The organism is Nitrospirillum iridis (assembly GCF_014205765.1).
GTDB lineage: Bacteria > Pseudomonadota > Alphaproteobacteria > Azospirillales > Azospirillaceae > Nitrospirillum > Nitrospirillum iridis.
The window spans coordinates 1-56,905 of record NZ_JACIIZ010000010.1 but is presented as its reverse complement, the minus strand read 5'-3'; the positions used below and the strand labels follow the sequence as shown (position 1 = coordinate 56,905).

The 56,905-nt window shown below is 67.2% G+C and carries 50 protein-coding genes (1 of these 50 cut by a window edge); 29 read left to right on the top strand and 21 right to left on the bottom strand.

From position 1 onward, the window contains the following. Together FHS74_RS17585 and mgtA are read right to left on the bottom strand one after the other, a co-directional pair. Window positions 1-736, bottom strand: the 5' portion of a protein-coding gene (locus FHS74_RS17585; RefSeq protein ID WP_184802944.1) for a zinc-dependent alcohol dehydrogenase family protein. The gene continues 302 nt to the left of window position 1, outside the view; the window shows 736 of its 1,038 coding nt (coding positions 1-736); it begins with the start codon at window positions 734-736; its stop codon lies beyond the left edge, outside the window. A 226-nt stretch (window positions 737-962) separates the two neighbouring features. Beyond that, window positions 963-3,599, bottom strand: coding sequence for a magnesium-translocating P-type ATPase (gene mgtA, locus FHS74_RS17580; protein WP_184802942.1), 2,637 nt, complete (start codon window positions 3,597-3,599; stop codon window positions 963-965). Window positions 3,600-3,805: 206 nt separating this feature from the next. On the opposite strand from mgtA, the gene FHS74_RS17575 reads away from it, so the two are divergent. After that, window positions 3,806-4,318 (top strand): Hsp20/alpha crystallin family protein, encoded by a 513-nt coding sequence (locus FHS74_RS17575; protein ID WP_184802940.1) that lies wholly within the window; start codon window positions 3,806-3,808, stop codon window positions 4,316-4,318. Between the two features lie 65 nt (window positions 4,319-4,383). Here FHS74_RS17575 and FHS74_RS17570 read toward each other — a convergent pair whose 3' ends face one another. The 3 genes from FHS74_RS17570 to FHS74_RS17560 form a co-directional block, all read right to left on the bottom strand. Then, window positions 4,384-5,436 carry a polyhydroxyalkanoate depolymerase gene (locus FHS74_RS17570; protein ID WP_184802937.1) on the bottom strand — a complete coding sequence of 351 codons (1,053 nt, stop codon included), beginning with the start codon at window positions 5,434-5,436 and terminating at the stop codon, window positions 4,384-4,386. Between the two features lie 116 nt (window positions 5,437-5,552). Next, window positions 5,553-5,978 carry a DUF3775 domain-containing protein gene (locus FHS74_RS17565; RefSeq protein WP_211106373.1) on the bottom strand — a complete coding sequence of 142 codons (426 nt, stop codon included), beginning with the start codon at window positions 5,976-5,978 and terminating at the stop codon, window positions 5,553-5,555. Between the two features lie 396 nt (window positions 5,979-6,374). Beyond that, on the bottom strand, window positions 6,375-6,962 hold the full coding sequence (locus FHS74_RS17560; RefSeq protein WP_184802935.1) for a TetR/AcrR family transcriptional regulator: 588 nt from the start codon (window positions 6,960-6,962) through the stop codon (window positions 6,375-6,377). A gap of 100 nt (window positions 6,963-7,062) precedes the next feature. On the opposite strand from FHS74_RS17560, the gene FHS74_RS17555 reads away from it, so the two are divergent. The 6 genes from FHS74_RS17555 (at window position 7,063) to FHS74_RS17530 (ending at window position 11,388) form a co-directional block, all read left to right on the top strand. After that, window positions 7,063-7,446, top strand: coding sequence for a DUF4267 domain-containing protein (locus tag FHS74_RS17555; protein WP_184802933.1), 384 nt, complete (start codon window positions 7,063-7,065; stop codon window positions 7,444-7,446). A gap of 39 nt (window positions 7,447-7,485) precedes the next feature. Next, a complete protein-coding gene (locus FHS74_RS17550) occupies window positions 7,486-7,911 on the top strand; it encodes an ester cyclase (RefSeq protein ID WP_184802931.1) in 426 nt (141 codons plus the stop codon). Window positions 7,912-7,999: 88 nt separating this feature from the next. Further along, window positions 8,000-8,323, top strand: coding sequence for an NIPSNAP family protein (locus FHS74_RS17545; RefSeq protein WP_184802929.1), 324 nt, complete (start codon window positions 8,000-8,002; stop codon window positions 8,321-8,323). 169 nt (window positions 8,324-8,492) lie between these two features. After that, window positions 8,493-9,956, top strand: a complete 1,464-nt coding sequence (rfaE1, locus tag FHS74_RS17540) for a D-glycero-beta-D-manno-heptose-7-phosphate kinase (RefSeq protein ID WP_184802927.1) — start codon at window positions 8,493-8,495, stop codon at window positions 9,954-9,956. A 41-nt stretch (window positions 9,957-9,997) separates the two neighbouring features. Further along, window positions 9,998-10,984: an ADP-glyceromanno-heptose 6-epimerase gene (rfaD, locus tag FHS74_RS17535; protein WP_184802925.1), complete on the top strand. Its 987-nt coding sequence runs from the start codon at window positions 9,998-10,000 to the stop codon at window positions 10,982-10,984. A 35-nt stretch (window positions 10,985-11,019) separates the two neighbouring features. Then, window positions 11,020-11,388, top strand: coding sequence for a hypothetical protein (locus FHS74_RS17530; RefSeq protein ID WP_184802923.1), 369 nt, complete (start codon window positions 11,020-11,022; stop codon window positions 11,386-11,388). A 34-nt stretch (window positions 11,389-11,422) separates the two neighbouring features. Here the strand turns inward: FHS74_RS17530 and FHS74_RS17525 are convergent, their stop codons facing one another. The 4 genes from FHS74_RS17525 to FHS74_RS17510 form a co-directional block, all read right to left on the bottom strand. Continuing rightward, complete coding sequence (locus FHS74_RS17525; protein ID WP_184802921.1) at window positions 11,423-13,699, bottom strand: glycoside hydrolase family 3 C-terminal domain-containing protein; 2,277 nt, start codon at window positions 13,697-13,699, stop codon at window positions 11,423-11,425. Window positions 13,700-13,910: 211 nt separating this feature from the next. Next, window positions 13,911-14,429, bottom strand: coding sequence for a nuclear transport factor 2 family protein (locus tag FHS74_RS17520; protein WP_184803310.1), 519 nt, complete (start codon window positions 14,427-14,429; stop codon window positions 13,911-13,913). A 20-nt stretch (window positions 14,430-14,449) separates the two neighbouring features. Then, the gene (gene lra1, locus FHS74_RS17515) at window positions 14,450-15,211 is read right to left on the bottom strand and encodes an L-rhamnose 1-dehydrogenase Lra1 (RefSeq protein WP_184802919.1); all 762 of its coding nucleotides are present in this window, start codon (window positions 15,209-15,211) and stop codon (window positions 14,450-14,452) included. Between the two features lie 59 nt (window positions 15,212-15,270). Further along, window positions 15,271-16,083 (bottom strand): IclR family transcriptional regulator, encoded by an 813-nt coding sequence (locus FHS74_RS17510; protein WP_184802917.1) that lies wholly within the window; start codon window positions 16,081-16,083, stop codon window positions 15,271-15,273. Between the two features lie 583 nt (window positions 16,084-16,666). Between FHS74_RS17510 and FHS74_RS17505 the strand changes: the two genes are divergently transcribed. The 7 genes from FHS74_RS17505 to rhaT all read left to right on the top strand — a co-directional run bounded on the left by FHS74_RS17505 (window position 16,667) and on the right by rhaT (window position 26,292). Further along, window positions 16,667-19,384, top strand: a complete 2,718-nt coding sequence (locus FHS74_RS17505; RefSeq protein ID WP_184802915.1) for a TonB-dependent receptor plug domain-containing protein — start codon at window positions 16,667-16,669, stop codon at window positions 19,382-19,384. A gap of 180 nt (window positions 19,385-19,564) precedes the next feature. Beyond that, window positions 19,565-21,229, top strand: a complete 1,665-nt coding sequence (locus FHS74_RS17500) for an alpha-L-rhamnosidase-related protein (protein ID WP_246463219.1) — start codon at window positions 19,565-19,567, stop codon at window positions 21,227-21,229. Between the two features lie 44 nt (window positions 21,230-21,273). After that, complete coding sequence (rhmD, locus tag FHS74_RS17495; protein ID WP_184802913.1) at window positions 21,274-22,458, top strand: L-rhamnonate dehydratase; 1,185 nt, start codon at window positions 21,274-21,276, stop codon at window positions 22,456-22,458. 22 nt (window positions 22,459-22,480) lie between these two features. Continuing rightward, window positions 22,481-23,347 (top strand): 2,4-didehydro-3-deoxy-L-rhamnonate hydrolase, encoded by an 867-nt coding sequence (locus FHS74_RS17490; RefSeq protein ID WP_184802910.1) that lies wholly within the window; start codon window positions 22,481-22,483, stop codon window positions 23,345-23,347. Continuing rightward, on the top strand, window positions 23,344-24,099 hold the full coding sequence (locus tag FHS74_RS17485; RefSeq protein ID WP_184802908.1) for an SDR family NAD(P)-dependent oxidoreductase: 756 nt from the start codon (window positions 23,344-23,346) through the stop codon (window positions 24,097-24,099). Before FHS74_RS17490 ends, FHS74_RS17485 begins: the two co-directional genes overlap by 4 nt. A gap of 180 nt (window positions 24,100-24,279) precedes the next feature. Further along, window positions 24,280-25,194: an amidohydrolase family protein gene (locus tag FHS74_RS17480; RefSeq protein WP_184802906.1), complete on the top strand. Its 915-nt coding sequence runs from the start codon at window positions 24,280-24,282 to the stop codon at window positions 25,192-25,194. A gap of 30 nt (window positions 25,195-25,224) precedes the next feature. Beyond that, window positions 25,225-26,292 (top strand): L-rhamnose/proton symporter RhaT, encoded by a 1,068-nt coding sequence (gene rhaT / locus FHS74_RS17475; protein WP_184802904.1) that lies wholly within the window; start codon window positions 25,225-25,227, stop codon window positions 26,290-26,292. 13 nt (window positions 26,293-26,305) lie between these two features. Here rhaT and FHS74_RS17470 read toward each other — a convergent pair whose 3' ends face one another. The 3 genes from FHS74_RS17470 to FHS74_RS17460 all read right to left on the bottom strand — a co-directional run bounded on the left by FHS74_RS17470 (window position 26,306) and on the right by FHS74_RS17460 (window position 29,358). After that, on the bottom strand, window positions 26,306-27,298 hold the full coding sequence (locus FHS74_RS17470) for an enolase C-terminal domain-like protein (protein ID WP_184802901.1): 993 nt from the start codon (window positions 27,296-27,298) through the stop codon (window positions 26,306-26,308). Next, entirely contained in the window at window positions 27,295-28,632 is a 1,338-nt protein-coding gene (locus tag FHS74_RS17465; protein WP_184802899.1) for an MFS transporter, read from the bottom strand. The genes FHS74_RS17470 and FHS74_RS17465 overlap by 4 nt, the downstream gene beginning before the upstream one ends. Before the next feature lie 69 nt (window positions 28,633-28,701). Then, window positions 28,702-29,358: a helix-turn-helix domain-containing protein gene (locus FHS74_RS17460; protein ID WP_184802897.1), complete on the bottom strand. Its 657-nt coding sequence runs from the start codon at window positions 29,356-29,358 to the stop codon at window positions 28,702-28,704. 163 nt (window positions 29,359-29,521) lie between these two features. Here FHS74_RS17460 and FHS74_RS17455 point away from each other — a divergent pair, with 163 nt between their 5' ends. Both FHS74_RS17455 and FHS74_RS17450 read left to right on the top strand, forming a co-directional pair. Beyond that, complete coding sequence (locus tag FHS74_RS17455; protein ID WP_184802895.1) at window positions 29,522-31,714, top strand: TonB-dependent receptor; 2,193 nt, start codon at window positions 29,522-29,524, stop codon at window positions 31,712-31,714. A gap of 15 nt (window positions 31,715-31,729) precedes the next feature. Further along, window positions 31,730-33,709, top strand: coding sequence for a serine hydrolase domain-containing protein (locus FHS74_RS17450; protein ID WP_246463218.1), 1,980 nt, complete (start codon window positions 31,730-31,732; stop codon window positions 33,707-33,709). A gap of 71 nt (window positions 33,710-33,780) precedes the next feature. Here the strand turns inward: FHS74_RS17450 and FHS74_RS17445 are convergent, their stop codons facing one another. The 4 genes from FHS74_RS17445 to FHS74_RS17430 all read right to left on the bottom strand — a co-directional run bounded on the left by FHS74_RS17445 (window position 33,781) and on the right by FHS74_RS17430 (window position 38,323). Beyond that, entirely contained in the window at window positions 33,781-34,152 is a 372-nt protein-coding gene (locus FHS74_RS17445) for a hypothetical protein (RefSeq protein WP_184802893.1), read from the bottom strand. Window positions 34,153-34,155: 3 nt separating this feature from the next. Beyond that, window positions 34,156-35,706 carry an NTP transferase domain-containing protein gene (locus FHS74_RS17440; protein WP_184802891.1) on the bottom strand — a complete coding sequence of 517 codons (1,551 nt, stop codon included), beginning with the start codon at window positions 35,704-35,706 and terminating at the stop codon, window positions 34,156-34,158. A 54-nt stretch (window positions 35,707-35,760) separates the two neighbouring features. Beyond that, window positions 35,761-36,927, bottom strand: a complete 1,167-nt coding sequence (locus tag FHS74_RS17435; RefSeq protein WP_184802889.1) for a hypothetical protein — start codon at window positions 36,925-36,927, stop codon at window positions 35,761-35,763. Window positions 36,928-37,342: 415 nt separating this feature from the next. After that, a complete protein-coding gene (locus FHS74_RS17430) occupies window positions 37,343-38,323 on the bottom strand; it encodes an MBL fold metallo-hydrolase (protein WP_184802887.1) in 981 nt (326 codons plus the stop codon). A 173-nt stretch (window positions 38,324-38,496) separates the two neighbouring features. Between FHS74_RS17430 and ubiT the strand changes: the two genes are divergently transcribed. Genes ubiT through ubiV form a run of 3 tightly spaced genes read left to right on the top strand, consistent with a single transcriptional unit; the run spans window position 38,497 to window position 41,080 of the window. Next, a complete protein-coding gene (ubiT, locus tag FHS74_RS17425) occupies window positions 38,497-39,111 on the top strand; it encodes a ubiquinone anaerobic biosynthesis accessory factor UbiT (RefSeq protein ID WP_246463217.1) in 615 nt (204 codons plus the stop codon). Further along, complete coding sequence (gene ubiU, locus FHS74_RS17420) at window positions 39,108-40,124, top strand: ubiquinone anaerobic biosynthesis protein UbiU (protein ID WP_211106371.1); 1,017 nt, start codon at window positions 39,108-39,110, stop codon at window positions 40,122-40,124. Before ubiT ends, ubiU begins: the two co-directional genes overlap by 4 nt. Window positions 40,125-40,156: 32 nt before the next feature. Beyond that, entirely contained in the window at window positions 40,157-41,080 is a 924-nt protein-coding gene (ubiV, locus tag FHS74_RS17415; protein WP_184802883.1) for a ubiquinone anaerobic biosynthesis protein UbiV, read from the top strand. A gap of 98 nt (window positions 41,081-41,178) precedes the next feature. On the opposite strand, the gene FHS74_RS17410 is transcribed toward ubiV, so the two are convergent. After that, window positions 41,179-41,589, bottom strand: coding sequence for a PRC-barrel domain-containing protein (locus FHS74_RS17410; RefSeq protein ID WP_184802882.1), 411 nt, complete (start codon window positions 41,587-41,589; stop codon window positions 41,179-41,181). Between the two features lie 422 nt (window positions 41,590-42,011). On the opposite strand from FHS74_RS17410, the gene FHS74_RS17405 reads away from it, so the two are divergent. Then, window positions 42,012-42,551 (top strand): sigma factor-like helix-turn-helix DNA-binding protein, encoded by a 540-nt coding sequence (locus tag FHS74_RS17405; protein WP_184802880.1) that lies wholly within the window; start codon window positions 42,012-42,014, stop codon window positions 42,549-42,551. Window positions 42,552-42,727: 176 nt separating this feature from the next. Continuing rightward, complete coding sequence (locus FHS74_RS17400) at window positions 42,728-42,931, top strand: NepR family anti-sigma factor (RefSeq protein WP_184802878.1); 204 nt, start codon at window positions 42,728-42,730, stop codon at window positions 42,929-42,931. Window positions 42,932-42,971: 40 nt separating this feature from the next. On the opposite strand, the gene ligD is transcribed toward FHS74_RS17400, so the two are convergent. Then, the gene (gene ligD, locus FHS74_RS17395; RefSeq protein ID WP_184802876.1) at window positions 42,972-44,072 is read right to left on the bottom strand and encodes a non-homologous end-joining DNA ligase; all 1,101 of its coding nucleotides are present in this window, start codon (window positions 44,070-44,072) and stop codon (window positions 42,972-42,974) included. A 54-nt stretch (window positions 44,073-44,126) separates the two neighbouring features. Continuing rightward, window positions 44,127-44,276 (bottom strand): hypothetical protein, encoded by a 150-nt coding sequence (locus FHS74_RS17390; protein WP_184802874.1) that lies wholly within the window; start codon window positions 44,274-44,276, stop codon window positions 44,127-44,129. A gap of 174 nt (window positions 44,277-44,450) precedes the next feature. Here FHS74_RS17390 and FHS74_RS17385 point away from each other — a divergent pair, with 174 nt between their 5' ends. The 6 genes from FHS74_RS17385 (at window position 44,451) to FHS74_RS17360 (ending at window position 52,742) form a co-directional block, all read left to right on the top strand. Continuing rightward, the gene (locus FHS74_RS17385) at window positions 44,451-45,083 is read left to right on the top strand and encodes a biliverdin-producing heme oxygenase (RefSeq protein ID WP_343066945.1); all 633 of its coding nucleotides are present in this window, start codon (window positions 44,451-44,453) and stop codon (window positions 45,081-45,083) included. A 63-nt stretch (window positions 45,084-45,146) separates the two neighbouring features. Beyond that, on the top strand, window positions 45,147-47,453 hold the full coding sequence (locus tag FHS74_RS17380; protein WP_343066936.1) for an ATP-binding protein: 2,307 nt from the start codon (window positions 45,147-45,149) through the stop codon (window positions 47,451-47,453). Beyond that, complete coding sequence (locus FHS74_RS17375) at window positions 47,440-47,883, top strand: response regulator (RefSeq protein ID WP_184802870.1); 444 nt, start codon at window positions 47,440-47,442, stop codon at window positions 47,881-47,883. Before FHS74_RS17380 ends, FHS74_RS17375 begins: the two co-directional genes overlap by 14 nt. Window positions 47,884-47,924: 41 nt before the next feature. Next, the gene (locus tag FHS74_RS17370; protein ID WP_184802868.1) at window positions 47,925-49,892 is read left to right on the top strand and encodes a response regulator; all 1,968 of its coding nucleotides are present in this window, start codon (window positions 47,925-47,927) and stop codon (window positions 49,890-49,892) included. 73 nt (window positions 49,893-49,965) lie between these two features. Further along, on the top strand, window positions 49,966-51,660 hold the full coding sequence (locus FHS74_RS17365; protein ID WP_184802866.1) for a glycosyltransferase family 4 protein: 1,695 nt from the start codon (window positions 49,966-49,968) through the stop codon (window positions 51,658-51,660). Window positions 51,661-51,764: 104 nt separating this feature from the next. Then, a complete protein-coding gene (locus FHS74_RS17360) occupies window positions 51,765-52,742 on the top strand; it encodes a magnesium transporter CorA family protein (protein WP_184802864.1) in 978 nt (325 codons plus the stop codon). A 7-nt stretch (window positions 52,743-52,749) separates the two neighbouring features. On the opposite strand, the gene FHS74_RS17355 is transcribed toward FHS74_RS17360, so the two are convergent. After that, window positions 52,750-53,718 (bottom strand): 2-hydroxyacid dehydrogenase, encoded by a 969-nt coding sequence (locus FHS74_RS17355; RefSeq protein WP_246463216.1) that lies wholly within the window; start codon window positions 53,716-53,718, stop codon window positions 52,750-52,752. A 333-nt stretch (window positions 53,719-54,051) separates the two neighbouring features. On the opposite strand from FHS74_RS17355, the gene FHS74_RS17350 reads away from it, so the two are divergent. Together FHS74_RS17350 and FHS74_RS17345 are read left to right on the top strand one after the other, a co-directional pair. Then, entirely contained in the window at window positions 54,052-54,537 is a 486-nt protein-coding gene (locus FHS74_RS17350) for a hypothetical protein (protein ID WP_184802862.1), read from the top strand. Between the two features lie 141 nt (window positions 54,538-54,678). Then, window positions 54,679-56,004 (top strand): MFS transporter, encoded by a 1,326-nt coding sequence (locus FHS74_RS17345; RefSeq protein ID WP_184802860.1) that lies wholly within the window; start codon window positions 54,679-54,681, stop codon window positions 56,002-56,004. A 118-nt stretch (window positions 56,005-56,122) separates the two neighbouring features. Here FHS74_RS17345 and FHS74_RS17340 read toward each other — a convergent pair. Continuing rightward, on the bottom strand, window positions 56,123-56,905 hold a 783-nt coding region (locus tag FHS74_RS17340), incomplete at its 5' end, for an autotransporter outer membrane beta-barrel domain-containing protein (RefSeq protein ID WP_246463215.1).

Sequence of the window (56,905 nt, the reverse complement as noted above, 5' to 3'; positions counted from 1 at the left end):
GAATGCCGACCGCCTCGATGACGGTGTCGACGCCCAGGCCGCCGGTCCACTTCCTGACCGCGTCGGCCACGTCGGTGCTGGCGCTGTTCAGGGTGCGGGTGGCACCGAAGCGGCGGGCGACCTCCAGGCGGTTGTCGTCCACGTCGATCATGATGACCTCGGCCGGGGAATAGAACTGGGCCGTCAGCAGGGCCGCCAGACCGATGGGGCCGGATCCCACGATGGCGACGGTGGAGCCGGGCGCCACCTTGCCGTTCAGCACCCCGCACTCGAAGCCCGTGGGCAGGATATCGCTCAGCATGGCCAACGCCTCCTCATCCGCGTCCTCGGGGATGGGATACAGGCTGGTGGCGGCGTGGGGGATGCGGACATATTCGGCCTGGGTGCCGTCGATCACGTTGCCCAGGATCCAGCCGCCGGTGCGGCAATGGGAATACATGCCGCGGCGGCAGAAGTCGCACGTGCCGCAGGCGGTGATGCAGGAAATCAGCACGCGGTCGCCCGGCTTGAACACCGTGACGCCCGGTCCCACCGCGTCGATCACGCCGACGCCCTCATGACCCAGGATGCGTCCGGGGGCGCAGGTCGGCACGTCGCCCTTCAGGATGTGCAGGTCGGTGCCGCAAATGGTGGTCTTGGTGATCCGGACGATGGCGTCACCGGGGTCCTTGATCTCAGGTTTCGGGCGCTGTTCCAACGCCTTGCGTCCCGGGCCCTGATAGACAAGCGCTTTCATGATGGTCTTCCCATGTCTGAGGTCGGATGCTGGATCGTGCGCATGCGCGAGGATGGTCCCATGGACCAGGCGGGCCGCGGATGGGCGCGCTCCGTTGGCGGGCGAGGGGGGATCACCGTCCCGTTAAGCCGTGCGCAGTCTGCCGCCATTCCACCGCCGGCACATTGAGGTGGGTCAGTCGCGAACAGTCCCTGAAGGGGCATGCCTTATGGCTCACCCCCAGGGCCTACACGCGCAACAGGGGCTTGAGCGGCCTGCCGCCCGGCAGCAGGCGGCGGAAGAACAACCGCTTCACCGCTTCCACCAAGGCGAGATAGGCCAGGACGGCACCCGTGAGCAGCAAGTAGAAGACAGACGGCGGCGGGACCAGGCCGAACACCCCGCCCAAGGGCGTCAACGGGAGCAGTGCCGCAAGCGCCGCCGTCGCGAAGGCCAATCCGGCCAGCAGGGGGTGGGGCCGGCTGCGCCACGGGGCTCGGCGGGTGCGGATGACGAAGATCACCAGAACCTGGGTCGCCAGGCTTTCGATGAACCAGCCGGTCTGGAACAGGGCCTCACCCGCGTGCAGGACGTGCAGCAGGACATAAAAGGTCAAAAAGTCGAACAGGGAACTGACCGGTCCCAGCACCAGCATGAACCGGAGGATCAGCCGCATGTCCCAATGCACCGGCCGGGCCAACGCCTCCTCCTCGACATGATCGAAGGGGATGCCGGCTTCCGAGGCGTCGTACAGCAGGTTGTTCAGCAACACCTGAACCGGCAGCATGGGCAGGAAGGGCAGGAACAGGGCGGCGCCCGCCATGCTGAACATGTTGCCGAAATTGGAACTGCTGCCCATCAGCACATATTTGGTGACGTTCAGGACGGTCCGCCGCCCCTCCATCACCGCCTCGCGCACCACCGACAAATCCTGGTCCAGCAGGATCATCCCCGCCGCCTCCTTGGCGACGTCCGTGGCGCTGTCAACGGATATGCCCACGTCGGCGGAATGCAGGGCGGAGGCGTCGTTGACCCCGTCGCCCATGAAGCCCACCACATGCCCGGTACGACGGCAGGCCAGCAGAACGCGTTCCTTCTGCTGCGGCGTCACCCGGCAGAAGACGTTGACCTGGGACAGCCGTGCCCGCAGGGCATCCTCCCCCATGGCACGCAGTTCATCGCCGTTCAACAGGCCGGTGATGGGGATGTCCAGTTGCGCGCAGAGGTGCCGGGTCACCGGCTCGGTATCGCCGGTCAGGATCTTGATGGCGACGCCGGCGTCGGCCAGGGCGCGGATGGCGGCGGCGGCGCTGACCTTGGGGGGATCCAGGAAGGCCAGATGGCCCTCGAAGACCAGGTCGGTCTCATCGGCGCGCGTGATGGTCGTCCGGCCAGCCTCCAGCGTCTTGGACGCCACGGCCAGCGCCCGATAGCCGTCCTCGCCCAGCGATTGCAGGCGGGCCGCCAGCCGCCCCCGCGTGGCCGGGTCCAAGGGCACGATGGCGCCCAGACCGTTCCGCCAATGGCTGGCCAGGCGCAGCACCTCCTCCGGCGCGCCCTTGACCACCAGCAGCGGGGACCCGCCGGCCTCCGCCGGCCCCTCCGCCAGGATGGAGACACGGCGCCGCTCGAAGTCGAAGGGCACTTCGTCCAGCTTGCGCCAGGCCGAAAGGTCCACGGCCCCGTGGGCCAGGACGGCATCGTCCAGCGGGCTGCGCAGCCCGCTGCTGAACCGGCTGTTGAGATAGGCCAGCCGGAGGACGTGCGGGCTGTCTTCCGCGTCCGGTCCGTCGCGGCAGTCCAGCACCGTCACAAGCTGGATGACCGCTTCGGTCAGGGTGCCGGTCTTGTCGGTGCACAGCACGTCCATGGCGCCGACATTGTGCATGGATGCCAGACGCTTGACGATGACCCGCCGCCGGGCCAGGCGGATGGCGCCCCGCGCAAGCGTCACCGTGACGATCATGGGCAGCAGTTCCGGCGTCAGCCCGACCGCCAGGGCCAGGGCGAACATCAGCGAGTCCAGCCAGGGCCGGTGGAAAACCACGTTCACCGCCAGCACGAACAGCACCAGGAAAATCGTCAGGCGCAGGATCAGGAAGCCGAAGCGGCGGACGCCGGTCTCAAACGCGGTGGGGGGCGGGGGCGCCAAAAGGGAGCCGCTCAACCGGCCGAAGGTGGTGGCGGCCCCCGTCTGGCAGACGACGGCTGTGGCGCTGCCGCTGATGACGGAGGTTCCCATGAACAGGCTGGCGGTCGCCTCCCCCGGATCGCGCGGGTCGGGCGGCCCGCCCTCCACCCGCTTTTCCACGGGATAAGGCTCACCGGTCAGGGCCGCCTGGTTCACGAACAGGTCCCGGGCCGCCAGCAGGCGGCAATCCGCGGGCACCAGATCCCCCGCCGCCAGCAGGACGACATCGCCCGGCACCAGTCCCTCCAGGGGCAGTGCGGCGGCCTTGCCGTCGCGCAGGACCTGGGCGCGGACGGCGACGGTCCGGCGCAAGGCGTCCACCGCCGTCTCCGCCTGTCGCTCCTGGATATAGTCCAGCCCCACGCTCAACAGGACGACGACGCCCACGATGACGAAGCTGGAGACATTGCCGGTGGCCGCCGACAGTGCGCTGGCGAACAGCAGGATCAGGACCAGGGGATTGAGGAAGCGCGCCAGGAAGTCCAACCACAAAGGGCGACGCCGGTGCGCCGTGGCCTGGTTGGGACCGTGGCGGCGCAGTCTGGCCGCCGCCTCGGCCGATGTCAGGCCGTCCGCGGTGGCGTCCAGGGCCGATAGCAGGGCGTCCAGCGGCTGCGCCCATTCGACAGGCGGGCCGGCGGGGGCGCCAGGGGGCGGGCCTGGGGGCGGGTGAGCGACCGGATCCGGTTTCATGCCGCACCTCCTGTCCAAGACCAGGGCCGTCACGCGCCATCAACAGGGGCGCCATCGTCAGCCATGGTGACGAAGGATGCCGGCGCCGGCCATGAGGTGGATCAACGTCCTGATGAAGATGCGGGGTTGAGGTGGGTCAAGGCGCCCCGCCACCAAGCTGTCAGGATGAAGCCCTCTTCAAACTTGTCAGCCAAGGAGAAAAGGCCATGCCTGGGACCCCAATTGACATTCAGAAGACAGCGAACCCGCCGACCGATGCCTGGCATGCCCTGCGCCAGGAGGTGAACCGCTTGTTCGACCGCGTCGATGGCGGATTTCATTTCCCATCCCTGAGCCGTCTGTTCGGCGCCCCGGTCATCGCCGGACCGGATGTTTCCTTCGGCTTTGGCGTGCCAGCGGTCGACGTCAGCGAAGACGACGAGAGCTATAAGATCACCGCCGAGCTGCCGGGCCTGGATGAGAACGCGGTCGAGGTGACCCTGTCCGGCGGCAAGCTGATCCTGAAAGGGGAAAAGCGGCAGGAGAAGGAGGAGACACACAAGAACTTCTATGTCTCCGAACGCTCCTACGGTGCCTTCCAGCGCAGTTTCACGCTGCCGGACGGCGTGGACGAAGGCAAGATCACGGCGACCACGGCCAAAGGTGTGCTGACGGTCGTCCTGCCCAAGACCCATGAAGCGCAGAAGCAGACCAAGAAGATCGACGTGAAGGCGGTCTAGCGGAGCCTACCCGGCGGCGGCGACCCCGCCGCCGGCCCTGTCCGCCACTGGGTCGCCGTCAGGCGCTACCCGTGAAGGCGCAGGAATCGCTCGACCCGTGGCAAGACCTCGGTCCGCCAGGGCAGGCCATGGAACAGGCTGAAATGGCCGGTATCTGGAATGAGATGGTGGTCGTGGCCATCGGCCGGGATGTCGGGACACAAATCATGGACCACCCGGCTTTGTCCGGGTGACGCGATATCGTCCATGGCGCCCTCGATCGTCAGGATGGCCGTGTTGCGGATGGCTTCCGGCCGCACCGGCAGGCCGAACCATGCCATGTCGCCGCGGGGCAGGGCGTTGGCATGATAGACGCTGGCGATGGTGTCCATGAAAATCTCGGCGGGAACGTCCATCAAGGCGGACACGCCGGGCAGGAACGGATGCCCAATCGGGTCCAGGCCGTCGTCATGCAGCGCCTTGGCCACGATGTCCGCGCCGTCCATCAGATGCCGTCCCATATAGGACATCAGCACCCGCTTCTGGGCCGCCTCAGAATATACCGGACGTCCCGCACCCACCCGCCAGGGCGCCACGACGTCGATGGCATGGTCCCGGAACCAGGCAAGGCTGTGGTCCATGGCGAAGCGGTCCCCCTTGGTCGGATTGGCATGGGGATCGATCTTGCCGCCGATCAGCGTCAGGCTGCGGGGCTGGGGCAAGGTCCGGCTGGTCGCCAGCAGTGCTGTGGCCGCCAACGCCGGCAAGGCCGACTGGCATAAGCTCAGGAGGTGCGCGCCATCGCCCAGATCCTGCACCGTTTCCATGATGCGGGCGACGCAGTTGGACAGGCCGAAGCCGCCGCAGACCGCCGGCACCTCGCCCGCGTCCCGCCATTCCAGCACGTGAAGGTCACACAGGGGTGCCAGGCTGGCCAGCATGTCGAAAAGCAGGCCCGGCCGGATCCCGGACAGCGGCGCCACCACCAGGACAGGGCCCTGCAGGCGATCGGGCGCCGGTCGTGCCGCCGTCAGACGCAGCAGCCGGTCGAAGCACCCATCCACTAACACGTCCTCCGTGAACGGAGCCGTGGTCGGCCGGGGGGGAAGGGGTGAACCGAAGGCGGTCAATCCAGGCATGATGACATCCTCCCGAGCGTAAGCGTGCGTACTCAAGCTGGTTGGCGGCGCTGGATCACGTCGTCTTATTTGTAGCCGTCGAGACTTCGCCGCGACGGCGGGCGGGCGTTCAACCGTCAAAGCCGCCCGATTTCGAATTCCTCGCAGGAGTAGCCCAAGGTCGCTAATCCTTCCTCCAGATAGTCGCCCAAGGCCGGCATGCCCATGAGGTAGGAGGCTGAATGGCGGTGGTGACGTTCCCGGGCCAGCGCCCGGACGTTCCGCCACGTGTCATCACCCCGCCCCAGCCAGGCCAGGGCGATGAGGTCGATCACCTCGTCATCGTTCAGGGTGTTGATGGCCGTGCGCAGTTCGGCCGCCGTGGGATCACCGGCGTAGTCGCTGAGGATGGCGCCCTCGCCGTCATCGGCCGGGTTCGATCCCGGATCGGGCTCCACCGGCGCGACCTTCACATCGAATTCACGGGCCTTCATGATGATATAGAAGACTTTTTCGACGCTGATGTTCAGATCGACCTGCTCGGGCGCCATGTCCGTGGCCATTGTCACCTCCCTTGTCCGATCGACGCGCCGTCGACCGCGGGGCCATGCATCGCTTCGGAGCGGCCCTATCTGTTCCGAATTCTACGACAGGTGGGAGATCTGTCATTGAGGTGCCTCAAGGCCTGGCCCGTTGGTTTCCCCGAAAAACGGCACGACAGATATAATTTCCATAATTATCCATATCGGCTTTTGTTGTGTGGGCGGGTAAGTTCTAAACTGAAGTGCGACTTTCCTTGATTATCAGGGCCTCGCCAGGAGTGTCCCATGGGATTGCACCATGGTCACCTCACCCTTTCGGAGCGGCGTCTGATTGAAGCAGGACTAGCGGCGGCGTCTCATCAAGGCTCTCTTCCAGGAAAACCCTGAATCACGACACGCCATAAACTCCAAACGGATTTATGAGTTCACCGCCTGGGAATCGCTCCTGAACTTTTGGACGAGAATGTCCAGTCGGACCTCGGCGCCTGTTGCCGGGATGCGTTCAGATTGCATGAGAACGGCCATTCCATGCAACGCGCTCCACAGTACCTCGGCGAGAAACACTGGCTCCTTCCGATCTGGCCCAAGCGCGGCGACCAATGCGTCGAAGGCGGCGCGAAGGGCTGGCGGTGTCTCCTCGCTGGCGAATTTGATCTTCGTCGGCAAGACGAACATGGCCTCATAAACAACTGGCCGTGAACACGCGAAATCAAGATAGGCGGCACAAACGTTGCGCAAGATGTCGGGAGCGCCAGTGACGTTCGCCGCTTCTATTTTCAATCGGGTCGCAAGTTCCTCGAAACCTCTCGTGGCCACTGCGGCCATGATGTCGGCCTTACCTCTAAAGTGGCTGTAGAGCACCGGCTGGCTATAGCTGATTAGATCCGCGAGGCGACGCGTGGTGACGGCTTCCCAACCCTCGGTCTCGGCCAGTTCGCGGGCTGCGGCGAGGATAAGTTCATAGCGCTCCGCACGCTGGCGCTCTTTTCGTTCGGCGATAGACATTCAGAAACACTATCGCCGCGTGACTTTCTGTCAACGCTAGAATTCCATTGACGCCCAAATATAGCGCCGCTAGAATTCCTGCAGTCGATAGGAGGTCCACATGCCGCAAACTGGATATGTGCTTTCCGGCCTGATCACGGCCGCAATTATCTTTCTCGGCGCCCGCTTTTGGGCAGCGCCCGGCGCCGCGTCGGTCGGCTTCGGCATTGCCGGTTCGCCCCCGTCATCGACCGGATTTGCAGCGTGGCTGTCTGTTAAGGGCACGCGGGATATCGCGTCGGGCCTTTTTGTCATCCTGCTCATGACCAACGGATCGCCGCGGTTGCTCGGCGAATTCATGTTCGTGGCGAGCCTCATCGCATTTGCCGACATGGTGACAGTCCTCCGCTCACGCGGAAACCGGGCCCTCGCCTTCGGCATGCATGGCCTGACAGGCCTGGCCATCGTCGCAACGGGCGCCTGCCTTGTCCTCGGCGCCAAGTAAACACCAACGAAATACCTGAAACTGGAAAGGACGACCCCAATGTCAACTGATTTGATCAAGCTTGGCCATCTGTTCGCCGAGATCATGTCCAGCCACGATCTGTCGCGTCTCGACGAGATCAAGGCGCCCGATTATGTGAATCACAACCCCTTCGCCGAACCAGGCCTTGAGGGTTCAAGGAAGGTCCTTGGAGCCATCATCTCGGGTGTGCCCGATCTCAAGGTGACCGCCGAAGACGTTTTCGCCTCGGCGGATGGCTCCCGGGTGGTCGGCCGCTACCGCTATGAGGGCACGCACACCGGAACCCTTCTCGGCTATTCCGGTACGGGCAATACCTTCACCATGCGCTCGATTGACATCTGGCGGGTCGAGGACGGGAAGTTCGTGGAGCATTGGGACGAGCTCAACACCCTCGATGTCTTCATTCAGATGGGCGCGGTTTCGCCTCCTCGCCAGCCGTCGTGATGGCACGAACCCCACCGCTCACGATCCGGCGAATCATGGGTTGGAGCGCTGGGGTGCCTAACGAATTATTGTTCAACAGGAGGCCACAATGCGAACCTTTGAGATGCGAGAGTATTCGCTGCGCACCAAAGAGGCGCTCGATTTCTACGCTTCTACGGTTTATCCGCGCCACCTCAACAATTTTGGGCTATTCGGCGTCGAGGCTCACGGTTTATGGACCCGGAAGGGCGATGTGGCGCACCGGATCTTTGTGTTGGTTTCCTACGCGGAGGGCGACGATCCTGGTGAGGTCGCGCGGCGCTACATACAAAGCCCAGAGGCCGCCAATGATACCAGAGGCTTTGATAGGGCCGACATTCTAAGCGTGAGGTCAACCATCCTAATCCCCTCAACAAGTTCTCCGCTTAAGTAACGGGGTAAACTTGGGGCTTCGAAATCGGTTTGATTGCGCGCAAAGGCCTTCCAGCGGCAGGGGAAGCGGGCTATCTAACAGCGGGTCAACCCGGGGCTGGCGACATGGTCGCCCTGGGCTTATTCCCGTTTCGCGATGGCGGCGGCGGGACAGCTGAGGAAGTGGGATGATGGAACGGCATGTCGGGCTGGGCCGGACGATAGAAGGCTTCGCCAATGCCACGGTGATGGTGGTGGGCGATGTCATGCTGGACCGCTTCGTGCGCGGCAAGGTCGCCCGTATCTCGCCCGAGGCGCCCGTGCCCGTGCTGCGCAACGGCCATGAGGACGTGATGCTGGGCGGCGCCGGCAATGTCGTGCGCAATCTGACGGCGCTGGGCGGCCAGGTGGTCCTGGGCGGGGTGATCGGCGATGACATGGCGGGCGACCGCGTGCGGCGGCTGGTCGCCGAGGACGCGCGGATCACCGCCATCCTGGAAACCGATGGCACCCGCGTGACGTCCGAGAAGACACGCTTCGTCGCCGACGGCCAGCACCTGCTGCGCTCGGACTGGGACAGCGACGGGCCCGTGGCCGCCGATGTGCATCAGCGTCTGGTGGCGGCGGTCGCGGCGCATCTTGACCAGGTGTCCGTCCTGGTCCTGTCGGACTACGGCAAGGGTGTGCTGACGCCACCGGTTTTGGCGGAACTGATCCGCCTGGCGCGGGCCGCCGGCAAGCCCGTGGTGATCGACCCCAAGAGTGCTGACTATTCCATTTATCGCGGGGCGTCGCTGGTGACGCCCAACCGGTCCGAACTGGCCATGGCCGTGGGGCGCGACCCGCGCACGACCGAAGAGATCGTGGCGGCGGCCACCGCGCTGATCGGCGCGAACGGCATCGGCGCACTGCTGGTGACCCGCAGCGAGGAGGGCATGACGCTCGTCCACGACGACGGCGCCTTCCTCAACGTCAAGGCGGAGGCGAAGGAGGTGTTCGACGTCTCCGGCGCCGGCGACACGGTGGTGGCGGTGGTGGCAGCGGCGCTGTCGGTCGGGGCCGACATGGGCGACGCCGTGCACCTGGCCAACACGGCGGCCGGCCTGGTGGTGGCCAAGGTGGGCACGGCCGTGGTCCATCCCACGGAACTGCTGCACGCCCTGGCGGAACAGGACGACCGGCAGAGCGCGGCCAAGGTGCTCAGCCTGCCCGAATTGCAGGCCAAGATCGCGCTGTGGCGACGGCTGGGCCTCAAGGTCGGCTTCACCAACGGGTGCTTCGACCTGATCCACCCCGGCCATGTCCAGCTGTTGGCGGCGGCCCGCGCCACCTGCGACCGGCTGATCGTGGGCCTGAACGCCGACGCTTCGGTCAAGCGCCTCAAGGGGCCGGAGCGGCCCATCCAGGATGAGCGCTCCCGGTCCGTCGTCCTGGCGGCCCTGGCCTCGGTGGATGCCGTGACCCTGTTCGAGGAGGACACGCCCCTGGCGCTGATCGGCGCGCTGCTGCCCGACGTGCTGATCAAGGGGGCGGACTACACCGTCGACCAAGTCGTGGGCGCGGACGTGGTGCAGGCCAACGGCGGCCGCGTCGCCCTGGTGGACCTGGTCCCCGACCAGAGCACCACCCGCATCGCCAAGCGCATCCGCGGCTGACGCCGCCCGTCCTCTGGAACCCATTTTGGGAAGCGACAGCCATGATCATCATCACCGGGGGCGCCGGCTTCATCGGGTCCAATCTGGTCGCCGGGCTGGAGCGGCGCGGCTTGGGGCCGCTGGTGGTCGTCGACCGGCTGCACCAAGGCAACAAATGGCGCAACATCGCCAAGCGTGACCTGCATGACCTGATCACGCCGGAACAGCTGCCCGACTTCCTGGAGCGTCATGGGGAGGAGGTTCGCGTCATCTTCCATATGGGGGCCATCTCGGCCACCACGGAAACGGACGCCGACCGCATCGTGGAGAACAACTTCCGTCTGACATTGGACTTGTGGCAGTGGTGCGCGCAACAGGACGTACGGCTGATCTACGCCTCGTCCGCGGCGACCTATGGTGATGGCGCCCAGGGCTTCGACGACGATTTCTCGGCATCTGGCCTGGCCGCCTTGCGCCCCCTCAACCCGTACGGCTGGTCCAAGCACCTGCTGGACCGCCGGGTGCGCGCGGCCATCGACCACGGGGCGCCCACCCCGCCCCAATTCGCCGGGCTGAAGTTCTTCAACGTCTATGGCCCCAACGAATACCATAAGGGGGACATGCGCTCGGTGCCGGCCAAGCTGTACCCTCAGATCGTGGCGGGCCAGCCGGCGCGGCTGTTCGCCTCCGACCGTCCCGACTATGCCGATGGCGGTCAGGAGCGGGATTTCATCTGGGTGGGGGACACCGTTGACGTCATGTTATGGCTCCACGACAACCCCGGGGTGAACGGCCTGTTCAACCTCGGCACCGGCAAGGCCCGTACCTGGAACGACCTGACCAACGCCCTGTTCCGCGCCGCCGGCCTGGCGCCGCGCATCCACTATGTGCCCATGCCGGAGCACTTGAAGGGCAAGTACCAGTACCACACCCAGGCCGCCATGGGCCGCTTGCGCGCCGCCGGCTACACCGCGCCCTTCACCGAACTGGAGGAAGGCATCCGCCGTTACGTCCAGGACCATCTGGCCACGCCCGATCCCTACGTCTGATCCGTCGTCTGACCACTCCGAGTGAAGAGATGGAAATGCCCGCCCCCAAGACTTGGATGATCATCGCCCTTGTCGCCGCCTGCGGCGCGGGTGGCTTCGGGTTCGCCTTCATGAGGAAGGCCCATCCCGATGTGGCGGCCATACGCGTCACCCTGTCCGCCAACTTCTCCGCCCAGTGCTTCAAGTCGGCACGGGCCACCGCGCCGGCCGGTGTCGCGGACGACACGCTGCGGGGCTTCTGCGGCTGCACCGCCAGCCGCCTGAACACGGCGCTGACGGACGATGACGTGGAGTGGCTGGCGGAGCAGGAACGCCTGGGCGTGACCGCCCCGCCCGCGTTGCTGATGGACAAGGCCAGGCCCATCGCGGCCACATGCCGGGCGGAGGCGGGGCTGGCCGGTTGACCGGCCCCTCCCCGCCTCCGCTGGCCCTGGGCGCTTACCGCCGCGTGCCGTCCACCGGCAAGGTGGTGTCGGCCAGGTGCACGGTCACGGTGGCCGTGATGTCCTGGTAGGAGGAGCCGGTCATCACCTTGTAATCGCCACCCTTGATCTTCCAGGCGTGCGCCGCGGTGTCATACGTGGCCAGCAGGCGCGGGTCCACGGTCAGGCTGACGCCTTGGCTTTCCCCGGCTTTCAGCGCGACCTTGTGGAAAGCGCCCAGGCGCTTCGGCGCCTCCCACCCGGCATCGGCCGGGGCGGCCACATAGACCTGGGCCACGGCCTTGCCGTCACGGTCGCCGGTGTTGCGTAGGGTCAAGCTGGCCTTAAGGCCCTTGCCATCCGCCGCCGCCGCCAGGTCGGACGCGGCGAACGTGGTGTAGCTGAGGCCGAAGCCGAAGGGGAACAGCGGCTTCAGGTTCTTCTTCTCGAACCATTTATAGCCGATGGCCGCCCCCTCGATGGTGTAGTCGGCATGGGGATGCTCGGCCTTGTCCTTACGGTCGCCATCCACCACCGTGCGCGGCAGCTGGTCGACCGAAGCCGGGAAGCTGACCGGCAGGTGGCCGGAGGGGTTGACCTCACCAGCCAGCACGCGGGCGATGGCCTCACCGCCGCTGGTGCCGGGATACCAGGCGTTGACCACGGCCGCCACCTTGTCCAGCCAGGGCATCACCACCGGGCCGCCGTTTTCCAGCACCACCACCGTCTTCCTGTTGGCGCCGGCCACGGCCTTGATCAGCGCGTCCTGGTCGTTGGGCAGGTTCAGGTCGACGGCGTCCTGGCCCTCCCCCGTCCACTGGGTGGCGAAGACGATGGCGACATCGGCGCCGGCCGCCAGCTTGGCGGCGGCCTTGGGGTCCTTGCCATCGATATAGGTCACCGTCGCCTGGGTCAGGCCCTGCAGCGCCTTCAAGGGCGACGACGGGTCGAAGACCATGGGGCCGGGGAAGAACGCGGGGCCTTCATTCGGAATGATCAGGCCATTCGCGGGGGCGCCGTAGGGATAGACCTGGGCGGAGCCGCCGCCCGACAGCACGCCCACATCGGCATGGCCACCGATGATCGCGATGGTCTTCACCGTCTTGGCCAAAGGCAGGACGCCGCCCTGGTTCTTCAGCAGGACGATGGCCTCTTCCGCGTCGGCCTGGGTGACCTTGGCATGGGCGGCATAGTCGATGGTCGCGGCCTGGTCGCCGTTCAGCGGGTGCTCGAACAGGCCGTTGGCGAACATGGCGCGCAAGATCCGGCCGGCCATGTCGTCCAGGCGCTCGGCGCTGACATGGCCGTTGTTCACCGCTTCATCCAGCGCGTCCTTGAAGTAGGGCGACTTGTCGAAGGGGTAGCCCGACTGCTGGTCCAGGCCGGCATTGGCGGCCGGCGCGGTGGAGTGGGTGGCGCCCCAGTCGGACATGACGAAGCCCTGGAAGCCCCAGTCCTTCTTCAGGACCTGGTTCAGCAGCCAGTCGTTCTCGCAGGCATAGGCGCCGTTGACCCGGTTGTAGGAGCACATGACCGAACCGGGGTCGCCGGTCTCCAGCGCGAACTCGAAGGCCAGCAGGTCCGACTGGCGGCCCGCCGCCTCATCGACCTTCACCTCGATGAAGTTGCGGCTGGTCTCCTGGTCGTTGAAGGCATAGTGCTTCAGGGTGGAGATGATGTGGTTGGACTGGATGCCCTTGATGGCATGGCCGACGATGGTGCCAGCCAGCAAGGGATCCTCGCCGCCATATTCGAAGTTGCGGCCGTTGCGCGGCTCCCGCATCAGGTTGACGCCGCCGGCCAACTGCACGTTGAAGCCGGAGCGGCGGGCCTCGTCGCCGATCATGGCGCCGCCGGCGAAGGCCAGCTCCGGGTTCCAGGTGGCGGCCGTCGCCAGGCCGGACGGCAGGGCGGTGCGCAGGCGGGGGGTGGGGCTGGCCTGCGTGGCGACGCCAACGCCGGCGTCGGTCTGCGACTGCGCCGGAACGCCGAGGCGGGCGATGCCGGGGACGTAGCCGGCGGAATCGGCCATGCCGCCCTCGATGCGCTTGTACGCCTTGGGCTTGAAGTCGGTGGAGAAGTAGCCGAACACCATCTGCAGCTTCTCTTCCCGCGTCATCACCTTCAGCAAGGCGGCCGTGCGGGTGTCCGGCGACTGGCCGGCATCCTGCCAGGCACCCGTGACGGGGGCTGGCGTCGGCGCATCCGCCGCGAAAGCCGGGGCGGCTCCGACATAGGTAAGCGTTGTCATAAACAGCGCGCTGGAGAGCAGCAGGTGATGTCTAACCGACATGGACGTTTCCAATTTTCGTTTTAGCCGTAAGGGCGCAACCCCGGGGACGGAGGCCAGGGTCGAGCCTGGGCGCCGTTTCCTTCATACCAGCCCGACGGGGACGGGCGAAGGCGATATTTCGGGAATGTCGAAACCTCCCCCGAGGTGCGCCCTTTTTCCAGCCTCGGCCATTGCGCACGGATTGGCGACCGAGGCGTGGCTGGCTTTACCGTCAGGGGCCGGGGGGCAAATCCTTGCTTGCCGGATCCCAATGCTCATCCGCCTTGCCATCCTTGAAACGCCACATGTCGAACCAGGTGGTCGTATAGGTCTTCGACGGGTCCTTCGGATCCTTCAGGGTGCGCGGGAACACCACCGTCACCAGATCGCCCTCCGCCAGGACGGCGACAACCGGGGTTGCCATAGTCTGCGGCACGGGCTTGGGCGCCCGTTTGAGCACCTTGCTGAAGAAGTCCACGACGTGGTCGCGGCCCGAGGGAACGAGGGGATTGTGCTGGTGATACTCGGCCGTCATCCAGCGATCCGCCTCATCCCAATGATCGGCTTCAAGCAGATCTTTCACGATGTGATAGGCCGCTTGCTTGTTGCGGTTGAGGACAGGGTCGGGACTGGTGAACAGCGCATCGGGGTTGCGGGCGCCAACCACCGCCTCCTGCGCTTTCGCCCCCCCTGGGGCAGCGGTTCCGGCAAGAAAGATGCCGACAAGAAAAACGCTCAGTTTCAGCCACATGGCATTACCCCCCAATTCAGTTATTGCAGATTGACGAACGCCCCGCCGTCCACCAGCAGGGCGGCGCCGGTGACGTAGCGCGCCATGTCGGACGCCAGGAAGAGGATGGGGCCGGCCAGATCCTCCGGCACGCCCAGGCGGCCCAGCGGGATGCGGGCGGCCATGCGGGCGCGCTTTTCCGGGTCGGCCAGATCGTCCTTGTTGATGGCGGTCTGGATCGTGCCCGGCAGCACGGAGTTGCAGCGGATGCCGTGACGGCCCAGCGCGATGGCGCAGGATTGCATCAGCGAATGCACGCCCGCCTTGGTGGGGGTGTAATGGGTCTGGTACTCGCCGCCCACCAGGGCGCTGATGGAACTGACGGCGACGATGGATCCGCCCCGCCCCTGCGCCACCATCTGGTTGGCGGCCGCCTGAACCATATAGTAGGCGCCGTGCAGGTTGACCCGCATCGTGCGATCCAGCACAGCCACCGGCATGTCGAGGAAGGCATGGAAGGGGCATATGCCGGCGTTGCTGACGAAGACGTCGACGCCGCCGAAGGCCGTCACCGCAGCCGCCACGAAGGCCGGGGCCGAGGCCGGATCCGCCACGTCGGAGCGGATGGCGATGGCCTCGCGGCCCAGCGACCGGATCTCCGCCACCACCGACTCCGCCTCGGCCTCATCGCCCAGATAATTGATGGCGACGTTGGCGGCGGCCCGCGCGCATTCCACCGCGGCCGCCCGGCCTATGCCCTGCGACGCCCCGGTGATCAGGACCGTCTTACCTTCAAGCAGCATGTCTCGCCTTTCCCTCCCGATACGGCGGCCCCCTCCTTCTTCCGGGGGCGGCCGGTGGTTCATGCCTTCGGTTTGCGCGGCCGGCGGCGGCCGGCGCGCTCGCTCCACCCCAGTTCACGGCTGATGGCGATGGCGGTGTCCGTCACCTGGCCGGTCAGCGATTCCATGCGGGCGTCGCTCATGTACTGGGCGGCGCTGGATACGCTGAGCGCCGCCACGATCTCGCCACTGGCGCCCCGGATGGGGGCGGCGACGCAGCGGATCTGGTCCTCATTCTCCTCCAGGTCAAAGGCGTAGCCCTTGGCGGCATAGGCCCGCATGCGCTCCAGCCACACGGCCAGGCCGATGGCGGAGCCCTGGGCCTCATAGAATTCCCGCCACGCCGTCTCGTCATGGTCCAGGATCAGGGCCTTGCCCAGACCGGTGGACGCGATGGGATGGCGCTCCCCCACGCGGGAACCGATGACCACCCGTCGGCGCCCCGGCACCTTGTCCAGGTAGAGGGCCTGGAAGCCGTCGAGGATACCCAGGTGCACCGTGTCCTCCGTGGCCGCCGCCAGCTGTTCCAGATGGGGCCTGGCGACGCTGGGCATGTGCATCTGCTGATGCGCCACCCAGCCCAGTTCCAGAAGCTTCGGCCCCAGGCTGTAGCCTTCCCGGGCGACGAAGGTGAGATAGCCCCGGTCGACCAGGGCGGAGGCCAGACGGTGGGTGGTGGACTTGGTCAGGCCAAGGCGTTCGGACAGCGCCGGCAGGGCGATGATTCCTTCCGCCACGACGTCGATGACGTCCAGGCCCCGGAACAGGGTCTGGCTGCCCGAAGGCGCGCCCTTGCCCTCCTCTTCGGCATCGGATTTCTTCGGTAATTCCATATTGCAACATTCCATATCATTTAATGAAAATGACGGCAAGCCGATGCCTGCACGCTCATGAGAATGGTGTCGCCGTGATTTATTTGCCAGCAATTTCCCGATATCTGGAATTTAACCCCTATGGCGCATGCGGCCCGCTCGCCGCTGCGGTTGGTACAGAGAGGGTCCCGGCGCAGGGGAATGAGCCAGTTTTATCCCGAGCGTTTCTGCGGGCGATGCGCAGTCCGTCGCAAGATCGTCGCGTTGCCACAAGGGTGGCGGGCGCGCGAATGTTTCATATAATGACTGATACTTGCACATAATGGTTTGACACAGCCGTTGGCCGGCGATAGCATCCCGCCCATAAAGACGACAAGACAGGGAAGAAACCACCCGCAGGCTCCGTGCCGGAGCCTGGCGCCCGGTGCCTGACTCAGGCGGACCACCACACCCGTACCGATCGCACAGTCACACAACGGAAGAGCCTCAGGCCAACCGGCACTCGATCCATGAGTGCTGGCAAGGGAAAGTCCTTGCCCGGCCTGCGGTGTCAACGACAACGAAAATAAAGGGAGATGCTCATATGGGACATCGCTGTCACCTCATGCCTCGCCAGGCCCGCGCCGGGACGACGGTCGCCACCAAGACCTTGGCGGCGGCGCTGACCATGCTGCTCGGCACCGCCAGCGGCCACGCCTTGGCACAGACGGTCGCGCCAGCCTCCAACCAGGGCGCCACGGCATCGGAAACGGCCGAACCCCTGGAGGAAATCATTGTCACGGGCACCAGCATCCGCGGCATCCAGGTGCCCTCGTCCGCGGTCAGCACGGTCACGCGCGACGACATGGTGGCCACCGGCGCCACCAACGCCACGGAACTGCTCCGCTCCCTGCCCCAGGTGGGCAACTTCAATTCGACGGGCAGCAACACTGGTTTCGGCCAGGCCAACTTCGTTGACCAGCCCGCCATCCATGGCGTGGGCGTGGGCAACGGCGGCGGTGGCCTGACCCTGGTGCTGTTCGACGGCATGCGCCTGCCCGGTGCCGGCATCAACCAGACCGCCCCGGACCCTTCCGCCATCCCCGTCTCCGCCCTGGAACGGGTGGAGGTCATCGCCGACGGCGCCTCTTCCATCTATGGGTCCGACGCCGTGGCCGGCGTCATCAACTTCATTCCCCGCCGCAACTACGACGGGGCGGAAACCCACTTGCAGGCGGGCTTCGGCAATTCCTACGACAGCCAGAATTTCAGCCAGCTGTTCGGCAAGACCTGGACCGGTGGATCCATCCTGCTGGACTATGAGCACTCCGGCAATTCGGAGCTGAAGGCCGGCAGCCGCTCCTACATCTCGGACAACGGCACGTCCAAGGGCTGGGGCGACAACCGCGTGCAGAACTGCGGCGTCTCCAACATCACCGCCGGCGGCGTCACCTATGGCCTGACGGCCACCGGTGCCCTGAAGGCGGGTCAGCCCAACAAGTGCGAGGGCCGGCTGGATGACGACCTCTACCCCGATCAGCACCGCGACCAGGGCCTGATCTCCATCCGGCAGGAGATCGCCGATGGTGTCGAGGTCTTCGCCAATGAACTGTACAGCCGGCGCGTCATGACCACGCGGATGAGTTCGACATCCGCCCAGGCGTCACCCAACAACAGCGCCTTTTCTGTCACCGTCCCCAGCACCAGCCCGTTTTACATCGCCGTTCCCGGGCTGGGCGGCGTGGACGAAACGGTGACCTACAATCCCGGCGCTTCCTTCCAGAACCACACGACCACCAGCACCCAGGTGGCCAATGTGGGCGCCGACATCGATCTGAGCCACGGCTGGCAAGGCAAGGTCGCGGGCAATTTTGGCTTCGAACGCGACGACGTGCGCCAGAACGGCCTGAACCAGACCCTGGCCACGGACCTGGCCGCCGCCGGCACGCTGAACCCCTACGGCATTGGCGCCGCCAACAGCCCGGCCGTCCTGGCGGCGCTGCGCGACTACCAGACCCGTTACTCAGGTGAGCAGTTCCTGCAGGAGGGCCTGTTCAAGGCTGACGGCCCCCTGTTCGACCTGCCCGGTGGCACGGTCAAGGCGGCGGTCGGCGCCGACATCCGCCATGAACGCTTCGCCGCCAGCAACAGCGTCGGCCCCACCAACCCGGCCAGCTGGTTGAGCGCGTCGGAAGCGGCCGTGTCCTCCTTCTCGTCCGTCGGCGAGCGCGACGTGAAGTCCGTGTTCGGCGAATTGTCGGTGCCGCTGGTGGGCGACGGCAACGCCATGCCCGGCATCCGGTCCGTCAACCTGTCGCTGGCCACCCGCTATGACAGCTACAGCGACGTGGGCGACACCACCAACCCCAAGGTCGGCCTGACCTACAGCCCGATCGAGGGCCTGACCCTGCGCGGCAGCTTCGGCTCCAGCTTCCACGCGCCCAGCCTGGCGGACGCCGGCACGGCCATCGACACCCGCGCCATCCGCTTCACCGACTTCGTCGGCTTCGATCCCAACAAATATTCCATCATCCTGGCCGGCGGCAACAAGCTGAAGCCGGAGACGGCGGACACCTATTCCGCTGGCTTCGACTACAAACCCAAGGACGTGCCGGGCCTGAAGATCAGTTCCAGCTATTTCCGCATCGATTATTACAATGTCATCACCTTCCCGACCTTCAATCCGGTCACCCAACCGCAGAATTCGGTCTATGACGCCTATCGCGTCTACAATCCGACGCTGGCGCAGGCCCTGGCCCTGACCAACGGCTTCCGTCACGACGGCAATTTCAACGTGACGGCGCAGTTGCCGACCGCCATCTACGACCTGCGGCGCCAGAACTTCGCCGATGAGTTCATCCAGGGCATGGACTTCGATGTCAGCTACGGTTGGGACGCCGGCCGGGTGGGCGCCTTCACGGCGGGGCTGGCCGGCACCTGGCTGTGGCAGTTCGACCAGAAGGTCAAGGGCGCCTCGTCCATCAACACCTTGCTGAACACGGACTATGCCATCGATTTCAAGGCCCGCGCCAGCCTGATGTGGACCCTGGACGCCTACACCGCCGGGGTCTTCGTCAACTACACCAACGGCTACACCAACGCCAGCACCGGCGGCCTGGCGATCCAGAAGGTGGACAGCTTCACCACCGCCGATCTGCACCTGGCCTGGAACGTGCCGGGCCAGGGCATGATGGGGGGTATCCAGGCCACCCTGGACGTCAACAACGTCTTCGATACCGATCCGCCCTATTTCTACAACACCAACGGCGTCTCCGGCGTCGATCTCACCGCCGCGTCCCCCCTGGGCCGCGTCATCTCCATCGGCCTGACCAAGAAGTGGTGAGGCCGATACCCCAGTAGCTCACGTTTTTAGTCTTCTAGTTCTCCTCCTCCCCTGACGGGTGTCGCGGGTGCCGTTGGCCCCCCCGCGGCACCCGTTCTTTTCCCTTATGGCCAGACCGGCCCACCGGCCCCACTCTGGCCCCAACGAAACCGAGAGCCTAAAGGGAGCGCGTGCCCAGCCATGAATCGTCGGGAAATGCTGTTGGTTGTCGGGGGCGCCGCCGTGGCCGCCGCCGCGGTTTCCACCGGAACGCCGAAGCCCGCCGGGGCCCAGGACATGGTGATGGAGCCCGCCGTCGCCGGCCCGCCCAACGCGGATTGGGCCGCCAAGGCGGAGGCGTTGATGCCCACCGTGACCCAGACGGCGCAGCCGCCGCTGGCCCTGGTGCGCGCCGTGGCCGACCCTGCGGCCCCCCTGCGCTGGCGCATGGAAAAGGAAGCGGCGGCCGATAGCTTGGCCACGCGCGCCTTCAAGAAAGGCGACAGCTTCATCCTGGATTTCGGGGGTCACCGCACCGGCCACCTGGCTTTCCGCCTGGAAACCGTGGGGCGCGAGCCCGACGCCCCCGCCCGCCTGCGCCTGACCTTCGGCGAGGTGCCCAGCGATGTGGCGGAGCCGCTGTACCCCTACCAGGGTGTGCTCAGCAGCGCCTGGCTACCGGACGAGGTCATCAACGTCGACTACCTGCCCCAGGCGGTGCAACTGCCCCGCCGCTACGCCTTCCGCTATGTGAAGGTGGAGGTCATCGACACCTCGTCGGGCTTCAGTGTCCGGTTTGAGGATGTGCACGCCATCGCGCTGACGTCCGCCCAAGCCACGCCGTCCCCCCTGCCCGCCCCCTATTCCGACCTGGCCAGGCGCATCGATGCCGTGTCGCTCGCGACGCTGCGCGATTGCATGCAGACCACCTTCGAGGATGGCCCCCGCCGCGACCAGCGGCTGTGGGTGGGCGATCTGCGCCTGCAGGCGCTGGCCAACTACGCCACCTTCAAGCAGAACGATCTGGTGAAGCGCTGCCTCTATCTGTTCGCCGCCTACCGGCGGCAGGATGGGCTGGTGGCGGCCTGCGTCTATGAAAAGCCCAAGGCGCGCTACGGCGGCATCCACATCGTGGACTACGCCGCCCTCTATAACGTCGCCCTGGCCGATTACCTGGAGGCTACGGGCGACGTGGCGACGGCGCGGGAACTGTGGCCGGTGGCCAAGCGGCAGCTGGAGATCATCGGCCAGCGCGTCAACGCCGCTGGCCGCTATGTCGACCCCGGCAACGTCTGGATCTTCATCGACTGGTCGCGCGACCTGCACAAGGACGCCGCCATCCAGGGCCTGCTGGTCTTCGCGCACAAGCGCACCCTGGATCTGGCCCGCAAATTGGGGCTGGAGGGTGAGGTGGCGGGCTACCCCGCCTTGATCGAACGCATGACCGCCGCCGCCCGGACCTTCTGGGACCCCTCGGTCCAGGCCTTCGTCAGCGGCCCGGCCCGCCAGGTCTCCTGGGCCTCGCAAGCCTGGATGGCCATCGGTGGCGTCCTGCCCGCCAAGGACTGCGCCACGGCGCTGAAGACCGCGCTGGCCCGCGCCGACGCGGTGAAGCCGGTCACCCCGTATCTCTACCATTACATGGCGGAGGCGCTGCTGGACAGCGGGCTGGAGAAGGACGCCAAGGCCCTGGTGGAAGGGTACTGGGGCGGCATGGTCAAGGCCGGCGCCGATACCTTCTGGGAGGTTTATGACCCCGCCCAGCCGCTCAGCTCCCCCTACGGCGACATCCATATCAACAGCTACTGCCACGCCTGGAGTTGCACGCCCACATACTTCTACCGCTCTCGCGCCATGGTGGCCTGACCCTTTTTCCAAAGCCCCTGTTTCCTGCCAAGGAGCAAAATTCCATGACCTTCCCCACCATCAAACAGGTGCGCGCCCATGTGGTGCGCGGCGGCGGTGCGGATTATCACGACCAGGGCGACGGCCACTGGATCGACGACCATATCGCCACCCCCATGGCGAAGTACCCGGAATACCGCCAGAGCCGGCAGAGCTTTGGCATCAACGTGCTGGGCACGCTGGTGGTGGAGATCGAGGCGGCGGACGGCACGGTCGGCTTCGCCGTGACCACGGGCGGGGAGCCCGCGGCCTACATCGTGGAGAAGCACCTGGCGCGCTTCCTGGAAGGCCACAGCCCAACGGACTATGAGAAGATCTGGGACCAGATGTATTTCGGGACCCAGTATTACGGCCGCAAGGGCCTGGTGGTGAACGCCATTTCGGGCGTCGATCTCGCCCTATGGGACCTGCTGGGCAAGCTGCGGCGAGAGCCGGTGTACCACCTGCTGGGGGGTGCGGTGCGCGATGAGCTAAGCTTCTACGCCACGGGTGCCCGGCCGGATCTCGCCAAGCAGATGGGCTTCATCGGCGGCAAGATGCCCCTGCACCACGGCCCGGCCGAGGGTGAGGAGGGACTGAAGAAGAACATCGCGGAACTGGCCACCATGCGCGAGCGCTGCGGCGAGGATTTCTGGCTGATGTTCGATTGCTGGATGGCGCTGGACCTGAACTACGCCACCCGCCTGGCGCACAGGGCCAAGGACTACGGCCTGAAATGGATCGAGGAGGCGTTGAGCCCCGATGATTACTGGGGCTATGCCGCGCTGAAGAAGGCGGCGCCGGCCGGCATGCTGGTGACGACGGGCGAGCATGAGGCCACCCGCTGGGGCTTCCGCATGCTGATGGAGATGGAGTGTTGCGACATCATCCAGCCGGACGTGGGCTGGTGCGGCGGCGTCACCGAGCTGCTGAAAATCTCCGCCATGGCCGACAGCCGGGGGGTGATGGTCATCCCCCATGGCTCCAGCGTCTACAGCTATCACTTCGTCATCACCCGGCATAACAGCCCGTTCGCCGAGTTCCTGATGATGGCGCCCAAGGCCGACCAGGTCGTGCCCATGTTCCACCCCCAATTGCTGGGCGAGCCGGTTCCCGAGAACGGCCGCCTCAAGGCCACGGCCTTGGACAAGCCCGGCTTCGGCGTGGACCTCAACCCCGCCGTCACCCTGCACCGCCCCTATACGCACTGAACGCCTTTAAGGTCCTATACCCATGAAGCTATTGCGCTACGGCCCCAAGGGCCAGGAGCGGCCCGGCCTGCTGGACGCGGACGGCCGCCTCCGCGACCTGTCGGGCCAGATCACCGACATCACCCCCGATGTGCTGTCCCCCGCCGGCCTGGACCGGCTGCGGGCCATCGATCCCGCCACCCTGCCCGTGGTGGAGGGCACCCCCCGCCTGGGCGTGCCCGTGGCGGGCGTGCGGAAGTTCCTGGCCATCGGCCTCAATTATGCGGACCACGCCAGGGAAGCCAACCTGCCCATCCCGGTGGAGCCCATCCTGTTCACCAAGGCCACCAGCTGCCTGAACGGGCCGGACGACGACGTCATGCTGCCGCTGGACAGCGGGAAGTCCGACTGGGAGGTGGAGCTGGGCGTGGTCATCGGCCGTGTCGCCCGGTACGTGCCTCAGGACCAGGCGCTGGAATACGTCGCCGGCTATGTCCTGGTGAACGACGTCTCGGAACGCTTCAACCAGAAGGAACGGGGCAGCCAATGGGACAAGGGCAAGGGCCACGACACCTTCGGTCCCGTGGGCCCCTGGCTGGTGACGGCCGATGAGGTGGGCGACCCGCAGGAATTGGACATGTGGTTGGACCTGAACGGACAGCGCATGCAGACCGGCAACACCCGCACCATGATCTTCGGCGTCGCCGAACTGATCGCCTATGTCAGCCGCTTCGTCACCCTGGAGCCGGGCGACATCCTGACCACCGGCACGCCCCCCGGCGTGGGCGAGGGCCAGAAGCCCGACATGGTGTTCCTGAAGGCCGGTGATGTCATGACCCTGGGTATCGAAAAGCTGGGGACCCAGCGGCAAAAGGTGGTGGCGTGGTTCAACCAGGAGGAACGGGCGTGACGCGCATTTTCGAAGGCCGGTTCGCCGGCCGCACCGCCATCGTCACCGGTGGCGCCTCGGGCCTGGGCAAGGAAACGGCCCGCCGCCTGGTGGCCGAGGGCGCCAAGGTCGCCTTGTGGGACGTGCGGGAGGAGGCGCTGGCGGCCGCGGCGGTGGAGACGGGCGCCAGCCACACCGTGGCGCTGGATGTGACCGACGCGGCGGCGGTGCAGGCCGCGGCCACGTCCAGCCACCAGGCCCTGGGCGGGCGGGTCGATATCCTGGTGGCCTCCGCCGGCATCACCGGCGCCACCGTGCCGGTGCACGAGTTCCCGCTGGACAGTTGGCGCCGCACCATCGACATCAACCTGAACGGCCTGTTCTATTGCTGCCGCGCCGTGGTGCCGCTGATGCTGGCCAACGGCTATGGCCGCATCGTCAACATCGCCTCCGTCGCCGGCAAGGAAGGCAACCCCAACGCCAGCGCCTATTCCGCCAGCAAGGCCGGGGTCATCGGCCTGACCAAGTCGCTGGGCAAGGAACTGGCGGGCAAAGGCGTCATCGTCAACAGCCTGACGCCCGCCACCTTCGAAAGCCCCATCCTGGACCAGCTGCCGCAAAGCCAGGTGGACTACATGCGCTCAAAAATCCCCATGGGGCGCCTGGGTGAGGTGCATGAATCGGCCGCCATGGTCTGCTTCATGGCCAGCGAGGAATGCAGCTTCACCACGGCGTCGACCTTTGACACGTCAGGTGGCCGCACGACTTATTGATTTTCCCTCAGGCGCCGGGCGCCGCCATCCGGCGGCTTGGCTGTCCTCGCTTTCCAGTCCGCTCCGCTCCCCGGAAAGCTCCGGCGGACGCGGTCGCGTCCTCGTAAATATCAGGGTGGCGGCCGGGCCTTATGCCCGGCCGCATCAGAATAAATGAACAGGGGAGGGACCGCGCGGGCCATGGCCGACACGCTGATCCTGGTCGATCCGCACATGCATTTGTGGGATCTGGCCCATATCCGCTATCCCTGGCTGACGCCGCCGCTTGGTGATGGCGGGGTCAACGGCGACGTCACGCCCATCGCCCGGAACCAGGGGGTGGACGATTATCTGCTGGCCGCCCAGCAACTGCCCGAGGGCTGGACCCTGGGCGGAAGCGTGCACGTGGACGCGGGCGCCCATCCGGAAGACGCGGTGAAGGAATCCGCCTGGCTGCAGGGATTGGCCGACACCCGGGGCTTTCCCCACGGCATCGTCGGCTATGCGGCGCTGGAAGCCGCGGACGCGGAGCGGGTGCTGGCGGCGCACACGGAGTTCCGCGCCATGCGCGGCATCCGCCAGATCCTGAACTGGCATGCCGACCCGGCCAAGACCTACACGCCGCGCGACCTGCTGCGGGATGACGCCTGGCGGGCGGGCTTCGGCCTGCTGGCCCGGCACGACCTGTCCTTCGATCTGCAAATCTATCCTGGCCAGATGGCCGCCGCGGCCGATCTCGCCGCCCGGCACCCGGATACGCTGTTGATCCTGAACCATACCGGCATGCCGGTGGACAAGGATGCCGATGGCTTGGCGCTGTGGCGGCGGGGCATGGCGGCGCTGTCCCGCCAACCCAACGTCATGGTCAAGATCTCCGGACTGGGCATGCTGGACCGGGCATGGACGGTGGATGGCATCCGCCCCTTCGTCCTGCGCACCATCGAGCTGTTCGGCCCCGGCCGCTGCATGTTTGCCAGCAATTTCCCGGTCGATGGCCTGGGCGGGCGTCTGGGCGCCTATTTCCGGGCCTATGACCGGATCACCCGGGATTTCTCGGGCGATGAGCGCGCGGCCCTGTTCGGCGGCAACGCCGCCCGCGTCTACCGCCTGGACTGACACCAATAAGCGTTTGGGGAGGAGTTATCGATGGGCGCCAATCCCGTATTGGGCGTGTTCTTCCACTGGCTGGGCGGTCTCGCCTCCGCCAGTTTCTATGTGCCTTACCGGGGCGTGCGCAACTGGTCCTGGCCGGTGTTCTGGCTGGTGGGCGGGGTGTTCAGCTGGATCCTGGCGCCGTGGCTGTTCGCGCTGGTGAAGACGGAGAACCTGGGCGCGGTGCTGGCGGCCGCCCCCACCCGCACCCTGGTCCTCTGCTATCTCTTCGGCGCCCTGTGGGGTCTGGGCGGCCTGACTTTCGGTCTGACCTTGCGCTACCTCGGCATGTCGCTGGGTATGGCGGTGGCCCTGGGGCTGACGGCGGCCTTTGGCACCCTGATCCCGCCGCTGGTCAGCGGCGACCTGGTCGGCAGCCTGATGCGGACCCGGCACGGCCTGGTCATCCTGGGCGGTGTCGCCGTCTGCCTGGTGGGCATCGCCATCGTGGGATGGGCTGGCCGCCTGAAGGAGGGCGATGGCATCGAGCAGCAGGCGGTGGCGGAGTTCGATTTCAAGCGCGGCATCCTGATCGCCATCTTCTCCGGCATCATGAGCAGCTGCTTCGCCTACGGCTTGGCGGCGGGCGAACCCATCCGCCAACTGACCCTGGCCCACGGCACCGACCCGCTGTCACAGGGCCTGCCGGTGCTGGTGGTGGTGCTGTCCGGCGGCTTCACCACCAACTTCCTCTGGTGCCTGTACCTGATCATCCGCGATGGCTGCTTCGCCGAATTCACCGGCGGCCAGGGCCGCACCGCCACCGCCCCCCCGCCGCTGCTGCGCAATTACGCCCTCTGCGCCCTGGCCGGCATCGCCTGGTATCTGCAGTTCTTCTTCTACACCATGGGCGAAAGCCAGATGGGGCGCTTCGGCTTCTCCAGCTGGACCCTGCACATGGCCAGCATCATCATCTTCGCCACCCTGTGGGGTTTCATGCTGAAGGAATGGGCCGGATCCAGCCGCCGCACCCGGGCGATCCTGGGCCTGGGCATCGCCGTGCTGGTGCTGTCCACCGGCGTCATCGGCTTCGGCAACTATATGGGAACGTTGGCGCCCTGAGTCACCCCGGCAGTTATCCCACCCCCCAGAACGCCGCCGGGACCATGACCTTGCCCGCGTCGAAGATCCCCCGGTCGGCGCCGGGTTCGGCCAGGAACCAGGGCCCGTCCAGGTCGACCACGTCACACAGCTGCGCCAGGACGAAGCCCGGCGCTGCGGCCAGGACGGAGCCCGCCATGTTGCCCACCATGACGCCCAGGCCCAGGCGCCGGGCCTCCGCCGCCATGGCCAGCGCCTCGGTCAGGCCGCCGCATTTGTCGAGCTTGATGTTGACGACACTGAAGCGGCGATGCTGTTCCTGCAGTTCCGTCAGATCCAGGATGCTCTCATCGGCCGCCAGCGGCACGGGGCAATCCCAGCCATCCAGCAGATGCTCCGCCCCCCGTTTCACCGGCTGTTCCAGCAGGGACACGGCCTGGTCCACCAGCATGGCGGCCAAGGGGTCCAGATCGTCGCCTCCGAAGCCCTGGTTGGCATCGACCGACAGCCAGACATCCGGCCGGGCGCGGCGCACCGCCCGCACCCGTTCCGTGTCCGCCGCCAAATCGCCCTCCAACTTCAGCTTGATGGCGCGGGCGTGGCTGAAGGCCGTCAGGCGGCGCAGGATCTCGGCCGGGTCATCGGCCGGCAGGGTGAAGGTGGTGATCCGGGGCGTGGGCTCGGGCACCCCGGCCAGCTGCCAGACGGGCCGCCCTGCCTGAAAGGACTCCAGCTCCCACAGGGCGCAGTCCAGGGCGTTGCGGGCACCGCCGGGGGGCAGCAGGGCCTGCAGGCCGCGACGGTCGACACCGTCCTCCAGGGCCGCGCGCACACGCTCGATCTCCCGCTCCATATGCGGCGGGTCGTCGTTCATGTAATAGACCCCGGCGGCTTCGCCGTGGCCGAAGTAAGTGCCGTCGCTGACGGTGACGACGACGGCCGGCATGGCGTGCAGCAGGTAGCCGGAAATCCGGAACGGCTCGCGCATGCGCATCGCGTCCCGGCGATAGGTGATGGACAGGCTCACCGACGAACACTCCGTGCGGTTCGGGAGGCGTGGAGGAACAGCAGGATGGCGGCCCCGGCCAGGGGGGCGATGACCAGCGTCAGCGATTGGCCGATGGCCAGCGGATCGGCGAAGACGTGGTCGGTGACAAAGCCGGTCAGGGTGGCGCCGCCACCCAGCCCCAGCATGATGTTGCCAAACGCGACGAAGGAAACGCTGAGCCCCCGGGCACGGTTGGGCACGATCTCCTGCACCGCCGTGATGCCGATGGTGCCGGCGGCGCTGGAGAACAGGGTCCACAGGGTGACGGCGGCCAAGACCTGGTTGGCCGAGGTCGTCAGCGCCACCAGGGCGAAGGGGAAGGCCAGGGCGGCGCATAGCGTGGCGACCCAGATGCGCGCCGCCGGCCCATGGCGCTTCACCGCCCTGTCACTGATCACCCCACCCGCGACGGTCGCCACCACGCCCGCGACCACCACCAGCGACCCCAACGCCAGGCCGATCGCATCCGGCGCCATGGCGTAGCGACGGCTGAGCAGGGCGGGCGCCCAGGCGATCAGGGCGAAGTCGCCCACCGACATGAGGGCGCAGCAGACGATGACCGGGATCAGCACGGCGCGGACGGTCGCCAACTGGGCGAAGATGTCGCGCAGGGAGGTGGCCTCGACCCCGCCCGCCGCCGTCTCGCTGCGCCGCGCCGGCTCGCGGATGGGCAACAGGGCCAGCAGCAGCGGCAGGCCGCAGAGGCCCAGCAGGACCAGCACGGCGCGCCAGGCGGCCAAGCCATCCAGCAGGGGAATCCCGGCAAAACCACCGGATGCCGCCAGACCCAGCACGGCCCCGCCGATGGCGATGGCGACACCGCCGCCGATGGTCATGCCCATGACGAAGACGCCCGTGGCCAGTCCCCGGCGCTCCGCCGGGAACATGTCGGCGATCATGGACATGGCGGCGGGGGCGAGTGCCGCCTCCCCCACCCCGACGATCAGGCGGCCGGCGAACAGCACCCAGAAGGACGGGGCGTAGCCGCACATCAGCGTGCCGACGCTCCACAATCCGACGCCGGCGCAGATGACGGCGCGGCGCGGCAGCAGGTCGGCCAGCCGGCCCAGCGGCAAGCCCGCCAGGGAATAGATGATGGCGAAGGCGACCCCCTGCAGCACCCCCACCTGGGTGTCGCTGATGCCCAGGTCCGCCCGTATGGGGTCGACCAGCAGGCTCAGAATCTGCCGGTCCGTGTAGGACAGGATGGCCGCCACGCAGAACAGGGCCACGGCCGACCACGCCGCGACGGGGCGCGGCCATGGCGGGGTATCCCTGATCTCGATATCGTTGTCGGGGGGGTGGTTTTGCATGATGCGGGCAGCATCACACAGCCCGGACGATGTTTCAATATCTGAAACACTGTGTCGCGAATGCGCGGATCAGGGGGCTTCGTCGGTCCCCGGCGGCGACAGTTTCCAGGCCTTGGCCGCCGTCTGGGCCAGACGCTGGATGCCAGGGCCGGCGCAAACGGACAGAACCTTGCACGGCTCATCGCTCACCCGCACATAGACATGGCTCATGCCGCTGTCGAAATAGACCGAGTCGCCCGTGTCCAGACGCAGGGGGGCGTAGAGGTCGCTGTGCAGCTCCATGGCGCCGGACAGGACGTAGAGGTACTCCTCCCCCGAATGGCGGACCATGCCGCCCATTTCGGCCACGCTGCGGGCGCGGACCTCGATGATGATGGGAACCATCAGCTTTCCCAGCAGATCCGCCGCCGGATACTGGTGCGCGTGCAGGTCGGAAGTGGCGCCGGCGGACCGGCCCGCCCGCGACACGCTGCGACGGCCACCGGCCGGCGGCGCCTCCGTCTCCGGCGGTCCGGCCAGCAGCGCGGCGATATCCACACCCAGCCCCTGCGCCAGGCGCAGCAACTTGTCGTAGGTCATCTCCATCTTGCCGTTCTCCAGCTTCGACAGCGTCGAGAACGGCATGCCGCTGCGGGCCGCCAGCGCGCGCAGGGTCAGTCCCTGCTTCATGCGCACCGCCCGCAGCGCCATCGCGGGGTGGGACCGATCCAAGGCCGGACTGGCCATGCAGACTCTCCATGTTTCCAGGCATCGCTCTGTTTCAAAAATGCACCAGCGGCCTTCGGAAAACCAGCGTCGCGACGCTCCGGTATCCCTATTGCAGAAACACTGTTGCCAAATATGAAACACGTGCCATCATGGCGCCACATAACGATCAGGGAGATCGGGCATGAGGCGGGGAACCAGGGCATTCCTTTACGCGGGTATGGCGGCACTGGCCGTTGGCACGTCGGCATGGGGACAGCAGGCGGCATCGGGCGCGCCGGCGGATGCCGACACGCTGGATGAGATCATCGTCACGGCGCAGAAGCGGACACAGCGGCTGATCGACGTGCCGCAATCGGTGTCAGCGGTGTCGGCCGAGGCTTTGCAGCAAAGCCATGCCGAACGGCTGGACGACTTTTTCACCCGCGTGCCCAGCGCCGCCCTGGTGGAAACCCAGGCGGGCCAGGCGCGGCTGATCCTGCGCGGCATCAACACCGGCGGCGTCGGCGCCACGGTGGCCACCTATGTTGATGAAACCCCCTATGGCTCCGCCACCTCCCTGGCCAACGGCGCCATCCTGACGCCGGATTTGGACCCGGTGGATCTGGAACGGGTGGAGGTGCTGCGCGGCCCCCAGGGCACGCTGTACGGCGCCAACTCCCTGGGCGGCCTGGTGAAATACGTCACCGTGGCGCCCAGCACCGATGCCGTGCACGCCGCGGCCGAAATGAATGTGGAGGACGTGGCCCACGGCGACACCGGCTGGTCCGGCCGCGCCTCGGTCAACGTGCCGGTCACCGACACCCTGGCCGTGCGGGCCAGCGGCTTCTACCGGCGCGACCCGGGTTATATCGACGACCAGCGTGGCAAGGACATCAACGACGGCCGAACCTACGGCGGCCGCGTCTCCGCCCAGTTGCGCCCCAATGAAGCGTTCACCCTGCGGGCAACGGCCATGCTGCAGAACCTGGACAGCAACGGCACCAACCAGGAGGACGTGGATGCCGTCACCCTGAAGCCCGTGCTGGGCGAATACAAACAGGCCCGGGTGGTCGACCAACCCAGCGACATGCAGTATCGGGTCTATAACCTGACCGGTTCTTATGATTTCGGCCCGGCGCAACTGCTGTCGTCCACCAGCTATAGCAGCCTCTATCAAAACGCGCTGGAGGATGCGAGCGGCGTCTACGGCGACCTGCTGACCGGTGCCTTCGGCGTGCCGCTCGGCGCCTCCCAGGTGCAGCAGGTGCAACAGCGCCGCCTGACCGAAGAGGTGCGGCTGGCGTCCAGCGACCACGGCTGGCTGGAATGGACGGTCGGCGGCTTCTACACCCGGGAACGCAACGTCGTTAATCAGGTCATTGACGGCGTGGACGGCACCAGCGGCGCCCACATTGGCGATTTTGCCGGTCTCGCTTTCGCCAACCTCGCCTCCCGCTACGAGGAATATGCCGGGTTCGCCAACGGCACCGTCCACCTCTCCGACCAAGTCGACCTGACCTTCGGTGGCCGCTACAGCCATAATGAACAGGATGCGGTGCAGACGAGCAGTGGTCCCCTGGCGGGTGATTCCGACTACACCGCCCATTCCTCCGACGGGGTGTTCACCTATTCCGTGGCGCCATCGTTCAAGCCGGACGAGGACACCACCCTCTATGTCCGCGTGGCCAAGGGCTACCGGCCAGGCGGCCCCAACGTGCTGCCGCCGGGCGCGCCCGACGCCGTGCCCCACCAGTTCGGTGCCGACACCACGACCAACTATGAGATCGGGGTGAAATCGGACCTGTGGAACCGCACGCTGTCGCTGGAGCTGACAGGCTTCTACATCGACTGGGACAATATCCAGCTGTTCACCTCGGTCGACGATTTCGGCGTCAACATCAACGGTGGCACCGCCCGCAGCCAGGGCATCGAGGCCTCGGTCACGGTGAAGCCGCTGACCGGTCTGACGGTGGCGCTGAACGGCGCCTTCGTCGACGCCACGCTGACCAGCGACGCCCCGGCCCTGGTGGGTGGGCTGAAGGGTGACCGCCTGCCCTACACGGCCCGCTTCTCCTCCACCCTGGCGGTGGAATACCAGCGGCCGCTGACGGAGACGGTGAACGGCTTCGCCGGCTTCAGCTGGCGCTATACCGGCGACCGTGAGTCCGCCTTCGACACCAGCTATGGCCAGCGCCACCTCAGCGCCTTCAGCCAGGTGGACGCCCATGCCGGTGTCACCTTTGGCCCTTACCGGCTGGAAGCCTTCGTGCGCAACCTGACCGACAGCCGGGGCATCCTGGACGTCGGCGCCGCCGGCTCGGCCCTCAACGGCAACATCACCGCGGCCATCGTGCGGCCCCGTTCCTTTGGCGCCACCGTCGGCGTCCGCTACTGAAACAGGACAGACAGCATGTGGAAGCATCGCATATTCGCGCTTCTGATGACGGCGCTGGCGTGGCCGGCGGCGGCGCAGTCCCCGGCCGACCTGAAGCCCACGCCGCCGGCCCCGGCGCCTGCCGCCAGCGGCGCCGAGGTCCCGGCCGCCACACCCGCGGCCAGCCTGACCAAAACGGACGTTGATGCCTGGTTGGACGGCTACCTGCCCTACGCCCTGCAAACCGGGGACATCGCCGGTGCGGTGGTGGTCGTGGTGAAGGACGGCCAAGTCGTGACCCAGCGTGGCTTCGGCTATGCCGACGTCAAGGAGAAGAGGCCGGTGGATCCGGACGGCACCCTGTTCCGCCCGGGTTCGATCTCCAAGCTGTTCACCTGGACCGCCGTGATGCAGCAGGTGCAGGCTGGGAAGCTGGACCTGGACCGCGACGTCAACGACTACCTGGACTACAAAATCCCGCCGGCCTTCGGCAAGCCCATCACGCTGCGCACCATCATGACCCACACCACGGGTTTTGAAGAGACGGCGAAATACCTGCTGCTGACCGACCCCAAGCTGGCCAAGCCCCTGGGCGACGCCATGAAGCGCTGGGTTCCCACCCGCATCTACGCGCCCGGCCAGATCCCCGCCTATTCCAACTACGGTGCCTCGATGGCGGGTTACATCGTCGAGCGGGTGTCGGGAGAGCCCTTCGCCCAGTACATCCAGAACCACATCTTCACACCGTTGGGCATGGCGCATTCCACCTTCGTCCAGCCCCTGCCCGAGGGGCTGGCGGCGGGCATGTCCAAGGGCTACGAGGTCGGGTCCAAGGACCCGCAGCCCTTCGAGATCATTGACATGTCGCCGGCCGGCGCCCTGTCCGCCACCGGTGCCGACATGGCGCGCTTCATGATCGCCCACCTGTCCCAGGGTGGCCCCCTGCTGGACCCAGCGACGGCGAACCAGATGTACGCCAACGCCAACACCCCCTACCCCGGCCTGCCGTCCATGGGCCTGGGCTTCTATCATGAGGACCGCAACGGCCACCGCGTTGTGGGCCATGGTGGCGACACCGACCTGTTCCATTCCGACCTGCACCTGTACCTGGATGACGGCGTCGGTCTGTACATGTCCTTCAACAGCGGCGGGCGCGAAGCGGCGGCCCATGTGCTGCGTGAGCATCTCTTCGTCGATTTCACCGACCGCTATTTCCCGCAGGCCAAGCCTGATCTGCCGACGGCCGCCACGGCCAAGGAGCATGCGCAGGTCATGGCCGGGCACTACATCAGCAGCCGCGGGTCCGAAACCAACTTCATGCGCATGATCAGCCTGCTGGGGGAGGCCCGGATCGTGGCGAACGAGGACGACACCATCACTGTCTCCTCCCTGGTGAACGCCGCCAAGGTGCCCAAGCGCTGGCGCGAGGTCGGCCCCTGGCTGTGGCAGGACGGGGAGGGCAAGGAGCACCTGGCCGCGGTGGTCAAGGACGGCCGGGTGGTGATGTTCTCCATCGGCGCCTACGCCCCCATCATCGAGTTCGTGCCGGCGCCGGCCAACCTCAACGCCGGCTGGATCATGCCGGTGGCGGCGGTCACGATGGGCATCGTCGTCCTGACGGCCCTGTCCTGGCCTGTCGTGGCCTTGGTGCGCCGACGCTATCGCCACAACCCGGGCATCACCGGCCGGCCGCTGCTGCTGCACCGCGCCACCCGGGCCAGCACCTGGCTGGTCCTGATCTTCGTCCTGGGCTGGACGGTCCTGTTGTCCCTGATCAACAGCGACATCTCCGTGCTGGACGGCCGGTTGGACATTTGGATGCGCCTGATGCAGCTGGTGCTGCTGGCCACCATCGTCGGCGCGGGGGCGTCCTGCTGGAACGCCTACGACGTCGCCACCCGCCCCGGCGCCAGCCGTTGGGGCCGCGTGTGGGCCGTTCTGGTGGCCCTGTCACTGGTCTTCCTGGTGTGGCTGGCGCTCAACGTCAAGCTGCTGACGCCAACGCTGGACTTCTGATCGGCGATACCGCGCACCCGGGGGCATCGGGGGTGAACCGGGGCGGTCGGGCACGATGCCGGGCCGCCCCCTTATTTATCCACGATCCGGGCCATGTCGGCGAAGGCCGGCAGCCCCCCGTCGCGGGGGATGGTCACGGCGTGCGCCGTTTGCAGGCCTGACGGCTTGGCGTCGTTGATCAGGATGCGCTCCCCCGCCGGCAGGTCGAAGAGGATCAGGTCGAAGCGGATGCCCGCGGCCAGCAGGGCCGCCCGCGTGGCCGCCTCATGGGCCGACGACCGGGCGGTCATCAGCACGATGCGGTCGGTCGCGGGAATGGCCTGCATGAACGAGGCCGCCCCGGGCAGCGGGATGTCCGTCCCGGTGAGGTGACCGTTGTGGCGGAACAGCGTGCCGTCGATGTCCACCAGCCAGGTCTTCGGCAGAGGGCTCAGCTCCAGCATGGCTCAGCTTTCCAGCGCCTGGTGCAGGTGGTAGAGGCCGTTGCAATAGGCGGCGACGATGGAATCATAGTCATCGTCGACCCAGCCGGACAGGGCCAGCCAGATGAAGGCGTGCAGGATGCGCACCGCCGTGTACTGGGTGCCCAGCCGCTCGCGCAGAACCTCCCCCAGATGGGCCCAGCCGCTGTCGCGAATCTCCACGTCCGCGCTCTGGTCGTCCATCGTCAGGATGAAATGACGCCGGTTGAAGCTGTCATAGCTGCCGATGACGGAATAATACAGCTTGGCCCAATCGTAATTCGGGTCGCCATAGATGCCCGGCGCCGCGAAATAGCCGCGCGGATCGATGAACCACGGACGGCTGTTGGCATCGACCAGGATGTTGCTGAAGGTCGGGTCGCCGTGGATGACGGTGAAGGCCTTGCAGCGGACCAGGCGGAAGGCGCTGTCCAGCAGATGGCTTTCCTGATCGTGCAGGACGTTGGGGACCCAGACGCCGTTGACCTTGATGGCGCGCCATTCCCCCAATTGCGGCAGCAGGCGGCGCACCTTGGCGATACGGGCCACCGTCTTGTCCAGATAGACGGAGCGCACATCCTCCGCCACCGCCGGCGCCGTGCCCAGGCTGTGCAGGGTGTCCAGGGCATCCAGGATGTTTTCCAGGATCTGCCGCCGCCCCTTGGTGCCCCAGGGCAGCTGGAAGGGATGATGCCCGTCGATGCGCGTCAGCGTCATCGGATCGGTGTCCAGCAGGGTGGGCACGTTGGCGAAACCCAGCTCCCCCACCGCCCGGTACCAGGCGATCTCCCGGCCGATCAGCGGCTCATATTCCTTCACCACCGCCTGCTTGACGACCCGGTCACCCTGGTAGGTGATGCGGTTGAAGAAGCGGGTGCCCGCCGTGCTGTCCCAGTGGTGCAACAGGGCGTTCAGGGTGCCCAGTTCCAGCGCCTCGTCACAATATTCGGTGCGGAAGGCCGTCAAATTCTCCGATAGCCAGCGGACGAACTCCCCGCTTTCCGGCAGGTCGCGCAGCAGGCTTTTCCGGGGGAACCAGAACAGCCCCATGATGCCGGCCTCATTGCCGCTTTGCTCCACGATGGTGGGCGGACCGCCGGCCAGGGACGCCACCGACCAGCGGCAGGTGAAGGAGCGCGACAGGAAGATGACCGGCTCGTCCCCCTCCGGCGTGGGGGGGAATTCATGGAAGGTCAGGTCGCTCCACACGATCCACACCGGCTCATCGTCGCCAATGTCGGCGAGGGCTTCGGGGATGCCGCTGGTGGTGCCGTGACCCTTGGGCCGCTGCAACCGCACCGGCTGGCGCGGCGGAAAGACATCCAGATAGCGTTCCAGCGCCTCGGCCTTATGCTCGGCGATGACCCGCACGTTCAACGCCTGGCCGGCATGGGCTTGTTCGACGGCGTCCAGCAACTGATAGAGCATGGGCTTGCCGTTGATCGGCACCAGGCATTTCGGCTTGTTCCAGCAGTAATGCTCCAGCCGGCTGCCCCGTCCCCCCGCCTGGACGATCAGATTGACCCCGTCCGCCATGGTCCGCATCCTCCCCGTGTGGCCGTGCGCCCGGCCTTGTGACCCTGAGCGGGGTCAGGTGATCATCTGCCCGTAGAAATCCTGCCAGAACGTCCGGCTGTCCTCGCCCGTGGCCGTGAGGAAGTCGTGGTTCTGAAACTCCCCCTCCGTCGGGTCGGGCAGCAGTACCGTGTCGGCGTCGGCGGTGCACAAGCGGGTTATCGTGGCCGCGATGTCGGTACGGTCATCCGCCACCAGCATCTTCGGGCGGAAGGGCCGCAGCGCCTCAAATCCCGCAGGATAGGCCAGGCGCTCCAGCAGCGTGGGGATGCGCAACCAGCCCATGAGGTCGGCCCAACCGCTGTCCGGCGAGATCATCAGCCGGCATTGCTTCAGGAACACCAGCTCGGCATGCAACTGGGGCGTGCCGTCCGGCATATACTGACGGGTGGAGGGGTAGTCGGGCAGTGTCTGGTCCGTGGGCTTGCCATAGACCAAAACCGGCAGGTTCAGCAGCTGGGACGCCAGGGCGGCCAGCCGCCCCATGCGGGCGGGGTCGGAATTGCGGCTGGGATTGGCGGCCACGTTGCGCAGCTGGATGCCGATATGGGGATAGAAGTCGAAGGGGGGCCGCACGATCAGGGGCGGCAGGTAGGACGGAATGATGGCATGCCGGGCGGCGTAGTACAGGTCGTCCCTGGCCTGCATCTGGGAAGACAGTTGCCGGTGCCACTGGGTGGGCAACAACTGGTCATGCCCATAGCGGTCCAGGAAGGCGCGACGCACCTCCATCTGGGCGGTCACCATCGGTCCCAGCATGGTTTCCAGGTCCAGCCCCATGCTGAACTCATATTCGGACCCCTTGAGCCCCGATGCCACGTTCAATGTCAGGTGGCGGTCGCCATGGTCCAGGCGCCCGACCATTTCACGCAGGCTGAACCGCTTCTTGATCGCGTCGATGCGCTCAAAGAAGACAGGATCCTCGAAGGCCGAAAGTTCCGGGTAAAGACAGGACCGGCGCGCCGGGATGACCCAACCGGACCGCAGCCAGGGCTCCACCTGGCCCAGGAACCCCCGCACCTCCAATCCCAGTTCCCCCAGGAAGGGGTGCATGATCTGCCTGCCCGCCGCCGCCAGCGGATGCTGTTCGAGGCGCGGAAAGTGGGAAGCCCGGAAGGGAATTTCGTCATACGCGAGGTCAACCAGGGTCGCGACGACCTTATGATAAAGCCTCTTTCTCATATCCTCGGCGGCCTCGGCGACAGGAAGAGAACTATATCTTATGGCTTATATGCGGCATTTATGTAAATGTCTATCGGCAAAGTATATCGCCATTAATCCATTTAATGGAGTGGGGGTTTTGCCGGAATCGCCATTCCATGGCCATTGTTTGAAATAGTTTACCGTAAAATGATTAACAAAATATAAACAAGGCAATAATATATTGCCGCGCCGAAGCTAAAATTGCCGAATTTCCACCTGATTGCTGGCGATGCGATGCACACTCCGCCAGTTCTTTATAAAATATCCCTCCATCTTAGGCGTCGCGAAGATAGCCTAAACAGATATGCCTAGGTCATAAGCCCTAGTCGTGACGGTTGGCGTTCCTGATTGTTGGCCGGCCTAGGAGGCCCTCGGCGGGCCGCCCCCGCGCAGGTCAGGGGGCGGTCCAGACGTCCCCCGGCTCCATCGCCCGGAATAGATCAGGCGCCATGCCCTGTTGGGCCAGCGCCTGGGCCAACTCCTCCGGCGGCGCCAGGCGCTCCTCATCCGACAGGGGGAAGGTGCCCCAGTGCACGGCCAGGCCCTGGCGGGCGCCGCAGTCGGCCATGATGCGCACGGCTTCCGCCGGGTCGCAGTGCTGTTGCTTCATGAACCAGCGCGGGGCATAGGCGCCGATGGGCAGGACGGCGACGGTGGGGTCGCCGTGGCGATCCCGCACGGCCCGGAAAATGGCGCCGTCGCCATAGCCGGTATCGCCGGCCACGTAGATCGGTCCCGCCGGCGTTTCCAGCACGAAGCCGCACCATAGGGCCATGCGACGATCGCCCACCCGCCGGGCCGACCAGTGGTAGGCCGGGTGGAACCAGGCGGTGACCCCGGCGCCCAGGGGCACGGACTGCCCCCAGTCGCCGGTCTCCACCGGCATCGGCCCCACCTCCTTCGCCACCACCCGGTCATTGCCCAGGGGGGCCACGATGCGGGGACGGTGGGCCGCCCACAGCCGACGCAGGGTCCGGACGTCCAGGTGATCATAGTGGTTGTGGGTCAACAGCACGGCATGGATGGGCGGCAGGTCGTCAAACGCCACACCCGGGCGGTTGACGCGCCGTGGCCCCACCCACTGGAACGGGCTGGCGCGGTCCGACCATACCGGGTCCACCAGCAGGTTCAGCCCCGCCACCTGGATCAGCACCGTGGCGTGGCCGACCATGGTGACCGCCAATCCATCGACCCGCGCCGCCGGGCGGACCTGACGCCCCGGCACGGCACGGGGCCAAGCCGGCCGCGTCCCGCCCCAGCGCCAGCGCAACAGTTCACCCAGGCCGCGATCCGTGGTGAGCTGGCCAGGATTGAAAAAGCGGGTCCCGTCGAAATGGTGGCTCACCGGGCCGGTGTAATAGGGATTTGCAGGCATTTGGGAACCGCACCATGCATGGCTTGAACAGTTCCCTTGTATCGGCACGCCGACCTGGCGTTTCAAGGGATGGGCGGCCCCATTATTGTGCCATGTCAAAGACATCCCCCGCCGGCGGCGCCCACTGTCGCCCCAAAGCCACCCGCCGCGCGCCGCCATTTGGGGACTGTCCCTTGAGCCTTGATCCAACCGATCCACCCCCCCTGTCGCCCGTCCTGTTGGCGGGACTGGTCGCCCGCGCCCTGCCCCCCTTGCCGCTGCTGGGCCGCCCCCTGGCCGGCCCGGCCGCCGCGCGCCTGGCCCAATGGGCTTTCACCCGCCTGGCGCGGCGCCATGCGGCGGTGTTCGCGCGCCTGGCCGCCCTGGGAGAGAAGGCCTTCCTGATCGACCCGAGCGATCTGCCGGTGCGCTTCCTGCTGCGTCCGGCGGGCGCCGCCCCCGGGCTGACCCCGCTGGCCGAGGGCCAGGCCGCGCCCGCTGTCGCCGCCACGCTGCGCGCGCCCCTGACCGCCCTGCTGGCCCTGCTGGAGGGGCGCGTGGACGGGGACTCCCTGTTCTTCAGCCGGCAATTGATGATCGAGGGCGACATGGAGGCGGTGCTGATCCTGCGCAACGCCGTGGACGGCGCCGGTGTCCGGCTGGATACCGACCTGGGCGATGGCCGCCTGGCGCGTAAGGCCATGGCCCAGGGCCGCCGCTGGTATGCGGAGCTGGACGGCGTGCTGCACCTTCTGGCACGCGCGGCGGCCCAGCCCACGGCCCTTCCGGCGGTGGGGTTCCAGCCATGACCAGGCCCGCCTCGCCCCCGGCGCCGAAACCGCTGGCCCTGGTCTGCCCCGCCGGCACGCCGGCCGCGCTGGACGCGGCGGTGGAGGCGGGGGCGGACGCCGTCTATTGCGGCTACGCCGACGCCACCAACGCCCGCAATTTCCCCGGCCTGAATTTCAGCCCGGTGGAGATGCGGGCGGCCGTCGCCCGCACCCATCGGGCCGGCCGCGCCCTCTACATCGCCATCAACACCTTTCCCCGGGCGGGGGAAGAGGCGGTGTGGCACCGTGCCGTGGACAACGCGGCCGAAGCGGGCGCCGACGCCGTCATCCTGGCCGACCTGGGCCTGTTAGCCTACGCCCAGGCCCACCACCCCAACTTGCGCTTGCACTTGTCGGTCCAGGCCGCCGCCTCCACGCCCGAGGCCATCCGCTATCTGGCCCAGGCCTTCGGCGTGCAGCGGGTGGTGCTGCCCCGCGTGCTGACCCTGGCGGAGGTGACGGCCCTGACGGCGGCGGTGGCCCCGGTTGAGACGGAGGTGTTCGCCTTCGGCGGCATGTGCGTGATGGCGGAGGGGCGGTGCCAGCTGTCCAGCTATGTCACCGGCCAGTCGCCCAATACCCATGGTGTCTGCTCCCCGGCGGGGGCCGTGCAGTTCCGGCGCGAGGCGGGGGGCGACGTCACCGCCCGATTGAACGACATCACCATTGATCGGCACGCCGCCGGGTCGCCGGCCGGATATCCCACCTTGTGCAAGGGTCGGTTCCGCGCCAACGGCACCACCGGCTATCTGTTCGAGGAGCCGACCTCGCTGAACGCCGCCGACCACATCCCCGGCCTGATCGCCGGTGGCGTGCGCGCGCTGAAGATCGAGGGGCGCCAGCGGGGCCACGCCTACGTCGCCCGCGTGGTGGCGGAGTTCCGCCGCGCCATCGACGCCGCCGTGGCCGGCGGCTTCACCCTGCCGGATTTGGCAAGCGAGATGGAAGGCGGCCGCGCCACCGCGGGCGCCTATGACCGCCGGTGGCGCTGAGGGCCGGTGGCGTTGACGAAGGACGGACAGCCATGACCCTGGAACGCGCCAAACTGACGCTAGGCCCCCTGCACTTCCACTGGCCCACGGCCCAGCGGCGCGACTTCTACGCCCGCATCGCGGACGAGGCCCCGGTGGACACCGTCATCCTGGGTGAGGTGGTCTGTTCCAAGCGCGCCCCCTTCTTCGACAGCCACATCCCGGAAGTGGCGGAGCGACTGCACCGCGCGGGCAAGGAGGTGGTGCTGGCCAGCCTCGCGCTGGTGATGCAGGCGCGTGAGCGCCAGGCGGTGTTGGATCTGGCGGCCGGCGACGATTTCCTGGTGGAGGCCAATGACCTGACCGCCGTGGCCGCGTGCGCCGGCCGACCTCACACCGTCGGCCCCTTGGTCGCGGTCTACAACCCGGGCACCCTGGAACTGATGGCCCGCCAAGGGGCGACCCGCGTCTGCCTGCCGGGGGAACTGACGGGGGACGCCATCACCGCCCTGGCGCGGGCGGCCATGATCACTGGCACGGAGATCGAAGTGCAGGCCTTTGGTCGCCTGCCGTTGGCCATCTCCGCCCGTTGCTACCACGCCCGCGCCCACGGTCTGCACAAGGACGGCTGCCGTTATGTCTGTGAGAAACATCCGGACGGCATGGATCTGGACACCCTGGACGGCACGCCCTTCCTGGCGGTGAACGGGGTGCAAACCCTGTCGGGCAGCTATCTCGACCTGCTGGGCGACCTGGGCCGCTTGCGCGCCGCGGGGGTTTCCCGCTTCCGCCTGTCCCCGCAGGACTGCGACATGGTCGCGGTGGCCGAAAGCTTCCGCGCGGTGCTGGACGGCGCCGTGCCGGCGGCCCAGGCGCAGGACCGGCTGCGTGACCTGTGCCCCGGCCGGCGCTTCAGCAACGGCTTCCTGCATGGCGCGGAGGGGAAGAGCTATCGCCCGGCGGTGGGGGCGCCCTGACGCCAGCGAATGGTGGACCGGTCTGATCCATGGGGGCGCGCTCATGCCCAAGGCCCACGGGAACGCTCGATCCCGTGGGCCTTGGGCTGAAGGCGTGCCTAGTTCTTGGCGTAATGGAAGGCCGGCTGCTTCAGCAGGACATCCTTGTTGCCGCCCGGCAGTTCCACCTTGTCATCGGTCACCTGCAAGGCGCTGTAGGGAACAGCCACCAAACGGTCGCCCACGCCCAGGAAGCCACCGACCGACAGGATGGCGTAGGGAACGCTCTCCTTGGGGGAGATGATCAGATCGTCCACGGTGCCCACCGTGTCGTTCTGGTCATTCACCACCTTGGCACCCACGATCTTGGATGAGCGGTGGCCGGTGGACACGGTGGCGACATCGACCTTCGTGGTGGCGATGCGCTGCGTCGTGCCCTGCGCCAGGGACGGGGCGACAGGCAGGACGACGGCGGTGCCCAGCGCTGACACACCCAGTGCCGCGGCCAGATACAGATTGGCGCGTTTCATGGTAACTCCTCCAGTAGGGGCGGCCCCAGGCGCGGTTGAACGCGAAGCCTTCGGGCGGGCCGCCCGGGTTGTCCCCGGCGCGAGGCTCGGGTCGGTTTTGCTAACCAACTGAACAACCACCGGAAGCGGTTTTCGTTCCCTTAAATCACCCCTGTCCCGCAATGGCCTCAACCGTTAAGGGCGGCGGACGGGGGAATGACGCGGCGGCAGGCGCAGCGCCTCGTCCGGGAATTCCGAGACCTCCGATCGATCGATAGCCCAAGCGCCCGCTTGAAAGCGAAAAAGGAACCCCTCGGCAGGAAACTTTCCCGGGAGCCTGACGGTTGGAAACCAGAGTCAGAGTCACCCGTGTAACCACCCCAGGCCCTCCTGGCGCGCCCGGGATGCAGAGGCCTTATCAACAACGAGGAGCGACGCAGGCCATGCCGGCACATCCAACCGCCCGCGAAGCCTCCACCGACCTCATTTTCCGCCATCTGCCCTATCTGCGGCGCTACGGTCGCGCCCTGACCGGCAGGGCCGCCAGCGGCGACGCCTATGTGCGCATGGTGCTGGAGACGTTGGCGCAGGATGGGCTGGACGTGCTGGGCCCCACCGTCGAGCGGGTGGGCCTGTTCCGGTTGTTCCACCGCATCTATGCCGGCGGCCATCTGGAACTGGAGGATGAAAGCCAGGCGCCGGAACGGATGGACCCCGGCGCCTTGTTGCGCACCCTGCCCTGCGAACGACGGGAGGCTTTGCTGCTGACGACGGTCGAGGGCTTCTCGGCCGGGGAGACGGCTTGGATTCTGGGGTTACCCCTGGATGTGGTGGAAAGCCAGATCCAGCTGGCGCGACGGACCTTCCGCGACCGGCTCCGGTCCGGCGTGCTGATGCTGGAGGATGACATGAACATCCGGTTGCCGGCCACGGGGGGCGTTGACGCCATGGTATCGCCGGCCGCTCACGCCCAGTGCCATTGAGTGCCGCCATCAAGAAGGATGGTCGCGGATCGGCAGCTCGGTTAGGCTGGCCGCAGCCCCCGTGACCGCACCTGCCAGGGGCCTGGGGTGGCGCCACGGGTGCCGTGAACCCATCGGAGCCGCCTCAACGGGACCGCAGTTTTCCCGGGGGGCCCGTTTTCCGGGGGGACCGTGTCATGACCAAGCAGCGGAAGCCCGTGCGCCGCGTGCGCCCAACACTGACGGCGGCGAGCGCCGCGGGGGTGCCGCCCGGCCCGCACGATGCCCTGGACCAGCATCTGCGCGAGATGTTCGACGAGGACGCGGCCGACCCCGTGCCCCAGGACCTGCTGGATTTGGTGGACAGCCTGGATACCAAGCACAAGAAGCGCAGCCATTGAGCGGGCGCCTTGACGTCCGCGTCCCAACCCTGGTCGGCCGTCATGAGCCGGGTGTGCCCCCCACCGGTTCCGCCGCTTCAGGGACCGCCGGCAGCGCCGGACTGTCGCCGCGCAGGCCCAGGAAACGCCCCTGGCGCACCAGCCTGTCACCGGTGAAGCCGGCGAACGCCACCATCACCAGCAGCTCGGGCTTGACCCAGTGCGCCTGTCGGGCGATGGCGGGCGGGACAGTGTCCTCCGGCACCGGCGCCCCGGGCCGTTCCAAGTCGCGCAACCGTGTCTCCAATCCCGCCTGCATATGGGCGTCGAAGCCGCTGCCGACCTGACCCGCATAGCGCAGTTCGCCGCTGCCTCCGGGCTCCCCCGCCCCCTCCTCACGCGCACCCAGCAGCAGGGACGTGAAAGACGGCCCATGGGTGGAGGGCGACCAGCCGACGACGACGAATTCCCGGCGGTGGCCGCATCTGATCTCAAGCCAGTCATGGCCGTGCCCGGGACGATGAGGGGCCGCCACCCGCTTGGCGATGACGCCATCGAACCCTTGTTCGCACAGCGTCGCCCACAGGGCCGCGCCCCCGCCCACCACATGATCGGTGTAAAACACCGGGCCGGTCTTCCCCGCCTCCCCCAGCAATGAAGCCAGGCGCGCCTTACGCTCGATCAATGGGTGGGCGTGCCAGGCGCGCCCCGCCTCGGCCAGCAAGTCGAAAGCGTAGTAGCTGAGGGCCGCCTGATCGTCGTGCACGGCACGCCGCAGAATGGCAAGGCTGCTGACCCCGCCGGCATCCAGCGCCACGATTTCCCCATCCAGCAGGACGGGCGGCAGGTCCAGCGCCGCCAGTGCCCGCACCAGGGCGGGAAAGCGCCCCGTCCAATCCATGCCAGAGTGGTCGTGGATACGCACCATCGGCCCCGATGCCGCGACGATGGCACGATAGCCATCGAACTTGGCCTCGAACAACCAGTCCCGACCTTCCGGCGGCGCGTCCACCCGGGCGGCGAAGGCGGGTCGCATGAAGGGGGGCGGCGGCCCATGCGCCTGAACATGCGGCCGCAGATGTAAGGCGGTCGCCGTCTCACTGGGCGGGCGGCGGCAGCCCGGCGCGTCCGCGGCGCCGTGGTCGGAGATATGGCGGCCCATGCCTTTCAGCTTCCTTCTATCGCTTCAAAGATCCGGGGGCGCAAAGACCCGTGGTCACCACCACTTGCCCAGCCACCAGGCCAGCGCGAAGGCGACGATCGCGAGGACCAGGCTGACCAGCAAGACGGCCAACACGGGACGCCCAAGGGTGGCGCCGCGCGCCTCCCGAGCGGTCAGGACGACATGGTCTTTCCTACGTTCCATCTTGCGGTCCCTCACTCGGCTGCCAGGACATCGGCCAGGTTATGAGAGAGCAACCATCGCGCGGCGTGGACGGTTCCTTAAGGGCGGCGGAAGAGCCTCCAGCCCGGTTGGGGCTTGGCTCGACCATTGATTTCCCGCCCCCTCGACGTAAGTGTCTGGATACGATCGACCTTGATGAAAGAGACCGGCGTGACGTTGTTGAGATCATTTCTGCGCACCCGCACGGCGGCATGCCATGACGCCCTGGACCGGCGGCTTTCCGCCCTGGATGTGGGACGCATGCCGGACTACGCCCTGCTGCTCAGGGCCCAACACCCGGCGTTGCGCGCCATCGAACTAAGCCTGGAGGCGGCTGGTGTGGAAGACCATGTGCCCGATTGGCCGCAGCGCCGCCGCCGCCACGCGCTGGAGGCTGACTTGGCTGTGCTGGACGCCGGCCATCGGCACCCGACCGTCCTGGTGGAGACGCCGATCATCCGCGGGCGGGGCGACATGCTGGGCCATCTTTACGTTCTGGAAGGATCCCGCCTGGGGGCGGAGGTCCTGTTGCGCCGCGCGGAGCTGTCGGGTGACGTCCGCATCGCCGCCGCCACGCGTTTCCTGGCCCATGGCAGGGGGTGCCCTTTATGGCGGGACTTCGTGGCCGTGCTGAACCGGGAGCCGCCGGACGACGCGCTGTTCGATGCGGCGGTGCGGGCGGCGGTCTTTTCCTTCGGCCTGTTCCAGAAGGCGGCGGAACAGGTGATGGCGCATCATGTGACAGGCCATGATGACCGGCAGAGGTCCGGAAACGGGCCCTTGCCGTGAATTCGCCTTAAATCTTGGGCAATAAGCCCGTGAATCGGTCCTTCGGAAAGATGGGGTTCCCCCGTGGCCACTTCCCATAGCCCAGACGACCATTCCGAGGACGCGGCACCCCTGGGGGGTGGTTCGCTTCACCAGACCCTGCCGCAGGACCTGCTGGACCAGTGCGCGCGGGAACCCATCCGCATACCCGGTGGCATCCAGCCCCACGGTGCGCTGGCGCTGTTGCGCGATCAGGACCTGGTCCTGATCCAGGCCAGCGCCAACCTGGGCACGGTGCTGGGCCGCACCATCGCGCCCTACGACAACCCGACGCTGGCGGACGTGGTGGGCAACGACACCACCCTGGAAAGCGATGTGCGGCGCTGGGCCGCTGGCGGCGACGCGACCTTCCTGGAGCAGTATCAGATCGACGGCCGGATTTTTCATATCACGGGCCACCGGACGCCCCAGGGCCTGATCCTGGAGTTCGAGGAGTTCGACGAGTCCGAACGGGGGCGTAGCGCCAGCTTTTACCAGCTGTTGCGCGACTTCCTGGACACCTCCGACGGGCTGAAGACGATCGCGGACCTCAGCGCCGGCGTGGCCGCCGAGGTCCAGGCGCTGACCGGCTTCAACCGTGTCATGATCTATCGCTTCGATGAGGATTGGAACGGCACGGTCATTGCCGAAAAGGGTGATGGCACCCTGCCCTCCTATTTGGATTTGCGCTTCCCGGCGTCGGACATCCCGGCCCAGGCGCGCGACCTGTACCGCCTGAACCGCCTGCGCCTCATTCCCACCGCGACCTACACGCCGGTGCCCCTGGTGCCGACCCTGTGCCCGGTTGACGGTGCGCCACTGGACCTGAGCTTCGCCGCGTTGCGCAGCGTTTCCCCCGTCCATCTGGAATACATGCGCAACATGGGCACAACCGCGTCCCTGTCCATCTCCATCGTCATCGACGGACAATTGTGGGGCCTGATCTCCTGCCACCACGCGCAGCCGCGCTATGTCGGCCCCCAGATCCGGGCGGCCTGTGACTTCCTGGGACGCGTCGTGGCGCAACAGGTCGCTGCGCGGGAGCGGGCGGCGGAGGTTGACGAGCGGCTGCGGCTGAAAGGCATCGAGACGGAGCTGGTGGCCCATCTTGCCCGGGCGGCGGGCTTCCAGACCGGCCTGGTTGATTGCGCCAGCCAATGGCTGGCCCTCACCAACAGCGCGGGCGCCGCCGTGGTCACCGACGGCATCGTCCTGGCCGCCGGCAGGGCCCCCCCCATCGACAGTATCCTCGCCCTGTCGGAATGGGTGCGCGCCCGCAACGTGGAGCAGATCTACGCCACAGACAGCCTGAGCGCGGAGTGGCCGCCGGGCAAGGACATCACCACGATGGCGAGCGGCGTCATCGCCATCCCCATTTCCCGCCTCCATGCCAGCTTCATCTTCTGGTTCCGGCCGGAGGTGGTGGAGACCGTGCGCTGGGGCGGCGACCCCCGGGCAGCCAAGGCCACCGACGCCCTCGGCCGCCTGCAGCCGCGCCAGTCGTTCGAGTCCTGGAAACAGGTGGTGCGCGCCCGTGCCCAGCCCTGGCGCTCCGCCGAACTGCTGAGCGCCGTCGATTTCCGCGGCGCCATCATCAATTTCGTCCTGCAAAGGGCGGAGGAGCGGGCGCAGCTGACGGAAGAGCTGCAGCGGTCGAACAAGGAGCTGGAGGCTTTCTCCTACTCCATTTCCCACGACCTGCGGGCCCCCTTCCGCCACATCGCCGGCTACGCCGAACTCCTGGGTGAGGAAGAGCCGGAATTGAAAGCCCTGTCGCGCCATTACCTGCAAGGCATCATCGCCGCCGCCCTGTCGGCGGGTGAACTGGTCGACGACCTGCTGCATTTCTCGCAGCTGGGCCGCACCAGCCTGAAAATGACACGCATCGACATGGCCAAGGTCATGATCGAGATCCGGCGCAGCCTGGACGTCGATCAACGGCGCCAGGCCGTCGAGTGGGATATCGGCCCCCTGCCCGCCGCCTGGGGTGATGCCACGCTGGTGCGCCAAGCCCTGTTCAATCTGGTGGAGAACGCCGCCAAGTACAGCCGGGGCGCGAGCCCGCCCCGGATCAAGGTGCGGGGCCAGGACCGGGCCACCGACGTCCTTTATTCCGTCGAGGACAACGGCGTCGGCTTCGACATGAACTACGCCGGCAAGCTGTTCCAGGTGTTCCAGCGCCTGCACCGGCAGGAGGATTTCGAGGGCACCGGCATCGGCCTGGCGCTCACCAAACGCATCATCGACCGGCACGGCGGCACGCTGGAGGCCAAGGGTGCGGTCGGACAGGGGGCGACCTTCAGCTTCACGTTGCCCAAACGCCCGACAGGAGGAAACCGTGGCCTCACTTAGACCGATCCTGCTGGTGGAAGACAATCCTGCCGATGTGGAACTGACCCTGGCGGCCTTGAAAAAGACCCAGCTGGCCAATGAGATCATCGTCGCCCGCGACGGGGTGGACGCGCTGGAATACATCTTCAGCGAAGGGCAGTACGCGGACCGGGAACCCGGCGCGCCGGCGGTCGTGCTGTTGGACCTGAAGCTGCCCAAGGTGGACGGTCTGGAGGTGCTGGAGAAGGTGAAGTCCCACCCCAGGCATCGCGCCACGCCCATCGTGATGCTGACCTCCTCCCGCGAGGAAAGCGATGTCGTCCGCAGTTATCAGTACGGGGTCAACTCCTTCGTGGTGAAGCCGGTGGACTTCAAGGCCTTTTTCGAGGCCATCCGCGACCTAGGTATCTTCTGGGCGGTGTTGAACGAGCCCGTGCCTGGAGATTTCTAGTGTCGCGACCGGTATCAGCGCCTGGAGAGACGCCTGTCAGCTTGCTGTTGGTTGAGGACAGCGACATCGATGCCGAACTGATCTCCCACCAATTCTGCAAGATCGATCGGCCCGTGTCCCTGACGCGTGCCGCGGTGCGGGCCGACTATGAGGCGGCCCTGGCATCAGGCGCCTTCGACATCATCCTTTCCGACTATTCGCTGCCCGGTTTCAATGGACTGGCGGCCCTGGAACTGGCCCGGGCGCGGGATCCGGCGGTGCCCGTCATCTTCATCTCCGGTGTCATCGGTGAGGAATTCGCGACCGAGGCCCTACGGGCCGGCGCCACCGACTATGTGACCAAGCGCAACCTGGCCCGCATCCCCATGGTGGTCACCCGGGCCCTGCGCGAGGCGGAGGACCGGCGCCAGGCGCGCCGGGCGGCCCAGGCGCTGCGGGAAAGCGAGCAGCGTTTCCGCCTGATGGCGGACAGCGCCCCGGCCCTGATCTGGTCGGTCGACACCGAGGCGCGCATCGTCTTCGCCAACCGACGGTTCGAGACGGAATTCGGTGTGCCGGCGGCCCGCATGGAGACGGAAGGGTGGGCCGCGCTGATCCATGAGGACGACTGGCCCGCGTTCAGCGCCACCCGCAGCGGGACGTTCCAGCGGCAGGCCCCGTTCCTGGACGACATTCGCGTGCGCAAGGCGTCCGGGGAGATCCGCTGGCTGCGCTGTGAAAGCAGCCCGCGCTTTGACGACGGCGGCGCCTTCCTGGGCTATGCCGGCTGCGCCGTCGACATCACCGAAACCAAGCTGGCCCGCGAGGCGCTGGAGGCGGAGGTCGCCTCGCGCACCGAAGAGCTGAGGGTGAAGGAGGAAGCCCTGCGCCAGTCGCACAAGATGGAGGCGATCGGCCAGCTGACCGGCGGCATCGCCCACGATTTCAACAATATGCTGGCCGGCATCGTTGGCGCCGCCGACCTGATCCAGAAGCGCGTGCGTGACGCGCGTTTTGACAGCATCGGCCGCTATGTCGACAGCATCCTGTCCTCCGCCAATCGGGCGGCGGGGCTGACCCATCGCCTGCTGGCCTTCGCCCGGCGCCAGACGCTGGACCTCAAAAGCGCCGACATCAACCAGCTGGTGCGGTCGCTGGCCGACCTGCTGCGGCGGACCCTGGGCCATGACATCGAATTGAAGATCACCCTGGCGCCCGACCTGTGGCCCGCCATCACCGACGCCAACCAGTTTGAAAGCGCCATCCTGAACCTGGCCATCAACGCGCGCGACGCCATGGCCAACGGCGGCCGCCTGACCATCCATACCAGCAACGTGACCGTCACCGCCGGGGATGAGCGGGAGTCGGCCGACCTGCGACCGGGCGACTATGTCCTGTCCTGCGTGACGGATACCGGCACCGGCATGACGCAGGACGTGCTGGAGAAGGCCTTCGACCCCTTCTTTACCACCAAGCCCATCGGCCATGGCACCGGCCTGGGCCTGTCCATGATCTACGGTTTCGCCCGGCAGGTGGGCGGTCACGTCACCCTGCACTCCACCCCCGGCGAGGGCACGACCATCTGCCTGTACATGCCCCGTGACCCGGCCACCCCGGTGGCGGCGGAAGCGCCCGACACGGCCCCGCCGGAAGCGCCGCCCAAGGGCCGGGGCACCGTGCTGGTGGTGGAAGACGAGCTGGTGGTGCGGATGGTGGTGGTCGATATCCTGGAGGAGCACGGCTATCGCGTGATCGAGGTCGCCTCCGCCGCCGACGCCCTGCCCCACCTGGCCGGCGACGAGGCCATCGACCTGCTGCTGACCGACGTCGGCCTGCCCGGTATGAACGGCCGGGAGCTGGCGGCGGAAGCCCGGCGCCTGAGGCCCGGCCTCAAGGTCCTGTTCGCCACCGGCTATGCCGAGGGGGCCAGCCAACGCTCGACCTTCGTGGGTGACGGCATGGATTACATTGCCAAACCCTTCGACCTGGACGATCTTGGCCAAAAGGTGCGGGCGCTGACGCAGGGGTAGCACCGGGAACGGGGCCGGCAGCCCAGGGCTCGCGCCGTCCTCATGCCTCACGGCCTTCTTGCCCGCGGTCCCCATGCACAACTGCGCGATCGACTACTATCCCACCACCTTCTCCGCCGACGGCCCGCTGGTGATGGGGGTGAACGCCGCCAATGAGGGACTGATCAACGGGCTGATCCGGCACGCGACGGTGGACGCCCTCGTCTGCCACGTCCGCAATGAGGGGGAGGCCAAGGACTTCCAGGCGCGGGTGGAGCGTCTGGGCCAGGGGCACCGTCCTCACACCATGGTCCGCAACGGCGACACGGTGGCGCTCGGCCGGGTGGGCGCCCTGTTCCATCCGGCGCCGGGCTTCGGCCCCCTGGCCTGGGTGCGGCGCTTCGGTCCGCAGCATGCCTATAGCCTTTGCGGCATAAGCCACACCACGGCGACCGAGCGGGTGCTGGACTCCATCGGCAACCTGATGGTGGCCCCAGTCCAGCCCTGGGACGCCGTCATCTGCACCTCCACCGTCGTGCGCCGCACCTATGATCGCGTCCTGGCGGATTGGCGTGACTATCTGGCGGACCGGGTGGGCGGCCGGCCGTTCTGCCCGGTGCAACTGCCGATCATCCCCCTGGGCGTGGACGTCGCCGCTTTCGCCGCCGACGCGACCCGGGATGCGGCCGGCCAGGCGCTGCGCCGCCAGTTCGGCATGGGCGTGGATGATATCATCATCCTGTGGGTGGGCCGCTTCAACCATCGCGGCAAGGCCCACCCCATTCCGGCCTACCTGGCGGTGGAACGGATGGCCACCCAACTGAAGGCGCCGCCCGCCGGCGGCGGGGCGGGCCGCCGGGTCCTGTTCCTGCAATGCGGCTGGTTCCACGACGGCGACACCCGCGATGCCTTCATCCAGGCGGCGCTGGACCATGCCCCCACCGCCCTGCACGCCTTCATCGATGGCCGCGACCCGGTCGCGCGACGTGGCGCCTGGTCCGCCGCCGATATCTTCCTTTCCCTGCCGGACAACATCCAGGAGACCTTCGGCCTCACCCCCATCGAGGCCATGGCCGCCGGCTTGCCGGTGGTGGTCAGCGACTGGAACGGCTATCGTGACACGGTGCGGCATGGCGTCGACGGTTTCCGCATCCCCACTTGGATGCCGCCGGAGGGTGATGGCGGCGACCTGGCCAAGGCCTTCACCACCGGCGCCCTGTCTGGCGACGCCTACACGGGTGCGGCCTGCCAGGCCATTGGTGTCGATGTCGGCGCCTGCGCGAACGCCTTGTTGCGCCTGGCCGAGGATCCGGCGCTGCGCCGGCGGATGGGGGCGGCTGGACAGCGACGGGCGGCGGATGTCTACGACTGGCGCCATATCATCGCCGCCTACCAGGATCTTTGGGCCGAGTTGGCGCGCATCCGAGCCTCGGCTGCCGCTGTGGCCCCCCGGGCGGATGGCGCCCCAGCCCACCCCTTGCGCGCCGATCCCTTCGGCAGCTTCGCCAGCTACGCCACCCTGGCGCTGGATGACGACACGGCGTTGCGCCTGGGCGGGGTGGTGTCGGCTGACCGGCTGACCGCATTGCGCCAGTCCCCTCTGAACCAGAGCGCGTTCCCACCCCTGGGCGATGAGATGCTATGCCGCGCCGTGCTGGACCGCTTGGCGCGGGGATCCGTCAGACTGGGTGACCTGATGGGTGCCTATCAAGGGTCGGACGCGACGCTGCTGCGGCGCACCGTGTCCTGGTTGGCCAAGATGGGGCTTGTGGACTTGGCGCGGGGTTAGCCGCATGACGCCCGGCATATCTTTGCGATCCAGCAATGGTCCTTGCCTTTCAGGGTGGACAGCCTGCTTTCTTGCCCGTGACCACGACTGGAAAGACGCCTTCGATGTTGACCCTGTACCGGCTTGAGAACGGTGCCCTGACCCGGCAGGGGCCTGGTGCCGACTGCCTGGCCGACGATCTTTGGATCGACATGCTCGCCCCCACCAAGGAGGAGGAGACGGCGGTCGAGGCGACGCTGGGCGTGGAGATTCCCACGCGGGAGGAGATGCGGGAGATCGAGAGCAGCGCCCAGCTGTACAAGGAGGGCGACGCCCTGGTCATGACGGTGCGGGTGCTGACCCGCCAGGCGCCGCTGGGGCCGGCCCTGGCCGACGCCACCTTCATCCTGACCCCTCACCATCTGGTGACCGTGCGCTATGTCGATACCACGCCCTTCCGCACATTCACCGCCCGGGTGGACCAGGGCACGGCCCCGCCCACCGATCCCGAGGCCATCATGCTGGGCGTGCTGAGCGCCATCGTCGCCCGTGTCGCCGACGTGCTGGAGGAGGTGAAGGAGGGGCTGGACACGCTGTCCCGATCCGTCTTCAGCCAGGAAGATGGACAGCGGCCCAGCATCATCGACGCCGACCTGCAGACGGCCCTGAAGCGCATCGGCCGCAGCGGCGACCTCGCTTCGCGGGTGCGGGAAAGCCTGCATAGCTTGGCCCGCACCGTCTCCTTCCTGAAGGCGGCGGAGAAGGCGACACCCATCGCCCCCGAAACGAAACTGGCCCTGAATACCCTGAACGGCGATATCCAGTCGCTGCTGGACTACAATCTCTATCTAGCGCAGACGACGCAGTTCCTGCTGGATTCGACCTTGGGCCTGATCAATATCCAGCAGAACGCCATCATCAAGATTTTCAGCGTGGCGGCCGTCATCTTCCTGCCGCCGACGCTGATCGCCTCCATCTACGGCATGAACTTCAAGCACATGCCAGAACTGGATCTGGTCTTCGGCTATCCCGGCGCGCTGTGCCTGATGGTGTTCTCCGCCATCCTGCCCTACTGGTATTTCCGGCGCCGGGGTTGGCTCTAGGCCAGGGCTAGAGTGCCAACGGCGTCTCCGGCACGGGGGTCAGCACCGGGCGACCTTCCGCCCAGGCCGTCAGGTTATCCACCACCAGTTGGCCCATGGCGCGGCGGGTGTGGATGGTGGCGGAGCCGACATGGGGCAGCAGCACCGCATTGTCCAGCTCCAGCAGGGCCTGGGGCACCCGCGGTTCGTTGGCGAACACGTCCAGGCCGGCACCCAGGATGGCACCGGCCCGCAAGGCCGCGATCAGCGCCGCCTCATCCACCACGGAACCGCGCGCGATATTGATGAGGACGCCGTCGGGACCCAGCGCCCGCAGCACATCGCCATCGATGAGGTGGCGGGTGTCCGCGCCGCCGGGGGTCACCACCACCAGGATGTCCACGGCCTGGGCCAGGTCCTTGGGCGTTGCGTGGTAGGGGAACGCGACGTCGGCCTGCCGGTGGCGGCCGTGATAGTGCACGGACAGCCCACAGGCGGCCAGGCGCTGGGCGATGGCCTTGCCGATGCGGCCCAGGCCCAGGATGCCGGCGGTGCGACCGCGCAAGGTCGGCGTCAGGGGGAACGGCCTCTCCAGCCATCCACCGGCGCGCAGGTAGCGTTCCGCCTGTCCCAGGCGGCGGACGGTCATCAGCGTCAGCGCAAGGGCCGTGTCCGCAACCTCTTCCGTCAGCACGTCGGGGGTATTGGTGACGACGATGCCGTGGGCGCCCGCCCAGCGGGCGTCGATGCTGTCGTAGCCCACACCAAAGCCCGACACGCATTCCAGACGCGGCAACCGGCCCATGAGGGGGGCGCCGATGGAGACGCCCCCGGCGGCGGCGATGGCGCGCACGCTGGGCGCCACCTGGGTCAGCAGGGCGTCCCGGTCCGGGGCCAGCCACAGCTTGTGGACACGGAATGCCTGGTCCAGTCGCTCCACCACGAAGTCCATCATCGGGGCGGGCATCAATAGGTCGATATCGAAGCGGGGGGCCATTCTGCCAGGTCCTCTTGCCGTTCCAGGGGCGGGCCCCCACTTGCCTGGGGACCGGTTGGTCACAGGATAGGGCGCCGGTGCCGTCATGTCTGTCCGCCCCTCTCCCTTGCGACCAATTGGCCACCGTGACCTTTTGGCGCCCCCGGCGCTTGGGGGTGCCTGGCGTCCGGGATGGGTATAGGATGTTCGTTTGGATGGACCCGATGGTGATACGACCGCTTGGATGTGACGGCGGTCTTTGCCATCGCTCCTGACATGGACTATGATTTGAGAATAGTTTGCATCTACGGCGCCGCCCTTCCCCGATGACGGGGACGGGAGCCGCCGGGGGACATGATGATGTCGTTGATGGATGCCGTGACCGGAACGATGGACCACACGCCGGAATTCGGCCCCGGTGAGCATCTGCTCGTCTGGGCCTTGCGGCGTATGGTCAAGGGCAAGGACTACGGCCCCCTGGTGGGGCGGGAGTTCACCGACACCTGCGGCGAGGATGGGCGCGAAGTGTTGGCCACCCTGCATACCTTCCTGCTGGCCCTTATCCACATCTGCCGGCGAGAGCTGTCCATCGGCCACCCCGGCTGCCCCAGCCTGACGGGGGACGAACGCCAGGTGCTGATGTTGGTCGCCGCCGCCCAGAACGGTCGGGAAGCGCAGTTCGACGCCCAATTGCGCTGGCTGGCGGCGGAGGATGACCGCCCCACTCTGGCCATGACCGCCCGGGCCTTGGCCAGCGCGCTGAGCCACAACCGCCTGACGCTGACACCCCCCGCCTCACAGCTGCCCACCACCTGCGAACGTGAAGCGCTGAGCGCGTGAACGTTCCCCCCATGTCCCTCACATGTTCCTAGGATCAATGGTATAGCGCCGGCACCGGTGGCAGGATTGCCGCTGGCCGATGCCGGACCCGGGTTCCGGATCGGCAGCTATTGCTTGCCGGCCCGGGCGATGGGGAATGGGATGCGTATTGTGACCAAGGCGGCCTATGCCGCCCCCGCCGTGGGGCTGGCGGGCCTGGGGCTGCCGCTGCTGATCTATCTGCCGGAATATTATGGCACCGTGGTGGGCTTGCCCCTGGGGCTGGTGGGCATGGCCTTCCTGATGGCGCGCCTGGCCGACATCATCGTCGACCCCCTGGCCGGCGCCCTGATCGACCGCACCCGCTCACGCCACGGCCGTTTCCGCTTCTGGCTGGCGCTTGGCACGCCCTTGTTGATGCTGTCGGTCTACGGCCTGTTCATGCCGCCTCTGGGGCCACCACAGGCCGCCAGCCTCACCCGTCTGGTCCTGTGCCTGGCCGGCACCTATGCCGCCTGGTCGCTGTGCTTCGTCGCTCATGTGGGCTGGGGCAGCACGCTGTCAAACGACTATGATGAGCGCAACGCCATCTTCGCCTGGTGCCAGGCCCTGTTCCTGGTGGGCGGGTTGGCGATCACCGCCATCCCCCTGCTGCCCGCGTTGCGCGCCACGCCGGAGCAGGCGTTGCCCGCCATGGGCTGGTTCATTCTGTTGAGCCTGCCGGTGGGGGTAGCGCTCGCGCTGCTGCTGGTACGGGAGCATCCGGCCGGCCTGCGCCGTCCGCCGGACTGGAACGACTATCGTCGCCTGTTGGGCCAGGCCGGTATCGCCCGGCTGCTGGCGGCTGATTTCCTGTCCAGCACCGCCGTCTATGCCGCGGGTGGCGTGTTCTTCTTCTATTACGGCTTCATCCACGGCCTCGCTCCGGCGGAAACGGCCGCCCTGCTGTTCGCCGTCAAGCTGGGCGCCATTGCCGGCGCCTATCTCTGGGGACGGCTGGGCACCCTGCTGGAAAAGCACCGCGCCCTGGCGTTGGGCTTCGGCGGCCTGGCCCTCATGACCCTGGTGGTGCACCTGCTGCCCTGGTCCGGGCGGACGGCGGGGATGGTCATCCTCGGCGGGTTCGGCGTCCTGCTGTCGGCCGACCCGGTGCTGGTGCGGTCCATGATGGCCGACCTGGGGGATGAACGGCGGCTGGCCACGGGTGCCGACCAGATGGGAACGATGGTGGCTCTCCTGTCGGTGTCCGACAAGCTGTCGGCCGCCATCGGCCCCGCCCTGGCCCTGGCCGCGCTGGGCTGGGCTGGATTCGACCCTCAGGCGGCGCAGCAGACGTCCCTGGCGCTGAACACGCTGACGGCCGCCGCCATCTGGGTGCCCCTGGTCCTACAGGCCGCTGCTGTTCCCCTGGTCTGGCGGCACCCCCTGACCGCCAGCCGCCATCAGGCCATCCGGACTGAACTGGCGGTGCTGGAAGGCGGCGATTGACGAGGACCGCACGGGGATCAACCCCGGTCGACGTCGCCGGGTTTGTCCCCCCGGGGCGTCACGTGCGAAGGCGATTCCGCCTTCGCACGATCCGATCTGGAAATCCCGGCTGGCCGATCTAGAAATCCCAGCTGGCGCGCAGCACGCCGGAGTGGCCCTGATAGTCGCGACGCAGTTCGCCATTGTACTCCAAGCGCAGCTTGAAGCCGTCCGACTGTTCCACCGTCGCCCCCAAGGCCAGCCCCAAGCCGTCGGCATTGGGCCGGCCGGTGGTGCTGGCGAAGGCGACGCCCGCCAGGTTGCCGGTGGTGGCGATGGGGCCGTTCAGATAATCGTGCACCCAGAACACCCGCAGGTCCGGGAACAGGCGGCCCAGCACGGTGTCGATGCGGGTATCCACCTTCAACCCCAGTTCCTGGGTCAGGGCCTTGGTCGCCAGCGCGTCGACCGCCATGTTGGCCGCCCCGGCGTCCCGTTCCTGGTAGCCGTGGTTGGTCATACGCACGGCGCGCAGGCTGATCTGCGGCGTCAGGGTGAAGTCCGCTGTCGTCGGCAGGTCGTAGCCCACCGTCACCTTGCCCAGGTACTGCTCCCCGCCATAGTTGGCGTTGGCCCGCGCCCCCAGGAAGGCGATGGTCCGCCGCTGGTCGAAGTGGTTGTAGCCGAAGCCCAGCTGGCCTTCGATCGACAGCTTCTGATCCGCCCAATCCGGACGCCAGACGCTGTAGGCCGTCAGCTGGTAGCTGCCCACCCGCGTCGTGCTCCCCGCCATCACCCCCTGGCCCACCGACGCGCTGTTGATCCAACTGAACGCCAGGCCCGCCATGACCTCGTCGCTGGCGAACCAGTCCGCACCCAGCACCACCCCGGCGCTGCTGGCGCGGTAGCCCGCCGCCTCCGT

Excerpts from the sequence above, each read along its gene's own strand:
- mgtA (WP_184802942.1), bottom strand. The coding sequence starts at position 3,599 with ATGAAACCGGATCCGGTCGCTCACCCGCCCCCAGGCCCGCCCCCTGGC.
- FHS74_RS17575 (WP_184802940.1), top strand. The coding sequence starts at position 3,806 with ATGCCTGGGACCCCAATTGACATTCAGAAGACAGCGAACCCGCCGACC.
- FHS74_RS17570 (WP_184802937.1), bottom strand. The coding sequence starts at position 5,436 with ATGCCTGGATTGACCGCCTTCGGTTCACCCCTTCCCCCCCGGCCGACC.
- FHS74_RS17565 (WP_211106373.1), bottom strand. The coding sequence starts at position 5,978 with ATGGCCACGGACATGGCGCCCGAGCAGGTCGATCTGAACATCAGCGTC.
- FHS74_RS17560 (WP_184802935.1), bottom strand. The coding sequence starts at position 6,962 with ATGTCTATCGCCGAACGAAAAGAGCGCCAGCGTGCGGAGCGCTATGAA.
- FHS74_RS17555 (WP_184802933.1), top strand. The coding sequence starts at position 7,063 with ATGCCGCAAACTGGATATGTGCTTTCCGGCCTGATCACGGCCGCAATT.
- FHS74_RS17550 (WP_184802931.1), top strand. The coding sequence starts at position 7,486 with ATGTCAACTGATTTGATCAAGCTTGGCCATCTGTTCGCCGAGATCATG.
- FHS74_RS17545 (WP_184802929.1), top strand. The coding sequence starts at position 8,000 with ATGCGAACCTTTGAGATGCGAGAGTATTCGCTGCGCACCAAAGAGGCG.
- rfaE1 (WP_184802927.1), top strand. The coding sequence starts at position 8,493 with ATGGAACGGCATGTCGGGCTGGGCCGGACGATAGAAGGCTTCGCCAAT.
- rfaD (WP_184802925.1), top strand. The coding sequence starts at position 9,998 with ATGATCATCATCACCGGGGGCGCCGGCTTCATCGGGTCCAATCTGGTC.
- FHS74_RS17530 (WP_184802923.1), top strand. The coding sequence starts at position 11,020 with ATGCCCGCCCCCAAGACTTGGATGATCATCGCCCTTGTCGCCGCCTGC.
- FHS74_RS17525 (WP_184802921.1), bottom strand. The coding sequence starts at position 13,699 with ATGTCGGTTAGACATCACCTGCTGCTCTCCAGCGCGCTGTTTATGACA.
- FHS74_RS17520 (WP_184803310.1), bottom strand. The coding sequence starts at position 14,429 with ATGTGGCTGAAACTGAGCGTTTTTCTTGTCGGCATCTTTCTTGCCGGA.
- lra1 (WP_184802919.1), bottom strand. The coding sequence starts at position 15,211 with ATGCTGCTTGAAGGTAAGACGGTCCTGATCACCGGGGCGTCGCAGGGC.
- FHS74_RS17510 (WP_184802917.1), bottom strand. The coding sequence starts at position 16,083 with ATGGAATTACCGAAGAAATCCGATGCCGAAGAGGAGGGCAAGGGCGCG.
- FHS74_RS17505 (WP_184802915.1), top strand. The coding sequence starts at position 16,667 with ATGCCTCGCCAGGCCCGCGCCGGGACGACGGTCGCCACCAAGACCTTG.
- FHS74_RS17500 (WP_246463219.1), top strand. The coding sequence starts at position 19,565 with ATGAATCGTCGGGAAATGCTGTTGGTTGTCGGGGGCGCCGCCGTGGCC.
- rhmD (WP_184802913.1), top strand. The coding sequence starts at position 21,274 with ATGACCTTCCCCACCATCAAACAGGTGCGCGCCCATGTGGTGCGCGGC.
- FHS74_RS17490 (WP_184802910.1), top strand. The coding sequence starts at position 22,481 with ATGAAGCTATTGCGCTACGGCCCCAAGGGCCAGGAGCGGCCCGGCCTG.
- FHS74_RS17480 (WP_184802906.1), top strand. The coding sequence starts at position 24,280 with ATGGCCGACACGCTGATCCTGGTCGATCCGCACATGCATTTGTGGGAT.
- rhaT (WP_184802904.1), top strand. The coding sequence starts at position 25,225 with ATGGGCGCCAATCCCGTATTGGGCGTGTTCTTCCACTGGCTGGGCGGT.
- FHS74_RS17465 (WP_184802899.1), bottom strand. The coding sequence starts at position 28,632 with ATGCAAAACCACCCCCCCGACAACGATATCGAGATCAGGGATACCCCG.
- FHS74_RS17460 (WP_184802897.1), bottom strand. The coding sequence starts at position 29,358 with ATGGCCAGTCCGGCCTTGGATCGGTCCCACCCCGCGATGGCGCTGCGG.
- FHS74_RS17455 (WP_184802895.1), top strand. The coding sequence starts at position 29,522 with ATGAGGCGGGGAACCAGGGCATTCCTTTACGCGGGTATGGCGGCACTG.
- FHS74_RS17450 (WP_246463218.1), top strand. The coding sequence starts at position 31,730 with ATGTGGAAGCATCGCATATTCGCGCTTCTGATGACGGCGCTGGCGTGG.
- FHS74_RS17445 (WP_184802893.1), bottom strand. The coding sequence starts at position 34,152 with ATGCTGGAGCTGAGCCCTCTGCCGAAGACCTGGCTGGTGGACATCGAC.
- FHS74_RS17440 (WP_184802891.1), bottom strand. The coding sequence starts at position 35,706 with ATGGCGGACGGGGTCAATCTGATCGTCCAGGCGGGGGGACGGGGCAGC.
- FHS74_RS17435 (WP_184802889.1), bottom strand. The coding sequence starts at position 36,927 with ATGAGAAAGAGGCTTTATCATAAGGTCGTCGCGACCCTGGTTGACCTC.
- FHS74_RS17430 (WP_184802887.1), bottom strand. The coding sequence starts at position 38,323 with ATGCCTGCAAATCCCTATTACACCGGCCCGGTGAGCCACCATTTCGAC.
- ubiU (WP_211106371.1), top strand. The coding sequence starts at position 39,108 with ATGACCAGGCCCGCCTCGCCCCCGGCGCCGAAACCGCTGGCCCTGGTC.
- ubiV (WP_184802883.1), top strand. The coding sequence starts at position 40,157 with ATGACCCTGGAACGCGCCAAACTGACGCTAGGCCCCCTGCACTTCCAC.
- FHS74_RS17410 (WP_184802882.1), bottom strand. The coding sequence starts at position 41,589 with ATGAAACGCGCCAATCTGTATCTGGCCGCGGCACTGGGTGTGTCAGCG.
- FHS74_RS17405 (WP_184802880.1), top strand. The coding sequence starts at position 42,012 with ATGCCGGCACATCCAACCGCCCGCGAAGCCTCCACCGACCTCATTTTC.
- FHS74_RS17400 (WP_184802878.1), top strand. The coding sequence starts at position 42,728 with ATGACCAAGCAGCGGAAGCCCGTGCGCCGCGTGCGCCCAACACTGACG.
- ligD (WP_184802876.1), bottom strand. The coding sequence starts at position 44,072 with ATGGGCCGCCATATCTCCGACCACGGCGCCGCGGACGCGCCGGGCTGC.
- FHS74_RS17390 (WP_184802874.1), bottom strand. The coding sequence starts at position 44,276 with ATGGAACGTAGGAAAGACCATGTCGTCCTGACCGCTCGGGAGGCGCGC.
- FHS74_RS17385 (WP_343066945.1), top strand. The coding sequence starts at position 44,451 with ATGAAAGAGACCGGCGTGACGTTGTTGAGATCATTTCTGCGCACCCGC.
- FHS74_RS17365 (WP_184802866.1), top strand. The coding sequence starts at position 49,966 with ATGCACAACTGCGCGATCGACTACTATCCCACCACCTTCTCCGCCGAC.
- FHS74_RS17360 (WP_184802864.1), top strand. The coding sequence starts at position 51,765 with ATGTTGACCCTGTACCGGCTTGAGAACGGTGCCCTGACCCGGCAGGGG.
- FHS74_RS17355 (WP_246463216.1), bottom strand. The coding sequence starts at position 53,718 with ATGGCCCCCCGCTTCGATATCGACCTATTGATGCCCGCCCCGATGATG.
- FHS74_RS17350 (WP_184802862.1), top strand. The coding sequence starts at position 54,052 with ATGATGATGTCGTTGATGGATGCCGTGACCGGAACGATGGACCACACG.
- FHS74_RS17345 (WP_184802860.1), top strand. The coding sequence starts at position 54,679 with ATGCGTATTGTGACCAAGGCGGCCTATGCCGCCCCCGCCGTGGGGCTG.